This is a genomic window from Chelativorans petroleitrophicus (assembly GCF_025398195.1).
Classification (GTDB): Bacteria; Pseudomonadota; Alphaproteobacteria; order Rhizobiales; family Rhizobiaceae; genus Chelativorans; species Chelativorans petroleitrophicus.
Window position 1 is genome coordinate 1 of sequence record NZ_JAODNV010000024.1, and the last position, 41,397, is coordinate 41,397.

Annotated in this window: 43 protein-coding genes; 23 read left to right on the forward strand and 20 right to left on the reverse strand. The window is 63.2% G+C overall.

Going from position 1 to position 41,397, the window contains the following annotated elements; translation table 11 throughout:
* Positions 1-484 precede the first annotated feature (484 nt).
* The 3 genes from NYR54_RS17510 (at position 485) to NYR54_RS17520 (ending at position 3,757) form a co-directional block, all read left to right on the forward strand.
* The gene (locus NYR54_RS17510; protein ID WP_261517013.1) at positions 485-679 is read left to right on the forward strand and encodes a hypothetical protein; all 195 of its coding nucleotides are present in this window, start codon (positions 485-487) and stop codon (positions 677-679) included.
* A 641-nt stretch (positions 680-1,320) separates the two neighbouring features.
* A complete protein-coding gene (locus NYR54_RS17515; protein ID WP_261517014.1) occupies positions 1,321-2,568 on the forward strand; it encodes a DegT/DnrJ/EryC1/StrS family aminotransferase in 1,248 nt (415 codons plus the stop codon).
* A gap of 286 nt (positions 2,569-2,854) precedes the next feature.
* Positions 2,855-3,757 (forward strand): GumC domain-containing protein, encoded by a 903-nt coding sequence (locus NYR54_RS17520; protein ID WP_261517015.1) that lies wholly within the window; start codon positions 2,855-2,857, stop codon positions 3,755-3,757.
* 85 nt (positions 3,758-3,842) lie between these two features.
* On the opposite strand, the gene NYR54_RS17525 is transcribed toward NYR54_RS17520, so the two are convergent.
* The 3 genes from NYR54_RS17525 to NYR54_RS17535 are packed head-to-tail and all read right to left on the reverse strand — an operon-like array spanning position 3,843 to position 5,477.
* Positions 3,843-4,046: a hypothetical protein gene (locus NYR54_RS17525; RefSeq protein ID WP_261517016.1), complete on the reverse strand. Its 204-nt coding sequence runs from the start codon at positions 4,044-4,046 to the stop codon at positions 3,843-3,845.
* The gene (locus NYR54_RS17530) at positions 4,043-4,801 is read right to left on the reverse strand and encodes an SDR family oxidoreductase (protein ID WP_261517017.1); all 759 of its coding nucleotides are present in this window, start codon (positions 4,799-4,801) and stop codon (positions 4,043-4,045) included. Before NYR54_RS17530 ends, NYR54_RS17525 begins: the two co-directional genes overlap by 4 nt.
* Positions 4,779-5,477, reverse strand: coding sequence for a GNAT family N-acetyltransferase (locus NYR54_RS17535; protein WP_261517018.1), 699 nt, complete (start codon positions 5,475-5,477; stop codon positions 4,779-4,781). The genes NYR54_RS17530 and NYR54_RS17535 overlap by 23 nt, the downstream gene beginning before the upstream one ends.
* A gap of 81 nt (positions 5,478-5,558) precedes the next feature.
* Between NYR54_RS17535 and NYR54_RS17540 the strand changes: the two genes are divergently transcribed.
* Complete coding sequence (locus NYR54_RS17540) at positions 5,559-6,737, forward strand: pyridoxal phosphate-dependent aminotransferase (protein WP_261517019.1); 1,179 nt, start codon at positions 5,559-5,561, stop codon at positions 6,735-6,737.
* Positions 6,738-6,773: 36 nt separating this feature from the next.
* Here the strand turns inward: NYR54_RS17540 and NYR54_RS17545 are convergent, their stop codons facing one another.
* The 5 genes from NYR54_RS17545 to NYR54_RS17565 form a co-directional block, all read right to left on the reverse strand.
* Entirely contained in the window at positions 6,774-8,555 is a 1,782-nt protein-coding gene (locus NYR54_RS17545) for an SLC13 family permease (RefSeq protein WP_261517020.1), read from the reverse strand.
* A gap of 258 nt (positions 8,556-8,813) precedes the next feature.
* On the reverse strand, positions 8,814-9,896 hold the full coding sequence (gene modC, locus NYR54_RS17550; RefSeq protein ID WP_261517021.1) for a molybdenum ABC transporter ATP-binding protein: 1,083 nt from the start codon (positions 9,894-9,896) through the stop codon (positions 8,814-8,816).
* Positions 9,883-10,575 (reverse strand): molybdate ABC transporter permease subunit, encoded by a 693-nt coding sequence (gene modB, locus NYR54_RS17555; RefSeq protein WP_261517022.1) that lies wholly within the window; start codon positions 10,573-10,575, stop codon positions 9,883-9,885. The genes modC and modB overlap by 14 nt, the downstream gene beginning before the upstream one ends.
* A 4-nt stretch (positions 10,576-10,579) precedes the next feature.
* Positions 10,580-11,335, reverse strand: coding sequence for a molybdate ABC transporter substrate-binding protein (gene modA / locus NYR54_RS17560; RefSeq protein WP_423738639.1), 756 nt, complete (start codon positions 11,333-11,335; stop codon positions 10,580-10,582).
* Between the two features lie 208 nt (positions 11,336-11,543).
* Entirely contained in the window at positions 11,544-12,245 is a 702-nt protein-coding gene (locus NYR54_RS17565; RefSeq protein WP_261517024.1) for a tellurite resistance TerB family protein, read from the reverse strand.
* A gap of 223 nt (positions 12,246-12,468) precedes the next feature.
* Between NYR54_RS17565 and NYR54_RS17570 the strand changes: the two genes are divergently transcribed.
* The gene (locus tag NYR54_RS17570) at positions 12,469-13,359 is read left to right on the forward strand and encodes an N-acetylmuramidase domain-containing protein (RefSeq protein WP_261517025.1); all 891 of its coding nucleotides are present in this window, start codon (positions 12,469-12,471) and stop codon (positions 13,357-13,359) included.
* 126 nt (positions 13,360-13,485) lie between these two features.
* On the forward strand, positions 13,486-14,127 hold the full coding sequence (locus NYR54_RS17575; protein WP_261517026.1) for a 2-dehydro-3-deoxy-phosphogluconate aldolase: 642 nt from the start codon (positions 13,486-13,488) through the stop codon (positions 14,125-14,127).
* 16 nt (positions 14,128-14,143) lie between these two features.
* Here NYR54_RS17575 and NYR54_RS17580 read toward each other — a convergent pair whose 3' ends face one another.
* From NYR54_RS17580 to NYR54_RS17600, 5 genes are all read right to left on the reverse strand, one after another.
* On the reverse strand, positions 14,144-15,163 hold the full coding sequence (locus NYR54_RS17580) for a Gfo/Idh/MocA family protein (protein ID WP_261517027.1): 1,020 nt from the start codon (positions 15,161-15,163) through the stop codon (positions 14,144-14,146).
* Positions 15,160-16,164, reverse strand: coding sequence for an MDR/zinc-dependent alcohol dehydrogenase-like family protein (locus tag NYR54_RS17585; protein ID WP_261517028.1), 1,005 nt, complete (start codon positions 16,162-16,164; stop codon positions 15,160-15,162). The genes NYR54_RS17580 and NYR54_RS17585 overlap by 4 nt, the downstream gene beginning before the upstream one ends.
* Positions 16,165-16,271: 107 nt before the next feature.
* The gene (locus NYR54_RS17590) at positions 16,272-16,571 is read right to left on the reverse strand and encodes a hypothetical protein (RefSeq protein ID WP_261517029.1); all 300 of its coding nucleotides are present in this window, start codon (positions 16,569-16,571) and stop codon (positions 16,272-16,274) included.
* Between the two features lie 94 nt (positions 16,572-16,665).
* Complete coding sequence (locus NYR54_RS17595) at positions 16,666-18,042, reverse strand: UDP-glucose dehydrogenase family protein (protein WP_261517030.1); 1,377 nt, start codon at positions 18,040-18,042, stop codon at positions 16,666-16,668.
* A 165-nt stretch (positions 18,043-18,207) separates the two neighbouring features.
* Positions 18,208-18,468: a hypothetical protein gene (locus NYR54_RS17600; RefSeq protein WP_261517031.1), complete on the reverse strand. Its 261-nt coding sequence runs from the start codon at positions 18,466-18,468 to the stop codon at positions 18,208-18,210.
* 169 nt (positions 18,469-18,637) lie between these two features.
* Here NYR54_RS17600 and NYR54_RS17605 point away from each other — a divergent pair, with 169 nt between their 5' ends.
* The 7 genes from NYR54_RS17605 to NYR54_RS17635 are packed head-to-tail and all read left to right on the forward strand — an operon-like array spanning position 18,638 to position 26,322.
* Positions 18,638-19,747 (forward strand): NAD-dependent epimerase/dehydratase family protein, encoded by a 1,110-nt coding sequence (locus tag NYR54_RS17605; protein WP_261517032.1) that lies wholly within the window; start codon positions 18,638-18,640, stop codon positions 19,745-19,747.
* On the forward strand, positions 19,744-20,829 hold the full coding sequence (locus NYR54_RS17610) for an NAD-dependent epimerase/dehydratase family protein (protein ID WP_261517033.1): 1,086 nt from the start codon (positions 19,744-19,746) through the stop codon (positions 20,827-20,829). The genes NYR54_RS17605 and NYR54_RS17610 overlap by 4 nt, the downstream gene beginning before the upstream one ends.
* The gene (locus NYR54_RS17615; RefSeq protein WP_341484321.1) at positions 20,826-21,974 is read left to right on the forward strand and encodes a glycosyltransferase; all 1,149 of its coding nucleotides are present in this window, start codon (positions 20,826-20,828) and stop codon (positions 21,972-21,974) included. The genes NYR54_RS17610 and NYR54_RS17615 overlap by 4 nt, the downstream gene beginning before the upstream one ends.
* A gap of 1 nt (position 21,975) precedes the next feature.
* Positions 21,976-23,106 (forward strand): CgeB family protein, encoded by a 1,131-nt coding sequence (locus NYR54_RS17620; protein WP_261517034.1) that lies wholly within the window; start codon positions 21,976-21,978, stop codon positions 23,104-23,106.
* The gene (locus NYR54_RS17625) at positions 23,103-24,200 is read left to right on the forward strand and encodes a CgeB family protein (RefSeq protein WP_261517035.1); all 1,098 of its coding nucleotides are present in this window, start codon (positions 23,103-23,105) and stop codon (positions 24,198-24,200) included. The genes NYR54_RS17620 and NYR54_RS17625 overlap by 4 nt, the downstream gene beginning before the upstream one ends.
* On the forward strand, positions 24,197-25,285 hold the full coding sequence (locus NYR54_RS17630; RefSeq protein WP_261517036.1) for a CgeB family protein: 1,089 nt from the start codon (positions 24,197-24,199) through the stop codon (positions 25,283-25,285). The genes NYR54_RS17625 and NYR54_RS17630 overlap by 4 nt, the downstream gene beginning before the upstream one ends.
* Before the next feature lie 32 nt (positions 25,286-25,317).
* Complete coding sequence (locus NYR54_RS17635) at positions 25,318-26,322, forward strand: UDP-glucuronic acid decarboxylase family protein (protein ID WP_261517037.1); 1,005 nt, start codon at positions 25,318-25,320, stop codon at positions 26,320-26,322.
* A gap of 21 nt (positions 26,323-26,343) precedes the next feature.
* On the opposite strand, the gene NYR54_RS17640 is transcribed toward NYR54_RS17635, so the two are convergent.
* A complete protein-coding gene (locus NYR54_RS17640; protein WP_261517038.1) occupies positions 26,344-26,562 on the reverse strand; it encodes a hypothetical protein in 219 nt (72 codons plus the stop codon).
* Positions 26,563-26,747: 185 nt separating this feature from the next.
* Here NYR54_RS17640 and NYR54_RS17645 point away from each other — a divergent pair, with 185 nt between their 5' ends.
* Positions 26,748-27,824 (forward strand): DNA topoisomerase IB, encoded by a 1,077-nt coding sequence (locus NYR54_RS17645; RefSeq protein ID WP_261517039.1) that lies wholly within the window; start codon positions 26,748-26,750, stop codon positions 27,822-27,824.
* 174 nt (positions 27,825-27,998) lie between these two features.
* Positions 27,999-28,154, forward strand: coding sequence for a hypothetical protein (locus NYR54_RS17650; RefSeq protein ID WP_261517040.1), 156 nt, complete (start codon positions 27,999-28,001; stop codon positions 28,152-28,154).
* On the opposite strand, the gene NYR54_RS17655 is transcribed toward NYR54_RS17650, so the two are convergent.
* From NYR54_RS17655 to NYR54_RS17665, 3 genes are read right to left on the reverse strand one after another with little or no spacing between them, the layout of a single operon-like run.
* Entirely contained in the window at positions 28,136-28,342 is a 207-nt protein-coding gene (locus tag NYR54_RS17655) for a hypothetical protein (protein WP_261517041.1), read from the reverse strand. The two genes, NYR54_RS17650 and NYR54_RS17655, sit on opposite strands and share 19 nt — an antisense overlap.
* 2 nt (positions 28,343-28,344) lie before the next feature.
* A complete protein-coding gene (locus NYR54_RS17660; protein WP_261517042.1) occupies positions 28,345-28,647 on the reverse strand; it encodes a hypothetical protein in 303 nt (100 codons plus the stop codon).
* A 16-nt stretch (positions 28,648-28,663) separates the two neighbouring features.
* Positions 28,664-29,047 carry a DUF427 domain-containing protein gene (locus NYR54_RS17665; RefSeq protein ID WP_261517043.1) on the reverse strand — a complete coding sequence of 128 codons (384 nt, stop codon included), beginning with the start codon at positions 29,045-29,047 and terminating at the stop codon, positions 28,664-28,666.
* A 120-nt stretch (positions 29,048-29,167) separates the two neighbouring features.
* Here NYR54_RS17665 and NYR54_RS17670 point away from each other — a divergent pair, with 120 nt between their 5' ends.
* The 3 genes from NYR54_RS17670 (at position 29,168) to NYR54_RS17680 (ending at position 31,385) form a co-directional block, all read left to right on the forward strand.
* Complete coding sequence (locus NYR54_RS17670) at positions 29,168-29,752, forward strand: HPF/RaiA family ribosome-associated protein (protein ID WP_261517044.1); 585 nt, start codon at positions 29,168-29,170, stop codon at positions 29,750-29,752.
* 114 nt (positions 29,753-29,866) lie between these two features.
* Positions 29,867-30,664, forward strand: coding sequence for a hypothetical protein (locus NYR54_RS17675; protein ID WP_261517045.1), 798 nt, complete (start codon positions 29,867-29,869; stop codon positions 30,662-30,664).
* A gap of 19 nt (positions 30,665-30,683) precedes the next feature.
* Positions 30,684-31,385 (forward strand): metallophosphoesterase family protein, encoded by a 702-nt coding sequence (locus tag NYR54_RS17680; protein ID WP_261517046.1) that lies wholly within the window; start codon positions 30,684-30,686, stop codon positions 31,383-31,385.
* A gap of 14 nt (positions 31,386-31,399) precedes the next feature.
* On the opposite strand, the gene odc2 is transcribed toward NYR54_RS17680, so the two are convergent.
* Positions 31,400-32,533, reverse strand: coding sequence for an ornithine/lysine decarboxylase (gene odc2 / locus NYR54_RS17685; RefSeq protein ID WP_261517047.1), 1,134 nt, complete (start codon positions 32,531-32,533; stop codon positions 31,400-31,402).
* Between the two features lie 529 nt (positions 32,534-33,062).
* Here odc2 and NYR54_RS17690 point away from each other — a divergent pair.
* The 4 genes from NYR54_RS17690 (at position 33,063) to NYR54_RS17705 (ending at position 37,004) form a co-directional block, all read left to right on the forward strand.
* A complete protein-coding gene (locus NYR54_RS17690; protein ID WP_261517048.1) occupies positions 33,063-34,250 on the forward strand; it encodes an amidase in 1,188 nt (395 codons plus the stop codon).
* A 3-nt stretch (positions 34,251-34,253) separates the two neighbouring features.
* On the forward strand, positions 34,254-35,177 hold the full coding sequence (locus tag NYR54_RS17695; RefSeq protein ID WP_261517049.1) for a LysR family transcriptional regulator: 924 nt from the start codon (positions 34,254-34,256) through the stop codon (positions 35,175-35,177).
* 125 nt (positions 35,178-35,302) lie between these two features.
* Positions 35,303-35,959 (forward strand): DUF1007 family protein, encoded by a 657-nt coding sequence (locus tag NYR54_RS17700; RefSeq protein ID WP_261517050.1) that lies wholly within the window; start codon positions 35,303-35,305, stop codon positions 35,957-35,959.
* Between the two features lie 73 nt (positions 35,960-36,032).
* Positions 36,033-37,004 (forward strand): nickel/cobalt transporter, encoded by a 972-nt coding sequence (locus tag NYR54_RS17705; RefSeq protein WP_261517055.1) that lies wholly within the window; start codon positions 36,033-36,035, stop codon positions 37,002-37,004.
* 46 nt (positions 37,005-37,050) lie between these two features.
* Here NYR54_RS17705 and NYR54_RS17710 read toward each other — a convergent pair whose 3' ends face one another.
* Positions 37,051-37,497, reverse strand: a complete 447-nt coding sequence (locus tag NYR54_RS17710) for a MarR family winged helix-turn-helix transcriptional regulator (protein WP_261517051.1) — start codon at positions 37,495-37,497, stop codon at positions 37,051-37,053.
* 437 nt (positions 37,498-37,934) lie between these two features.
* Complete coding sequence (locus NYR54_RS17715) at positions 37,935-39,218, reverse strand: NAD(P)/FAD-dependent oxidoreductase (RefSeq protein ID WP_261517052.1); 1,284 nt, start codon at positions 39,216-39,218, stop codon at positions 37,935-37,937.
* A 306-nt stretch (positions 39,219-39,524) separates the two neighbouring features.
* Between NYR54_RS17715 and NYR54_RS17720 the strand changes: the two genes are divergently transcribed.
* On the forward strand, positions 39,525-41,397 hold a 1,873-nt coding region (locus NYR54_RS17720), incomplete at its 3' end, for a hypothetical protein (protein WP_261517053.1).

A 41,397-nucleotide genomic window follows, 5' to 3' on the forward strand; every position in this document is an offset into this window, starting at 1 on the left:
TACGCTATGCTCGAAGAGCCGGCCATGGCAGCGTGACTCAAACCAAAATGCCTCCGGCAATCCCGGCGCGGTTCAGTATTGCTCATGATGGCTCCTACTTCTCAAGAGTTGGAGCCTCCGGCAATCCCGGCGCGGTTCACGCAAGCGGTGTTCCGAGGGACATTTGGTAAGCGCTGTTGTGAGGGCACGTTCCTGGATGGCGGCTGATCTGTGAGGTTTCCGATTCTGTTTTTGGATCGGAGATCGGCTTGTGCCTGGGCTTGACCTTACGCTTGAGTCTGAGCGGCAGGTTCATCGCTTTGAGGTGATCAATGGGGTCGGCGGGCGGCTGCGTTGGACGCTCGACGACGAGGCGAGGATCGGCGTGGTGACACTAGTGCTAGGCACGATTGTGAGGTGGCTCGCCGTCATGGTTTGCGGCCACAGCAGGTCTTTACCTGGCGCAGACAAGCGTGCAAGCGTGGGGCGTTGATGGAGGACGCGGTTGCCGTCGTTTGTGCTCGCAGTGATCGATCCGGCGGTCAGCGAAGCAACCGCAGCCCAATCTTTATCCCGCCCGAAGCTCCGCGCGACCAGGCTGCCAGCGCCGATCGAGCTGGAGATCGATGGTGCAGTGTTGCGCATCGGCAGAGGTGCCGACATGCAGACCATTGCGGCCGTGCCTGAGCAGTGTACATAGTGCTCTTTGGTTCAATGAACCTGGAAGTCAGAACCTAAAGTGAACAAAATGCCGAAAATGCTCTGTGACATAGTGCTCCTTTCCCAGTTTTCTGCCGCTTTCAGCTGAGACCACAATGTTGACATCGTAGGGGTCCCTGGTTCGATCCCAGGCACGCCCACCATCCGATCCCAATAAAACTAAGCCTTTCAGGCTACCTGCCGGACACTTTCCGTTATCCGCAGCGCCCCATTTGGGCGCAACTTGCGCGCATACAGGGGACGGGTGTGCCTTTGGCTCTTGCGGAAGACCGAATCGATCGCCTGATGCAGAGGGGCGTTCCGCGAATGCTTCATAGCTATCCGTCCTTGCCTCGCCGCGACCCGGCCAAAACGTCACGCTACCCAGCAGCGGGTGCTGGCCCGCAACGAGAGAAGGAGCCGTTAACAGTCAGCTCCCCGCTGCCTCCGACCAGACATTCTCCTTTTGGCGTAGGGCGCGTCTGAATGGATGCGCAGTCCATCAGCCACAAGGTTGATCGGAATCATAAGCGGGAGTTTGCGCCCTCAACGAAAGCATGACGGCAGGAAACCCGTTTTCCCAAATGCGTTCCGGTACTTGCCGGTGCAGAATCGAGCCGGACGCAGACGTGAGCGAGGGACATGTTTTTAACCCCCAAGCAGATCATCTATCCCATGCGTTACCTCCGTCCGCTACTCGAGAAGGGTAATGGTGCGGAGGAGCTGTTCACGGCCCGGCTCAGCGATTTCCTCGGAGGCGGAGTCCACATAATCCCTCTCGGGCGAGCCCGCGCGGGCATTCACCTCGCCGCGAAATTCGCGCGCCTTCGGACGGGGGGACGCAACCGCGTTGCGATGCTGCCCCACACCATCCCGGACGTGATCAACATGGTGCGTTTCGCGGGCTGCGAACCCGTCTTCATCGACACGCTCGAGAACTCGACCAATATCGACATCGATCATCTGGGCGAAATCCTCGACGAGTCGGTCTGCTGCGTGCTTATTACGCATTATCACGTCAATCAGGCGCGCCTCGACGACATAAGGGAGCTTTGCCGGCAGCGGAACGTGCTGCTGTTTGACGACTGCGCCATCGCTCTTGAAGGAGACTATGCCGGGCTGCGCATGGGTTCCACGACAGACGCGAGCATCTTCAGCATGTCCGGATTCAAATCGCTGAACTATGTCTGGGGCGGCGCGCTCGCAACCCGCCGCGAGGACATGGCTGCCTTCATGCGCGAGGAGCTTGCGCGGTACCCCGTGCTGACCCCGAAGCAGTACAAGGAACACATGCTCGCCGTGTTGAAATACGACATCGCGACGCGTCCGGTCGTCTTCCCGCTGATCACCTTCCCGACGATCAAACGCAAGATGCGCGCCTTTTCGGGGCAGGAGGCGCTGTCTTTCGTCCGGCGTGAGACGGAGAAGATCGAGGACACGGTGCTCAGCCGCCCGCGGCCGGGCGTTCTGAAGGAACTTGCGCGCAAGCTCGACGGGGTCAGCAAGCGCCTCGCCCACCGCCGCGCGATCGCCGCCATCTACGATCAGTTTCTCGCCGACCATCGCGTGGCGCCTGAGACGAGCGACGAGGTGAGGGCGGGCTCGTGCTTCACCTACTATCCCATCCTAGTGGATCCGGAGCGGCGGGACCGGATCTATCGGAAGATGATCGACCACAACTATCACATCGGGCTTTCGCTCTATCCAAATGTGCACGAACTCGAAGCCTTCTCCAGGATGCCCGGCCGCTCGATCAACATCTCGAAGCTCGTGCGCTCGATGATCTCACTGCCGACCCATCCCAAAGTGACGCGCGGCTACGCGCTCAAACTGGCCTCGATGCTTTCCAAGATCGCATACAGCTTCGCTCCTGCGATGATGTTTGTCTGAGTGCAAGCAAGTGGGTGTTTCACCGTGAAGGCTTCATCTCCAGACAGCGATCCGCGTACCGTAGGGGCAGTTCCTTCACGGTTTTGCAGCGAGCAAATCCGTCATCGTCTGAAGCGGTCGGCGGTCAAAAGTTTGCTTCAGAGGCGAGACTGCAACCAAGAACTGCTGCGAACGTTATAGCGCCAAACCCGCGGCCGCTTGCCCTGAGAGCGCCCCAAATTGCTCATAGTGTGAACCTATCATAAGCAAGAATGTGCGAATCGAGCAGATGGACCAAAGGGCTTCCATGAACGTGATAACGGATACGATAGAAGCGCCGGAAGACGAAATCAGCCTTCTGGACATTGCCGTTGCCATAGCGGAGTCGTGGAGGATTCTCGTTTTCGGTCCTATCGTCGTAGGCCTTTGCGTGTTTGGTTTCCTCTTCTTCACGCAGCAGGACCGCTACGCCTCGTCGGCGCTCCTTCAGATCACGCAAGGGGAAGCGGCGCTGCTCGAAAGCGCTAGCGTCGTCGATCCCGCCCTGGAGGCGGCTGATTGGGTTTCGCGCTATGGCGATGTTGCCGAGGCAAGGCGGGAGTTTCTGGAAAAAAGTCTGAAGACGGAAAAGGTTGGCGAGACTGAATATCTCCGCGTCACCGTGGAGGACCGTTCGCCCGAGTCGGCGCGTGCGATGCTGACCGCACTGATCTCCGAACTGATCCGGAACTCCGTGCCGCGCGACGAAGCAAGGCGCGCTCTGGAGCAGAAGCTGGAGACGCTGGAACGTTCCGCAGAAAGCATGAGGGAGAGCCTGGAGCGGCTCGACAGCCTCTATGACCGCGCCGTCAGTGGTGATACCGGCGCGGTGCCGTTTCTCGGCGAGGCTGGCCAGTCCTACGCCACTTTGATCTCGAGCATCACCTCGACCGAACAGGAAATTCTGGCCACGCGGATGGCCCTCGAAGGAAGTGTCACCACGTCCGACATTATTCAGGCGCCCACGCTTGAGGAGCAGCCGCTGCCGCAGAAGAAGCTTTTGAGCGCGGTTCTGGCCGCCTTCGCCACAGGCGTCGTTCTCCTGTTGTTTGCCTTCGTCCGTGCGGGCTTTGCCAACGCCGCGCAGGATGCAAGGTCGGCGGGCAAGGTTGAGAGGATCAAGCGCGCTTTCCGTCTCAAGAGGGTTTCCGACCGGCCGGGCAGGCTCTGAGGCTCGGCTCGGTCCTCAAGAAGCCGCCTCCTCAGCGCTCATTGCTATATCCGGCCCGCCAGTGCGCGGTGCAGGCTGATCCTGCTCAATGCCTGCCGCGCTCCTTCCACTTCGCGCGCAGCCAGAAGACCAGAAAGAAGGCGGCGACGAACATCACCGCCACGAGCACGGCTATAGCCGTCGAGAACTCGGCCACCGAGAGGATGATCCGCGGCAGAAGAAACCCGATGAGCCCGAAGCTCGCCAGGATCACGGCCGCGGCCACCAGAGCTCGGCGGTTGTCGCTCATAGGGTGAAGCCGCCATCGACGGGAATGGCCGTGCCCGTGGTGAAAGCCGACTCGTCGGCCGCCAGATAGACGGCCAGCGCGGCGACCTCCTCCGGCTCGCCGACGCGCCCCATAGGCTGGCGCTTAACGAACATCTCCAGCGCTTTTTCCTTGCCGCCCACGCTTTTCCCAAGCTCTTCGACGCGCGCCTCCCAGGAGGGCGAGCGGACCGTGCCGGGGCAGATCGCGTTGCAGCGAATGCCCTTGCCAATGAAATCGATAGCGACGGCCTTGGTCAGCCCGATGACAGCCGCCTTTGTGGCGCCGTAGACGTAGCGGTTGGGCGCGGCCTTGAGGGAGGAGGCGCCGGAGGCAAGATTGATGATCGAGCCCGAAGTGCCCTGGCGTTCGGCCCGCGCCAGCATGCCGGGAAGGAAAGCGCGAATCATGCGGTGCATCGACTTGACGTTGAGGTCGAAGGAGAAGTCCCAATCCTTCTCCGTGCAGTCGAGCACCGTGCCGTGATGCACAAAGCCCGCGACGTTGACCAGGATATCAATCTCGCCCACCTTCTCCGCATAGGCCTCGACCCGGCGGGTGGACATCACGTCGAGCTTCGCCTTCTTCGCCCGCCGCAGGCCCTCAAGCTTGCTGCGGTCGAGGTCGCTGGCGAACACTTCCGCACCCTCGGTCACGAAAGCCTCCGCTATTGCACGGCCGATTCCCTGACCTGCAGCCGTGACCACCGCGCGTTTACCCTTCAGCCTGCCCGCCATCTGCCCTCTCCATGAAAAATTTGAGACTTTTGACCTGTGTACCATCGGTAGCGAAATTTGCCGGCGCAAGCCAGCGTTCGAGCGCATGGCGGATCGCCGGCCATTCATGGTCGACGATCGCGAACCAGGCCGTGTCGCGGTTTTCGCCCTTGACCACCATGTGCTGGCGGAAGATGCCTTCGAAGCGGAAGCCGAAGCGCAGCGCGGCGCGCTTGGAAGGCTCGTTGCGGTTGTTGCACTTCCATTCGAAGCGCCGGTATCCGAGATCGTCGAAGATGTGCCGGGCAAAGAGGTAGAAGGCTTCTGTGGCAAGGCGCGTGCGCGCGATTTTCGGCCCCCAATAGATGCTGCCGATCTCCGCCACGCCGTTTGTGGTATCGATACGCATGAGGGCCTGACGTCCGCCGATCTCGTTGGTCGCCGCGTCGATCACGGCGAAGAAGAGCGGATCACGGCTTGCGGCCGCCTTCTCCAGCCATGGCTGGAAGTCGGCCCGGTTCGCTGGCGGATATTCGGACAGCCAGCGGAAGCGTTCAGGCGCATCGGGCACGCTGGATGCTGCGAATAGCCCGTCTCCATGGGTGGCGGGGTCGAGAGGCTCCAACCGCACATAGCGACCCGCAAGGGGCGCGCGGGCAGGGGCGGGGCGTGGGGACCAGTGTTCCAGGTCTTTCAAGAGACGCTCCTTCGATTGACTTTTTTGCATGAAGCTTCACAAAAGCTTCTCAGCGCGACAGAACCAGACGGAACTCCCGACATGCTCCAGACAGTGCCTGCCTTCGACCGTATCGGCGAGGAGAACGCTTTTGCCGTTCTTGCAAGGGCGACGGAACTCGCCCATCAGGGCCGTGACATCATCAATTTGGGCATCGGCCAGCCGGACTTCCGCACGCCTGAGCACATCGTGGAGGCCGCCGTCAAGGCGCTGCGCGACGGCCATCATGGCTATACCCCGGCAACCGGGATACTGGCTGCGCGCGAGGCTGTGGTCCGCCGCACGCTTGCGATCACGGGCGTGGAAGTCTCGCCGGACAATGTGATGATCCTGCCGGGCGGCAAGCCCACCATGTATGCCGCCATCGTCATGTTCGGTGCGCCGGGAACGGAAATTCTCTATCCCGATCCGGGCTTCCCCATCTACCGGTCGATGATCGAGTTCACGGGCGCCACTCCGATTCCCGTACCGATCCGGGAGGAGAACGGCTTTGCCTTCTCGGCGGAGGAGACGCTGTCCCTGATCACGCCGAGGACAAGGCTTCTGATCCTCAACTCACCGGCGAACCCGACGGGCGGCGTTGCGCCGCGCGCCGAGATCGAGAAGCTGGTGAAGGGGCTCGAGGCACATCCGCACGTGGCTGTGCTGTCCGACGAGATCTATGACGTCATGACCTATGACGGCGAGAAGGCCACCTCCCTGCTCGTCTTCCCGGAAATCCGCGACCGGCTGATCGTGCTCAACGGCTGGTCGAAGACCTGGGCCATGACCGGCTGGCGGCTTGGCTGGTCGATCTGGCCCGACCGGCTCTATGACAAGGTGCGCAAGCTCGCGGTCAATTGCTGGTCCTGCGTCAATGCTCCAGCGCAGTATGCGGGCATCGCCGCAATCGACGGCCCGCAGGACGACGTGGAGAAGATGATGCGCGCCTTCGATTCACGCCGGAAGATCGTGGTCGAGGGGCTGAATGGCCTTCCCGGCTTCTCCTGCCTCACGCCCAAGGGCGCCTTCTACGCCTTTCCCAATATCAGGGGAACCGGCTGGAAGGCCAAGGCGCTGGCCTCTGCGCTTCTGGAGGAGGCGGGCGTGGCGCTCATCGGCGGACCGGATTTCGGCGTGCTCGGCGAAGGCTACATCCGGGTCTCCTATGCGAATTCCGAGGAGAACATTCTGCGCGCGATCGAACGGATCGGGGAGTTTCTGGCGGCGAAGAGGCCATAGAACGTTTGCCTCGCATCGGCGGCGCTGCGGATTCCTCTATTCCATAGGGAAGAAGAACCGGATCGCCAGTACGGCGGCAATGCCGACCACGATGTTCATCGGAATGCCGATCTTCAGGAAATCCGAGAAGCGGTAGTCACCCGCGCCATAGACCAGCGTGTTGGTCTGATAGCCGATGGGCGTGGCGAAGCTGGCACTGGCGCCGAACATCACCGCCACGACGAAGGGGCGGGGATCCACGCCAAGCTGGTCGGCAAGGCCGATGGAGATCGGCGTCAGAAGCACGGCCACAGCATTGTTCGTGATGACCTCCGTCAGAACTGAGGTCAGCAGATAGATGGCCAGCAATGTCAGGAAGGGCGGCAGATCGGCCAGGAGCGGCGCGACGGCACCTACAATCAGTTCGATGCTGCCCGCCTGCTGCAAACCCTCTCCCACCACCAGCATGGCGAAGATGAGGACGAGGATCGAGGCATCGATGGAGTCCCACGCCTCGTCGGCGTCTATGCAGCGAAGAAGCAGGATGCCCGCGACCGCAAGCAGCGCCAGCGCGCCGATATCGGCCACGCCATATGCCGAAAGGATCACCACCGACCCAAGCGCCAGCACGGCCACCGGCGCCATGCGCCGCCGGAAAGCCCGTCCGCTCGGCCGGGTGACGGTGACGAGGTCCGCTTCCTCCGCAAGAGCATCGAAGCTTGCTGCCGGCCCCTCAAGCAGGAGCTTGTCGGCGGGCCGCAAGCGCACATTGTCGAGATCGGGGCCGGGAATGTGGCGATGGCGGCTCGCCCCAAGCACCCGCACGCCGAAGCGCCTGCCCAGGGTAAGATCGGCGATGCGCCGGCCGGCGCTTGCCCGCCTTGGGGCGACAACCGCCTCCACGACCACTGAATCGGCCTGTGAGGCCGGTCCGCGCCTCAATCCAACGCGCAGTTCCTCCCGCTCGTTGAGCGTCAGGAGCTCTGAGGTCGTGGCCATGACGATCAGCGTATCGCCCTTCTTGAGCGTTCGTTCCTTGATGCCGGAACGGATGACCTCGTTTCCGGTTCTCACGCCAATGATGCGCAACCCCGGCCGTTGAAAGGCGGCAATTTCGCCTATCGGCTGACGCGTGTACCGCCCTTCGGTGCGCACCGTGATTTCCGAGAAGAATTGCGTCTCGCCCGCTGTCGTTTCGTCGCTGGATGCGCCGCGATCCGGCAGGACGAAACGGCCGAATACAAGCAGCATGGTTATGCCGGCCGCTGCCGTGACGATCCCCACAGGCGTGATCTCGAAGATGGAAAACGGCTCGAGCCCGTTGCTGCGGGCTACACCATCCACGAGAAGATTGGTGGAGGTGCCGATGAGCGTGCATGTGCCACCCAGGATCGAGACATAGGAGAGCGGAATGAGCAGCCGGGTGGGCGCCACGTTCAGCGCTCCCGCAAGGCGGATGACGATGGGGATCAGGATCAGCACCACCGGCGTGTTGTTCATGAAGGCCGAGGCCAGGAGGGCGGCCAGGGCGAAGACCAGAAGCGCGCCGATCGGCCGTTTCTTCGCCTGCGAGATGATCGAATCCGAAACGGTCTGCAAAACTCCGGTGCGCACCAGCGCGCCCGACAACACGAACATGGCGGCAATGGTAACAGGCGCGGGATTGGCGACGACGCCCATCACCTCTTCCACCGGCACGAAGCCCAGAAGCATGAAGGCGGCCGCACCGCCAATCGCCGTCACCTCCGGCGGATACAGTTCCGTGATGAAAGCAATAAACAGCGCCAGGAGAAGCGCGATCGCGATGTATGGTTCGTAGCCGGATAGGATTACGTCCATGATGTGTCCGCTTCAGCGCCCCTCAACGCCGCGCCGCGGCGAGGGTTCCCTGCGGCAGGCGATCGGGCTTGGCGGGATGGGATCGATTTGCGAAGGGCCTGAACAAGGTTGGGGCGGCCTCTGGGACCGCCCCGGTTCGAACCTGCTTGGGAGGAGGAAAGCGGATTCGACGAAAGGCATCATCGCCGTTGTCCGTTAAAAAATGGTTAATGCGACAACCTTGGCGAGAAAAATTGCCGCTGAAAGCTCCTATTCCGGTTATTCGCCCACCACGGGTCTCAACCGTGCCGGCTCGACGGAGACGGCCTTGATAAGGGCCGTCACCGGCTTGCCGGGTTGAAGGGCGAGTGCGTCCGCGGACTTCGCGGTGATGCGGGAGATGATCCGTTCGCTGCCGAATGAAAGCATCACCCGTGCAAACGGCCCTTCCAGAGCCACCGCCTGCACGACGCAGGGAAGCTGATTGCGAATGGACAGTCCCTCATGCGGCGTTGTCGCTAGCGCCACGTCCGAGGCCCGGATCCTGAGCCGCAGCCGCGCGCCGGCCGGAAGCCCGCGCTCGGAAAGCTCGATGGTCCCGCCGCCAAGCGCGACGATTGCGGTGCCGTAGGTCTCATCGTGCCCAGTCACCCGACCTTCGAGGATTGCGACCGGGCCGCCGTCCTCGCCGGCATCGCCAAGAATCTCCGCCGCGGTACCGATCGCGCGAACGCGGCCCTCATCGATGGCGACAACGCGATCTGCAAGCCGCGCCACCTCGTCCGTTTCATGGCTCACATAGATGATGGGGATGTGCGCCTCGGCGGCGACCGCCTCCAGATATGGGAGGATTTCCGCGCGCCGCTCACGATCGAGCGAAGAGAGCGGCTCGTCCATCAGAAGGATTTCCGGTTCGGAAAGCAGTGCGCGGCCGATCGCGACCCGCTGCCGCTCTCCGCCTGAAAGCGTATCGGGATAGCGGTCCACATGGGCCTCGAGCCCAAGCAGTGCAACGATCTCTTCCAGAGGCCTGCGCGCCCTGCGCCCTCCGGCCCAGCGCCCGTAGGTGAGGTTGTGCCGCACCGTCAGGTGCGGGAAGAGCCGGTCTTCCTGAAAGACGAAGCCGATGCCGCGTTTGCGCGCCGGCAGGTCGATGCGCGCTTCTGAATCGAAGAGCACGCGTGATCCAGCCGCGATCCGGCCCGAATCGGGTCTGGCCGTGCCGGCCATCATCTTCAGGATCGTGCTCTTGCCGGCCCCGGAGCGCCCGAAAAGGGCCGTTACGCCCGGCTCCGCACGAAATTGCGCTCTGACGGTAAAGCTGCCTCTCCTGCCGCTTATGTCGACGTCAAGCACGGTCATCGCCGCCTCCTTTCGACAGGCGTCTGGCCACCCATTCCGACACCAGCACCGCCCCGACCGCAAGCAGGACCGAAAGGCCGATCAGGCGCAGCGCGGCCGCGTCACCCTCGGGCGTCTGCAGAAGCGCATAGATGGCAAGCGAAAGCGTCTGCGTTTCGCCGGGGATGTTGGAAACGAAGGTGATGGTCGCGCCGAATTCGCCCAGCGCCTTGGCGAAGCCCAGCACCGCGCCCGCCATCAGCCCCGGAAGGGCAAGCGGCAGAGTGACCGTCAGGAAGACGACCGGGCTAGCCGCGCCAAGCGTGCTTGCCGCCTCCTCAAGTCCGCGATCGACGGCTTCCAGCGACAGCCGGATGGGCCGGACAATGAGCGGAAACGCCATGACCCCCGCGGCGAGCGCAGCACCCGTCCAGCGGAAAGCGAAGCTCATGCCGAACAGATCCTCCAGGAGCCGGCCGAGCGGCCCGCGGGAGCCGAACAGCACGAGCAGGCCGTAGCCGGTGACCACCGGCGGAAGTACCAGCGGCAGCGTGACCACCGCCTGCAGGAGCGCCTTGCCGAAGAAGCGCCGCCGCGCCAGCAGCCACGCGACGGCGAATGCGGGAATGAGCGAAAAACCGGTGGCGGCGAGCGCCACCTTGGCGGAAAGAAGCAGGATGCCGATCTCGGCTTCGGCCATCGCCTCAGTACGCCTCGGACACTGGCGAGGTGAAGCCCCGCTCGCGGAAGATCGCCTGTCCTGCCTCGCTCGACAGGAAATCGAGGAAAGCACGCGCGGCAGGCTGCGCCTGCGCGGTGGCCGCCGCCTGATAGGTGATGGGCGGATGGCCTTCCGGCGGGAAGGTGTAGAGGAGCGACAGTCCTTCGGCGGTTTGAAGGTCCGAGGAATAGACGATCGCGACCTCCACCTCACCCCGTCTGGCAAGCTCCAGAGCCACCCTCACATTCTCGCCGAACACCGCGCGATCCTTCGCCATTTCCCACAGGCCGAAATGTTCGAGAGCCGCCTGGGCGTAGCGTCCCGCTGGAACGTGGGAAGGATCACCCATGGCGAACCGGCCTTCGCGCAGGATGGTAGCTGGATCGGCGCCGCCGGGGAGGGGATTTGCTCCGGCAATGACCAGCGCGTTACCGGCGACGGTGCGGCGGGTATCCTCCGCGATCGCGCCGCGTTCGGAAAGCCAGTCCATCCACGCCCGGTCAGCGGAGATGTAGACATCGGCAGGCGCTCCCGCCTCGATCTGGCGGGCGAGTACGGAACTGGCGGCCAGCGAAACGGCCGTCTCGATGCCTGTATCGACCTCGAAATCCGCGGCGACCTGGTCCATCACTTCCTTGAGGCTGGCCGCGGCGAAGATGGTGATGCGCTCGGCTGCCTGCGCGCCCGGCGCAACGAAGCCGAAAAGAAGAAGGAGAATCAGGGTCCGTATGCGCAACACATCCTCCATGGCCGGCGCAAATTGCGATGCGCTTGAAGAAAAGGATGTGATGGTGGACAAGCCTCGCACCCGCGCCCCGGATGCGGCTCGGCCCTTGACGCAGAGGCGACCGATCACCGTCGCCCGCACCGGCTGAAGCGGTGCGACGCCACTTTATGACGCCGGCCGATCAATTGGCAAGGCGGAGAACGCCGGCAGGTGCCAGCGCTCAGGCTGTCGACTCGCTCACGGTCGCTTCGATGTGATCGACCAGCGTGTCGGGCAGCTTGAGGCGCCCGGCAAGCATGTTGAGATACCCGCGCTCGGCGCGGCTCTTGGGCTCGATGGCAAGCCGCGAGGCGGTGTAAAGCTCGACCTTCTGCGCATCGGTCTTTGCGGCGGCGACAAGGGCGTCGATGTCCAACGGCTTTTCCAGCTCGCTCATGAGGAAGGCCTCTCCCTCCCGGTCGAGCCCGCTTTCCTTCAGACGAGCGGCAATCCTGCGGCGCTCTTCTTCGTCGATATGCCCGTCCGCGCGGGCGGCGGCGATCATGGCGCGCACCAGGGCGAAAGCGAACTCGCTCTCCCCTTGTGGGGCCTGCGCGGGATGGAAGCCGGTGCCTTCGAGCGGCGGCAAAAGGTTTGTCTCCTTATCGCTCGCTGCGTCACCCGGAGTCTTGCCGTTCTGGTAGTTCTGGTAGGCCTTGTAGGCGAGGCCCGCGATGGCGGCCATGCCGCCCAGCTTCAGCGCCTGCTTGGTCAGTTTCCGGCCGGTCCCGGTGCCGAGGAGCGCCGCCACGATGGCTCCCGCTGCCAACGGATTGTCCTTGGCGAAACCGGTCACCCGGTCGGCATAATCCTTCGTCGATGAATTTCTGCCCGGTTCCCGTGCGCCCAGAAATTCGTCGAGCAGCCTCTTCGGATCGATCATCGCGTTCTCCTCTTCGGGAAGGTTTCCTTCGGGAGGTAGGAACCGCGCCCTTCCATTGCAATCGGGTCCGCAGGCGGGGACAGAGCCGTGGATAAAAATGGCATTTCAGAGAAAACTCCCCGCGGGATACAGGGCGTTGAGCAGGTGCATCGGGGCGAAGGCGAGGAATTTTTTCCCCGCGTCCCTAGGGCAGACGAGAATCGGCCAAAACGGAGGCCTGCTTATGTTTTCTGCCGAGACCATCGCCCTGATCACCCGCGCCGCCCGCGAAGCGGACCTAGAGCCCGCCGTTCTGCTTGCCGTTGCCGAGGTCGAATCGGGCGGCCGGACACACGCGCTCATCAAGGGCCGCACCGAGCCGCTGATCCGCTTCGAAGGACATTATTTCGACCGGCGGCTGTCCGAGGCCGACCGCATCCGTGCGCGGCGCGAAGGGCTTGCGGCCCCGGCCGCGGGCGCGGTTCGCAATCCGCCGGGGCAGGCGGCCCGCTGGAGGATGCTGGAATCCGCGGCCGCCATCGACCGCCGGGCGGCCTATGAATCCACGTCCTGGGGCGTGGGGCAGGTGATGGGCGCCCACTGGGCGTGGCTCGGCTATCGTAATGTGGATGCGCTGGTCGCGGAAGCGCGAAGCGGGCTTGAGGGACAGCTTCGCCTCATGCTGCGCTACATCGAGAAAGCCGGGCTCAAGGATGCGCTGCGCGAGCGCAACTGGGTCGCTTTCGCGCGGGGCTACAACGGCCCGGACTATGCCAGAAACAGCTATCACCTGCGTCTCGCGCTCGCCTATCGCCGCCATGCGCGCCTGGCGGAGGCCCGTGCCCGCGAGGGGGAGGCCATGCTGATGCAGGGGGATAGCGGCAGCGCGGTCCGGCAGTTGCAAAGCACGCTTTCGCGCCTCGGCCACAGGGTGGCGATCGATGGCATCTTCGGCCCCGAGACGGATGCGGCTTTGCGCGCCTTTCAGCGTCGCCATGGACTCTCGGCCGACGGCATCGTCGGGCCGCGGACGAGCGCAGCCCTTCGAGAGGCTCTGCAGCCTGCCGGCATCGCCGGGCGGCTGAGCGGGGCGATCGCCGCCTTCTTGCAGCGCATTCTCGCGGCATTCCGCTGAAGATGGCTTCTGTCAGGTTGAACGCAGCCAGGAGTGTTGCGTTCATCATCGGCCGGCGGCGATCTTCGTTTGAACTTGCCGCATGAATTGGTCTATGAGAGCCGCGTTCATTCTGTGGAGTCGGTGATGAGGAACAAGACAGAGCGCCTTGTGGAAATCCTGTCGGGCCAGCCCGTTATTCCGGTGCTCAAGATCGACCGCATCGCCGATGCCGTCCCTCTTGCACGGGCACTGGTGCGGGGCGGGCTGAAGGCTATCGAGATCACGTTGCGCACGCCCGATGCCCTCGATGCGATCCGGCAGGTGGCGGACGAGGTGCCGGAAGCAATCGTCGGCGCCGGCACGATCCTTTCGCAGAAGGATTTCGCCGGAGCGGAGGCTGCCGGAGCCCGCTTCATCGTCTCGCCGGGCGCAACCCGGGCGCTGCTTGATGCCGCTAGCCGGTCGGGCGTGCCGTTCCTGCCCGGCGCGGTGACCCCCAGCGAGATCATGGCCCTGCGGGACGAAGGCTATGAAGTGCTGAAATTCTTCCCCGCCGAGCAGTCGGGCGGCACGGCTTTCCTGAGGTCGCTTGCCTCGCCGCTCGCAGGTATGCGTTTCTGCCCCACCAGCGGCATTTCGCAGAAGAACGCCGCGGATTATCTTGCACTCCCCAACGTCATCTGCGTGGGCGGTTCATGGGTCGCGCCCGACGCGGAGCTTGCCTCCGGCAACTGGGCGGCAGTGGAGGAACTTGCGCGCCAGGCTGCGAGCCTCGCGCGCGGCTAACGCCTGCCAAATCAAGTTATCTGACCCGCCGGCCATAGATCCGGTCGAGCACGCGCGCCACCTGCGGATACTGGTCGGCTTGCGGATCGTACCGATGCCCTTCGGCCAGCCGTCTCGCCCAATCGACCACCGCCCGCCCCTGCCAGTCGTCCGAGGGCGCGGCGATCGTCTCGCGTGACGTGCCACGATAATGCCCGGCGACGAAGTCGTAGAAGGAGCCGTCAACGTTGGTGAGGGCGAGGCCGCCCTCAGAGCCGTAAAAGGCGGCGGAGATTACAGCATCCTGTCCCGCATGAAGCCGCCAGGAACATGCAAACCGCACGACCGTACCCGTTTCTAGCGTTAGCGTTGCCAAGGCGAAATCTTCGACGACGGAGGGGTTAGCAGGCAGCGGCTCGCCCTTTGCGAAAAGATGGCTTTCGACCTTCACGACCTCTGGAAAGCCGAGCGTCCATAAGGCGAGGTCCACCAGATGAACGCCCAGATCGATGACACAGCCGCCGCCCGACTGCTCGGGATCGTAAAACCACGATTTGTCCGGGCCGTATGCGTTGTGGAAGACGAGATCAACCGCCTGCACCCGGCCGATGCCGCCTTGAGAGACAATGGGCTGTATGCGGCGCATCGCATCGGTGTACCGGTAGGAGAGGTCCACGCCCAGCAGCCGGTCGGCGGTGCGTGCGGCCTGGATGACCGCGCTCGCTTCTGCGAAGTCGCGGCCGAGCGGCTTTTGGCAGAAAACGGCGAAACCGTGGGCGAGTGCCGTCATTGCCTGGTCGGCGTGAAGCGCGCTGGGTGTGGCGATGACGATCCCGTCGAGCGGTTCTTGCATCAGCTCTTCGAGCGCCCCGACCTGCGTGGCTTCGGGTGCGAGGTCTGATGCCTCGCGCAGGCATTCCGGCGAAGGTTCGGCGATGGCAGCGATCTCCGCAATACCTGAGTCGGCAAGGGCCTTGAGACGGTTGCGCCCGATCCAGCCGGTACCCAGAAAGCCGAGCCTTGGCCTTCTCGCAGACGGTCGGGCCGGAAGGCTCATGGCATTCTCACCACCGCTTTCAGGAAACCCTCCGGCCGGTCGCGCGTGGCGTTCAGCGCTTCGTCCAGCCGGGAAAGCGGAAACGTATTCGTGATGAGCGGCATCGGGTCGAGCCGGCCGGACAACACCGCGCCGATCGCCTCGCGCATGCCGTCGATATAGGCTTCTTCCCGGCGCTCATGGGCGTTGATGACGTCGATGCCGCGCCAGTTCCAGAGCTGCATGTTGATCTCGCGTGGGCCATCCTGATGATAGCCGGCGACGACCAGCCGGCCGCCCTCGCCCGTCAACTCGCCGGCAAGATCGAGCGGGCCGGCCTTTCCGGTTGCCTCTATGACGCGCTCGCACAGGCGCCCTGCGGTGAGCTCGCTCACCGTCTCGATAATGGCCGTGTGGTCGTCCAGCGGAAGGGTTCGTGCGGCCCCCATCTGCTGCGCCGTCTGCCTTGCGAAGGGGCGGCGCGAAACCGCAATGACCTTTGCCCCCGCCTCGCTTGCCAGCCTTGTCAGGATCGCGCCCAGAAATCCGATGCCCACAATCGCCACCGTCTGACCGGCACTTATGCCGGCGCGGCGGAAGATGTTCATGGCACAGCCGAGCGGCTCGCCTGGAAAGGGCATGTGCGCCAGTTCCGGCGGAAGCCGCACGACGCAGGCCGCGTTGCCGACATCGAATTGGGCATAGCTTCGCTGGAACAGGGTTGCGACTGGGGTGCCGTACTCCAAACCTTCCACATCCGGGCCCAGCGCATCCACGAAGCCCCAGCCCTCGTGGCCCAGGCCACCCGGCTCGGTGGGAAAGCGCATCCATGAAGGGCCGGCCCACGGCCCGAGATTGGAGGCGCAGACGCCGCAGCCGATCAGCCGTACCCGGACCTCGCCCGGGCCGGGATCGGGAATGGGAATTTCCTGAATTTCGATCTGCCCCGGGCCGGTTACCACCGCCGCCTGCATGAGGGCGCGCACGGAAGCCTGACCGGCGCGTTGAGCACGTTGGAGCATTCCCGTTGTTCCTGCCGTCCGGGGCCGAAAAATCCCGCGAGCAGGAACCGGCTGGAATGCGATTGGTTCCCTGAACGGGCCGCTAGCGCTGGCGCCATAGAACGGCTTCAGTCCGCCGCACGGCGCGTTCTGCCGACCGTCGCGGCGATCTCGGTATAGGCGGCGTGAGCTTCCGGTAGGTCGCGCCGGTTGGCCTCGCGCAGGAAGCGCAGCGGGAAAAGCGCTGCCTCCACATTCGCATGCGAAAGCTGCTCAGGGCGCAGCGCGTCGTTGGCCAGCGCCTCCTCCGCCTCGGCAAGCGCAGCCTCTATTTCCGCCTCGTCCGCGATGCCCTTCTGGCGCAACAGGCGGCACAGGGTCGCCACGGCCATCAACACGCCCTCCATCTGCAGATTTGCGGTGTTCATCGCGGACTCCTGTAAACTCTCGGCAGGAATTCCATGCCGCTACCATAGCATATCTCACTCGGATGAGTCTGTGGCCAGCTATGCGTAACCGCAATCAAGCGTGCCCGGGCGCTGCAACCCGCCGGTCCCAAGTCTTGAGCGAGGAAACGCCTGTGCACTGATCCGCAGGGGCGGCACTCCGGCCGAGGCTGATATAGCGCAGCCCGTGCTGCACCACCGCCTGCGGATCGAAGAGATTGCGGTAATCGACCAGGAGGTCGCCGGAAAGCTCACCGGCGAGGCGGGAAAGGTTCAACTGCCGGTACTCGTCCCATTCCGTCAGGACGATGGCAGCCGAAGCGCCTTTGCAGGCCGCGTAGGGGCTCTCGGCCCATATCACATCCTTCATGTGCCTGCGGGCATTGGCTTCTGCCTTAGGATCGTGTGCAATGACTTGCAGACCCGCTTCCTGAAGCGCTGGAATGACGGTGAGGGCAGCTGACTCGCGCACATCATCCGTGTTCGCCTTAAAGGCAAGTCCCAGCACGGCCACCCTTCCGCCCGGCGAAAGCCGGCCTTCCTTCAGGATGCGGCGGGCCAGGGCAACCTTGCGCTGGTCATTGCGGGCAATCAGCGTCTCCACCAGTTTTTGCGGTGCGCCGAACTGCCGGCCCGTGGCGGCGAAGGCGCGCGTATCCTTGGGAAAACAGGAGCCGCCGAAACCGGGCCCCGGCGCGAGGAAGCTGTCGCCGATACGCCTGTCCAGTCCGATTCCGCGCGCCACATCGGCTATGTCGCCGCCGGTTCTTTCGCAGAGATCCGCGACATCGTTGACGAAGCCGATCTTGAGCGCCAGGAACGCATTGGCGGCATATTTGATGAGCTCCGCATTGCCGGTTGTCGTGGCGACGACCGGTACGCCGGCGCGGGCAAGAGGCCGATAGAGGGCGCGCAGGATGTTGCGCGACCGCGTGTCGTCGGCTCCGATGACGATGCGGTCCGGCCCCAGGAAATCGGCCATGGCGGAGCCCTCGCGCAGAAACTCGGGGTTGGAGGCGACGCGAATGTCGAATGCGCTACGCTTGCGGGCGATCGTCTCGCGCACGCGCCGTGCGGTGCCGACCACCACCGTGGACTTTATGACGACAAGCGCGCTGCGCTTCAGATGCGGCGCAATCCGCTTCGCCGCACCGAGCACGTGGCTGAGGTCGATACCGCCGCCTGGACCCGCGGGCGTGCCGACAGCGATGAAGACGACATCCGCGTCCGACACACTCTCTCGCAGTCTCGATGTGAAACGAAGGTGGCCTGCCGCCACGGCCTGGCGCATCGCATCCTCAAGCCCCGGCTCGTAAATCGGGGGATCGAAGCGCCGGAGGCGTGAGATTTTCGCAGCATCAATATCGTAACAACACACGCCGTGGCCGATGGCGGCCAGGCAGGTGCCGGTCGTCAGGCCGACATAGCCGGCGCCTATCATCGTGATCTGCATGCGGTTCTCCTGAGACCATCGTCACACCGGCCTAACTTTGAATTGTATGTTGTTGTTCCAGAAGAACATGCTGATGATTAATAGGAATAAAGTAGAGATAAGTAATGATGTCGCGCATATTTGTATAATATGTGCGATATATGCTCTCCGAAGATAAAAAATATTCTACCGCTCTACAAATTTGCTGAAGCGGCTTGTTTCTCCGCTTTGCGTGCGTTCCTGATACAGGAATGCGAGCTTTCTGTCGTCAAATATCCGGAAGAACTCGTCCCAGCTGATTTCCTCCAGGCTCTCATCCGGCTCGCCGAAATCGATACGCAAGATTCCGCCCGGCTCGCTTGTCTTGACCCGCGCGGGACGTCCGCTGCGCTGCTCGGCCCATTTGCGAATTGTCTGATGGTCCGTCGTGGTGTTTGCCAGCGTCATCGTCTTCCTCCGTCGGATTGATTGACGGTCCGCTTGCGCCCACGAACCTCAGCCAGGCGCAAAAGTTCCTCCCGTGCACCGCCTTTGCCGGCTCAGCGAGCGGCGGGAACAAATGGAAGCGCCCGAGGTTTTGGGCGCGACACCTTCTTCATCTTCACCGGGAGCGATTGTGAGCAGAAAGGCGCTGATAACCGGGGGCTGCGGCTTCATCGGCCGTCAGGTCGCGCAGGAATTGCTGGAGAACGGCTATTCCGTCGCAATTCTCGACAGCCTGATCGCGCAGGTTCATGGAGACGGCCCTCCGCCCAAAGATGCGCGCGCAGAATACCATATCGGTGACATCCGCGATCCCGACCTTGTCCGCTACGCATTAAAGGGGGCTGATTTCGTCATCCATCTTGCGGCGGAAGTTGGCGTGGGCCAGTCCATGTACGAAATTGCCCGCTATGTGGGCGTGAACGATCTGGGCACGGCGGTGCTCCTCGAATGCCTGATCGACCATCCTGTCCAGCGCATCGTGCTTGCCTCCTCCATGAGCGTCTACGGCGAAGGCCTCTATGAGACGGAGGAGAGCGCCCGCTTCGGCCGTGCGAGGCGGCAGCGCGAACGGCTGCAGGCGGGGCAATGGGACCCTGTGGACACCGACGGCAGACCGCTGAAACCTGTCGCCACTGATGAGGAAAAGCCAGTCGAGCTCGCTTCCATCTATGCGCTCACGAAATACGCTCAGGAGCGAGCGGTGCTCATTTTCGGCGAGGCATATCCGGTGGAGGCTGTGGCGCTCCGGCTTTTCAACGTGTTCGGGCCGGGGCAGGCGCTGTCCAATCCCTACACGGGCGTGCTGGCGAATTTTGCATCGAGGCTGGCCAATGGGCAGTCGCCCCTCGTGTTCGAGGACGGCCGGCAGAAGCGCGATTTCGTGCATGTGCGCGATGTGGCGCGGGCTTTCGGCTTGGCGCTCGAAAGTCCGCAGGCTGCCGGTCAGGCGATCAACATCGGCAGCGGCCATGCCTATGAAATCCGGCAAGTGGCGGAGCTGGTAGCGCAGGCCCTGGGCGTGCAGGAACTGCGGCCGGAAATCCTCCACAAGATGCGTTCCGGCGATATTCGTCACTGCTTTGCCGACATTTCCAAGGCGCGTGAGCTTCTGGGCTTCGAGCCACGCCATCGGCTGGAAGACTCGGTCGGCGAGTTCGCGGAATGGGTGCGCGAGACGGGTGCCGCCGACAACGCCGCGCAAATGCGCCGGCAGCTTGAAGAACGGGGTCTCGTCTCATGAGCGCGGTGCACGGCGCGAACGGTCAGAGCGCACCCGTCGTCATCACCGGTGGGGCAGGCTTCATCGGTAGCAATCTGGCCGAAAGCTTCCTGAAGGAAGGGCAGGAAGTCGTCCTGCTCGACAATTTGAGCCGCCCGGGCGTGGAAGAAAATCTTGCATGGCTGAGGCAGACCTATGGCGAAAAGGCTCGCCCCTGCCTTGCCGACATCCGGAACATCGAAGCCCTCCGCCCTGTCTTTGCGAATGCGAGGGCGGTGTTCCATTTGGCCAGCCAGACGGCGGTCACCACCAGCCTCGCGCGTCCCGTCGAAGATTTTGAAGTGAATGCGCGCGGCACGCTGAACGTGCTTGAGGCGCTGCGCCAGGCGGGAAGCGGCGCGCCGGTCGTTTTTGCCAGCACCAACAAGGTATACGGCGGGCTCGATGATCTTGAAATGGTCGAGCTGGAGGATCGCTACCTCCCGGCCAATCCGGAGCTTCGGCAGAAGGGGATAGGCGAGGATCGCCCGCTGTCCTTCTGCACGCCCTATGGCTGCTCCAAGGGCTCCGCCGACCAGTATGTGCTCGACTATGCCGCGTCCTTCGGCGTTCCGGCCGCCGTGCTGCGCATGAGCTGCATCTACGGCCCGCGGCAGTTCGGCACCGAAGATCAGGGCTGGGTGGCCCATTTCCTGATCCGCGCGCTTCGAGGCGAGAGCATTTCCATCTACGGAGACGGCAAGCAGGTGCGCGACGTGCTTCACGTTGCGGATGCGGTTGCCGCCTATCGCGCCGTGCTTTCCCGAATAGATGCCGCGAGCGGCAAGGCCTTCAATCTGGGCGGCGGCAACCTCAATGCCGTGAGCCTTCGCATGGTGCTGTGCGAAATCGCCCGGATCACCGGCAGGGAGCCAGCCACGGAGTGGCATCCCTGGCGGCCGGGGGACCAGCGCTATTTCGTTGCCGATACGTCCCGCCTGAAGGGGCTCGTCGGCTGGGAGGCAACAATCGGCTGGCACCAGGGCCTGAGCGACCTTGCTTCGTGGTTCTCCAAGGCGCGCGGCCTGGGACCGCCACAGCAACAGGAAAGGCTTACGGCATGAACATGCTACGCATCTCGGCGGATGAAAATGATCCGACAGATTTCCCTGCGCGGCAGAGGCGTGTCGAACGCCGTCGGGTCCTGATGACGGTGGATGCGGTGGGCGGCGTGTGGCGCTATGCCATGGAGTTGGCGCGCGGCCTGCTTGCGCATGATGTCGGGGTTCTTTTCGCCGGGCTGGGCCCGGAACCGTCCCGGGCGCAAGCCGATGAGGCGCTGCGGCTCGGCAAGCTTGTATGGCTTGAGGAACCGCTCGACTGGATCGCGCCCGACGAGGCAGCCGTGAAGGGGCTTCCCGAAAAGCTCTGCCGGCTGGCCCGGGAGGAGGGAGTTGATCTCCTCCATCTCAACCTGCCCTCGCAAGCGGCCGATATCGATAGGGATTTGCCGGTTCTCGTCGTGTCGCATTCCTGCGTGGTGACCTGGTGGCACGCCATGCGCGAAGGGCCGCTGCCCAAGGAATGGGAATGGATGAAGCGTCAGAATGCGGCCGGCATGGCGCGCGCCGATGCGGTGGTCACTCCAAGCGGCAGCCACGCGCAGGCCATAGGGCAATGCTACGGCGAGCAGCCCCGGCTTTCGGTGGTGCACAATGCCATCAGCACCTTCCTTCAGGGTGCGGACAAGGAGCCCTTTGTCTTTGCGGCCGCCCGCTGGTGGGACGAGGGCAAGAACGCCCGCGTTCTGGACGAAGCCGCCGCGCATGTTCCCTGGCCAGTGCTGATGGCCGGCTCTGCTTTGGGCGCCAACGGGCAGGCCGTGCGCATCTCCAATGCACGCCATTTGGAGGAAATTCCCCACGACGAAGTGGTCTCGCAGGTCCGCCGCGCCGGCATCGTCGTCTCGCCTTCTCTCTACGAGCCCTTCGGCCTTTCCGTGCTGGAGGGAGCTCGCGCCGGAGCCGCCCTCGTGCTTTCCGACATTCCGACCTATCGCGAATTGTGGGGTGAGGCCGCCACCTTCTTCGATCCGCGGGACGCGGAGGCGCTTGCCCGGGAGATCAGCCGCCTGGCGACCGACAGCGCGCTGCGCGCGGAGATGGGGGCGAGGGCGCTTGCCCGCTCGCGCTTCTTCACGCCGGATGTGCAGGCCAGCCGCATGGCCGAGCTTTACGCCCAGCTTGTCACATCGCGTACGAGAGCGTGAGATGAACTTCGTCTTCTACACCCACTCGCTCGTTTCCGACTGGAACCATGGCAACGCCCATTTCCTGCGCGGCGTGATGCGCGAGTTGATCGCACGCGGCCACACGGCCATCGCGCTGGAACCGCAGAAAAGCTGGAGCCGCAACAATCTGCTGAACGAGCAGGGTGAGGCAGCTCTTGCCCGCTTCGAAGAGGCGTTTCCAAACCTCGTCTGGCAGCCTTATGGGGACGATTTTCCGCATGAGGAAGTGCTCGACGATGCCGATGTCGTCGTGGTGCACGAGTGGACGGACCCCGCACTCGCAGAGCGCATCAGCCGCACGCGCCGCGAGGGCGGCTCATTCACCCTCATCTTCCACGACACGCATCATCGCTTGGTCTCAGCCGAACCCCAGACCGGCGAGCGGCTGCTCGCCGATTACGATCTCGTGCTCGCCTTTGGCGAAACGCTGTCCGAGCGTTATCGCCGCCTCGGCTGGGGCAGGCAGGTCATAACCTGGCACGAGGCGGCCGACACGCGGCTTTTCCGGCCCATAGAAGATGAGGAAAAGCAGGCCGATCTCATCTGGATCGGCAACTGGGGCGACGGTGAGCGCACCGCCGAGCTCAGCGAATTTCTGATGGAGCCGGCAGCTGCGCTCGGCCTGACGGGCACGGTGAGGGGCGTGCGTTATCCATCCCAAGCTTTGGTGGCGCTTGGGCGGGCCGGCCTTTCCTATGGCGGCTGGATTGCGAATGTCGATGTGCCCCGCGCCTTCGCACAGCACCGCGTGACGGTTCACATACCGCGCCGCCCCTATGTGGAGGCGCTCCCGGGCATCCCGACGATCCGTGTCTTTGAGGCGCTTGCAGCAGGCATCCCACTCATCTGCGCGCCCTGGGACGATGCCGAGGGCCTTTTCCGGCCAGGCGAGGATTTTCTCCACGCCCGCCACGGCGGCGAGATGACGGGACAGTTGAAGCGGGTGCTCGAGGATGAGGACCTTGCAGCCGCGCTGCGGGCGTCCGGATTGGAGACGATCCGAAGCCGGCACAGCTGCGCTCACCGCGTGGATGAGCTTTTCGAAATTCTCGCCCGTCATGGAACAGCGCGCGTCCGGCAAGGGCTGGCGGCAAGGGAGGCTGCGGAATGACCAGGATCGCTTTTTACGGCTCCAGCCTGCTGTCCTCCTACTGGAACGGTGCCGCGACCTATTATCGGGGCCTCATCCGCCAGCTTGCCCGCCTCGGCTATGAAGTGACCTTCTACGAACCCAACGTTTACGAACGGCAGAAGCACCGGGACATCTGTCCTCCCAACTGGTGCAAGGTCGTCGTCTATGACGGCACGAAGGCCGCGCTGAAGGAGGTTGCGGCCATGGCGCGCGAGGCCGATGTGGTGGTGAAGGCAAGCGGCGTCGGCTTCGAGGACGATGCGCTGATGGATCACGTGCTGGCCGCCGCTCGGCCAGGTGCTCTCAGGATCTATTGGGATGTTGATGCGCCGGCAACGCTCGCCGAATTGCGGGCGGATGCGGACCACCCGCTTTACCGGCAGCTTAAAGAGGTGGACGTTGTTCTCACCTATGGCGGCGGTAAGCCCGTTGTGCAGGGTTACCGGGCGTTCGGGGCGCGCGAATGCGTGCCGATATACAATGCGCTCGATCCCGAAACGCATTATCCCGTCCGGCCGGAAATACGCTTCAGGTCCGATCTCGCCTTTCTCGGCAATCGGCTGCCGGACCGCGAGGCGCGGGTGGACGAGTTTTTCTTCAAGCCCGCATCCATGCTGCCCAACCAGACGTTCTTGCTAGGCGGCTCGGGTTGGGACGACAAGCCGAGGGGCGAGAACGTGCGCTACATGGGCCATGTCTCGACCCGCTATCACAACGCCTTCAACGCCACGCCCAAGGCGGTGCTCAACATCAATCGCGCCAGCATGGCCGAGAACGGTTTTTCCCCCGCGACGCGCGTCTTCGAGGCTGCGGGTGCCGGAGCCTGCCTGATTACCGATGCCTGGGCAGGCATAGAGCTCTTCCTGAAGGAAGGGGAAGAGGTTCTCGTGGCGCGCGACGGGAAGGACGTTGCCGAAATCCTCGTACGGCTTGATCCTGTCGAGGCCGAGGCGATCGGCAGGCGCGCGCGGGCGCGCATCCTGCGCGACCACACCTATACGCATCGGGCCGCGGAGGTGGACCGCATCATCTCCCGCCATGTCCGCCCACCGCGCGTGGAGGCTGCCGAATGAGGCCGCTCTCCATCATGGTCCTCGGGCTTTCACTGTCGTCCTCCTGGGGCAACGGACACGCGACGACCTACCGAGCGCTTCTGCGGGGACTGGCGGGCGAAGGGCATCGCGTGCACTTCCTTGAGCGAGACATGCCCTGGTATGAGGCGCACCGCGATCTGCCGGCTCCAGCCTTCTGCCGCCTTTCCTACTACCGCACGCTTTCCGATCTCGAGCGGTTTTCCGGTGAAATCCGCGGCGCGGACGCCATCATCATCGGCTCCTACGTGCCGGAAGGGACCGAGGTGATAAGCCGCGTGGCGGCCATGAAGCCGCAGCTCCTTGCGTTCTACGACATCGATACGCCCGTCACACTCGCCGCCCTGGCCGCGGGCGAGGAAAGCTTTCTCGCGCGCAGGCAGGTGCCACTTTTCGATCTCTATCTTTCGTTTTCCGGCGGCAAGGTGCTTGACCGTTTGGAGGAGGAATTCGGCGCGCGCCGGGCGGCCGCCTTCTACTGCTCCGTCGATCCGAAGGCCTATCAGCCGACCGGCGAGCCGCCCCGCTGGGATCTGGGCTATCTCGGCACTTACAGTCTAGACCGCCAGCCCAAGCTGGAGCGGCTTCTGATTGAGCCGGCGCGCCGCTTGCCGCAAAAGCGCTTCGTCGTGGCCGGTGCGCAATATCCGGACGGCATCGACTGGCCGGATAATGTCGAGCGCATCCCGCATCTGCCGCCCGAGGCGCATGCGTCCTTCTACAGCCGGCAGCGTTTCACCCTCAACGTAACGCGCGCCGATATGGTAGCCGCCGGCTGGTCTCCCAGCGTGCGGCTGTTCGAGGCGGCAGCCTGCGCCACGCCGATCGTGAGCGACCGGTGGGAAGGTCTGGATGAGATTTTCACCGACGGTCAGTCCATCCTTCTTGCCGATGGCACTGAAGACATGGTCGAGGCGCTTACAAAAATTCCGGACACCGTGCGCCTTTCCGTCGGGCAGGCCGCGCGCGCCTGCGTGCTTGAGCGGCATACGGGCCGCGCCCGCGCGCGTCAGCTCGTCCACCTGCTCAATGGCATTGCTGTCGAGGGCCTCGCAGAGGCGGGCTAGCCTCGTTCTTTGAAGCCGAAGGAATTCAGTGCATGGATGCCATCAACACGAAAGCCCAGAAACGGGTGCTGGTTGCAGGCGGCGCCGGTTTCATCGGCTCGCATCTATGCGAAGCGCTGCTTGCCGAAGGCCACCGTGTCATCTGCCTCGACAGCTTCCTCACCGGTCAGCCGGCCAATGTAGCGCCGCTCGAAAATCATCCGGGTTTTACCTTCCTCCGCCACGACATTTGCGATCCGCTGGCGATCGGCGAGCCGCTCGATGAAATTTACAACCTCGCCTGCGCGGCCTCGCCCCCGCGTTATCAGGCCGACCCCGTCCACACGATGCTGACCAGCGTGCAGGGCACGCACAATCTGCTTGAGCTTGCATGCCGGCACGACGCGCGTTTCGTGCAGGCCTCCACGAGCGAGGTCTATGGCGACCCGGAAGTGCACCCCCAGCCGGAGGACTATCGCGGCAGTGTCAACTGCACTGGCCCGCGCGCATGCTATGACGAAGGCAAACGCGCTGCCGAGGCGCTGTGCTTTGACTATCTGAGGCTTGGCCGGGCGGATGTGCGCGTCGCGCGCATCTTCAATACTTACGGCCCCAGGATGCGCCCGGATGATGGCCGCATTGTCTCGAACCTGGTGAATCAGGCGCTCAAGGGCGCGCCGCTCACGGTCTACGGCACGGGCGAGCAGACCCGCTCCTTCTGTTATGTCACCGATATGGTGAAGGGCTTGATGGCATTGATGGCATTGGCCCCCAACCCGAAGGTGCCTGTCAATCTCGGCAACCCGGGCGAGTTCACGGTGGGTGAGCTGGCCGCCATGGTGCGCCGTCTGGTGCCCAGCGCCGGCCGGATCGTCTATCAGCCGCTTCCCCAAGACGACCCGCAACGCCGCAGGCCGGATATCGCGCGGGCTCAGGCGCTGCTCGGCTGGCAGCCGCGTGTTGCTCTCGCTCAGGGTCTGGAGGAGACCATTGCCTGGTTCCGTGACGCCGGGGCACGGCAGGAAAGACGTTCCCGGAAGCGCCGGGAAACGGTCTGACGGCGTGGGCCAGACTGAAGCCTATCGCAACACCTTCTGCTTCGGCCTCGCACTGGTTTGGGCGGCTGTTCCGACAGCCTCTTCTCCGCGGCTTCGTCGCGCAAGCGCCTCCTGAAGCTGGAGTGCAAGCTGCAGCAGCCTTTCGGGCACTGGTTCCTTCTCGATCTCGCGCAGCAGGATTTTGATTTCCGGCGGCAGGGTCTCCATGGGCGCAGAGCGCTCCTTGCTCGTTCGCTTCATGGTCTCCCCCGGTTGTCGACCCTCCATCGACAGGTTTGTCGTGTTAGACCCGGCTTGGCAACACCGTTGACCTCGCAATACCCGGATTTTTTGCCAATGGCCGCTGAATACGCCCGGGCGCGACGGAACAATGGCGCCAGCCGCTCATTTAGGGGGGCCAAGCTGGCCTCCCGGAACAAAAGCAGATGCTGAAGAAGACGGACACGCCCGCGCCGCTGGCGGCAGACCCGATGGAGGATGCCCGCCGGGCGCGGCTCACCTATGTCAGCGATAGCGAATCCGGCATCCGCCGCAAGCGGTCCGGCAAGGGCTTTGCCTATGTCGCGACGGATGGTTCGCGCATCACGGACGGGGAGACGCGCGCGCGTATCCGGGCGCTGGTCATCCCGCCCGCCTGGGAAGATGTCTGGATCTGTCCTTCTCCCGACGGGCACATCCAGGCCACGGGCCGCGATCAGCGGGGGCGCAAGCAGTACCGCTATCACCCCGACTGGCTCTCCTGCCGGGATGAGGCGAAATTCTCGAGCCTTGTCGCTTTCGCCGAGGCGCTGCCGGATCTGCGCGCCCAGGTGGACCGCGATCTTTCCAGGCAAGGTGTGCCGCTGGAAAGGGCGGTTGCCTCCATCGTGTGGCTGCTCGATCGCACGATGATCCGCATCGGCAACGTGGCCTACCGGCGGGACAACAACAGCTTCGGGCTCACCACGCTGGAAAACCGGCACGTGAACGTCGAAGGGGCAAGTCTGCGCTTTTCTTTCATCGGCAAGTCAGGCCAGGAGTGGAAGCTGCGGCTGTCGGACCGGCGCATTGCCCGCATCGTGCGCACGATCCAGGAAATCCCCGGTCAGCATCTGTTCCAATATCTCGATGACGAGGGGGTGCGCCGGCCCGTCAATTCGCAGGACGTGAATGAATACATCCGCCTGCACGCGGGGGAGAGCTTCACCTCCAAGCATTTTCGCACCTGGGGCGCGACCTGCGCTGCCGCCCTTGCTTTTGCGGAGGCGGAGACGCCCGCAAGCAAGCGGCAGGCGGCCCGGCAGCTCAACGCGGTGGTCGACCATGTGGCGCGCCGCCTGCGCAACACGCGCGCTGTCTGTCGCCGGTGCTATATCCATCCTGCCGTGATCGACAGGTGGGAGGAGGGCCGGCTCGTTCCCGAATTGGCGGGCATCCGCCGCCGAAACCGCCGGGCGCTCAAAGGCTTCGATGCTGGGGAATCGTTGGTTCTGCGCTGGCTGCGTCAGTGCGGCGAAGCCTGATGTCTAAGGAACATTAGTCCCTTCCGGTCGTTGCGGCCCTATGACGGGAAGGCTCGTACCTTTTTCCGCAGCCTGCTGGCGGAACTGATGCCCGGCCGTTCAGGCGCGGGTGCTCCCGCGGCGCGACCGCATGCGCGTTCCTCCGGCCGCTAATCGAAATTTCTGGAGTGTTTCATGCCGGATTATCTGTGGTTCTTCACCGTCGGGATTGCCCCCTTCCTGGTAGCTTTCGTGATCATTTATGCGCTTCTTAAGCGGCGTCGGCTCAGCCGGGAAGAGCGAGAGGCACGGGACGAGAAGACCCGCGAGCTCTACGAGAACCGCCGGTAGTAAGACAGCAGCCCGCTCATCCGCCGTGGCGGATTGTCGGTCTCATCGGGATTGGGCAGCGGCTCCTCGTCAGGCATCCGGTCCGGGTTCGGCTCCCGCACCGGTTTCGGCCCTGGAAAGTCGGGCGGCGGAGGAGTCGGCGTCGGGTCCGGTATCGGACGGGGTACTCCCATCGCTTCCTCCTCCATTCTCACATCCGCAACAGGGTAAGCACGCCTGCGATGAAGAAGGCCGCGCCGACGATCAGCAGCGCGTAAAGCCAGAGCGCTCCGGGCGCCTCGCGGCGCGGAGCGTCTGCGTGCTGCCGCGCTTCCACTTCCTGCCTGCGCTGATCTTTGCTGACGGGCGTGCCCGCGGCCTCGTCGTCAGAGCCCAGCGGTGCGGCGGCGGGGTCCGGGAAGCGCACCTTGTCGGCCGTCCGTCCGTCGTCGATGTCGGAGCGGAGCCGATCGACGGTCGGTGGCTCCGCGTGATGCACTTTCCGCGCGCTCATGGCATCCATTCCCATCTCAGGGCATATGCGGCCTGTGCGCCAAATCCTCTTGCGGCTGGACCTCGATCCGCACCTTCCGCGGGTCGAATGCGCCGTGCTCGCGGATTGCGCCAATCGCGGGTGGCGGCTGATCATAGGTCCACATAACATCCTGTTCCGCCTCGCCCACGGCCGTCACATCCCAATATCTCGCTTGGCCCTTCCGCGGGCAGCGATACTCCGTTGGTGATGGCGACAGAAATTCGAAGTAGATGTCCCGGAAGGGAATGTAGAGGGCGGGATCGTGTCCCTCCTCCCTCAAAAGGAGCGCATCCTTCGTCGATGCCAGCATGGCATCTGAAAACATGACGTTCACGGTGCCGCGAAACGGCGCCACCGCAAGCTTGGGCTTCTCGTCCACGTGCGTTTCTCCCTGTCTGCGGTCTCCTAACACGGCCCGAGGCGGCAGGTTCCAGTTCCGGAACAAGTGTCTCGACTCCGGCGTTTCGGTCGACAAAGGTTCACCTGACGCGAGAATGTCATGCAGATTCCTCTCCAGATCGCGTTCCACCGGGCCGAGAAATCGGAGTGGGCGGAACAGGAGATCCGCGACCGGGTGGACAAGCTGTACGCCTATTACGACCGGATCACCGGCGTTCGCGTCACGGTGGACCAGCGGGCCGGGAACGTGGAACGCACGTTGCCCCCGGTGGTGCGCATCGAGATAAGCCTTCCAGGCAAGGCGCCGCTCGTCGTTGCCTATGAGCCCGACCGCCTGCAGCAGAAATTCCAAAACCCCGATCTCGGCAATGCCATCAACGACGCCTTCGCGATCGCCGAACGCCAGCTCGCACGGCTAAGTGAGGAGCGCCAGGGCCGCAGCAAGGCCGGTCAGCACGATTCGCAAAACCAGTTTCTGGGTCACGTGGCCCAGCTCTTTCCAGAGGAGGATCACGGATTTCTGCTCACCAAGGAGGGCGGCAGCCTCTATTTCCACCGTAACGCCATGCTTCAGGGCGACTTCGACAAGCTCCAGGTGGGCGACGAGGTCCGCTACGTGGAGGAGATCGGAGACACGGGGCCGCTTGCCACAAAGGTTCGCGTGGTTGCAGCCCGTCGCGAATAGCTCCGCCCGGGCCGGTAGAGACCCCGGCTCGGGGTGTGGCCCTCTTCACGGGTGCACGGCGGAACCGGCGGCGCCTGCGGCGAATTTTCATCCATGCAGAACGAGGAAGGGCCGATGACGAGCGATCCGCACAGCCTCGCCTCCGCCGTCGCGATCGATGCCCGTGCTGAACCTGTGGTGGACAGCGCCGAGGCCGAGGCCTTCTACGCCCATGCGATTGGCGAGTTGCTGAACAGCGGCATTCCTTTCCTCGTGGCCGGAACCTTCGCCGTAAGCGCCTATACCGGCATCTCCCGCGCGACAAAGGACCTCGACATCTTTTGCAAGGCAGGCGACTGGCCGCGAATACTCGGCCATTTCCAGGCGCTCGGCGAACGGGTGGAGGTCGAGGACGAGCGCTGGCTGGGCAAAGTCCGCCGGGGCGAAGACTTCTTTGACGTCATTTTCGCCTCATCGAACGGCACCATGCCCGTTTCGGACAGCTGGTTCGAGCACGCCCGCAGGGCCAAGGTGCTGGGCCGCGAGGTGCGCCTCGTCGGTCCCACGGAGCTCGTCTGGTCGAAATGCTTCGTGCAGAACCGTGATCGCTATGACGGGCCGGATGTGGCACACCTCATCCTGCGCGCCCACGATCAGGTCGACTGGAAAAGGCTGCTCGCCCATATGGAAGTGCACTGGGAGGTGCTGCTCGTGCATCTCCTGAATTTCCGCTGGATCTATCCGGGCGAGCGCGAAACCGTGCCGGCCTGGCTGATGGACGAGCTGCTCGACCGCCTGCATCACCAACGGCGGCTGCCGCCCCCGCGCGTGCGCGTCTGCCGCGGAAGAATGTTTTCCACCGCCGATTACGAGATCGACGTCCGGGAATGGGATTTTGCCGACATCGATTCCAACGGCGGCAGCGCGTCGTAAGCACTCCGGGAAAGACGCCATGAAGATCGCCGCCATTGCCGACCTGCATGTGCGTGAGGATGCCTCCGTCTCCCACCGGGCCATGTTCAACGAGATCGGCCGCGAAGCCGATATTCTGGTGCTTGCCGGCGATCTCACCGACCTGGGAAAGCCGCGCGAGGCCGAGCTGCTGGCTGAAGATTTGCGCGGCTGCGGCATTCCCGTGGTTGGCGTGCTCGGCAATCACGACCATGAATGCAACGCCGTGGAGGATGTGACGCACGTTCTGCGCGAGGCGGGAATGCACCTGCTCGACGGCCAGTCCGTGGAGCTGAAGGGCGTAGGCTTCGCCGGCGTGAAAGGCTTCGCCGGCGGTTTTGGCCGGCGCATGCTTGCCTCCTTCGGCGAACCCGCCATCAAGGCAATGGTCGCGGAGTCGGTGAACGAGGCGATGAAGCTTGAAAATGCGCTGCGCCAGCTAAGCGCGGAGCGCGTTGTTGCCATCGTCCATTACGCGCCGATCGAGGAGACGGTTTCGGGTGAACCCTTGGAGATCTACCCGTTTCTGGGCTCCTCCCGGCTTGCGGAGACCATAGATCGCTTTCCCGTGAACGCGGTCGTGCACGGCCATGCGCACCATGGCGTCTATGAAGGGCGCACGCCGGGCGGCGTGCGCGTCTTCAACGTGGCGCAGCGTATCGAGAAACCGAGCGGAAAGCCCTATGCGATCCTCGAAATTTGAGCGCCTGCAGCTCTCTAGATCACATAGGCCTTGAGCGGGGCGAAGCCGTTGAAGGCCACCGAGGCATAGGTGGTGGTGTAGGCTCCGGTCCCCTCGATCAGCACTTCATCTCCGATTGTCAGCGAGACGGGCAGGGGGTAGGGCGTCTTCTCGTAAAGCACGTCCGCCGAATCGCAGGTGGGCCCGGCAAGCACACAGGGCGCAGTCTCATCGCCGTCGCGTGGCGTGGCGACAGGATAGCGGATCGCCTCGTCCATGGTTTCCGCCAGTCCGCCGAACTTGCCGATATCGAGATAGACCCAGCGCACATCGTCGTCTTCGGACTTCTTGGAGATCAGAACGACTTCCGACTTGATGACGCCGGCATTGCCGACCATGCCGCGGCCGGGCTCGATAATGGTTTCGGGCAGGCGGTTGCCGAAATGCCGCTTCAACGCCTCAAAGATCGCTTGGCCGTAAGCCTGCGCCGTCGGCACGTCACGCAGGTAGCGCGTCGGGAAGCCGCCGCCCATATTGACCATCCTGAGCGAGATGCCCTTCTCGGCAAGCGCCTGGAAGACGAAGCGGGCATCCTTCAGCGCACGGTCCCAGGCCGAAAGGTCCGTCTGCTGAGAACCTACGTGGAATGATACGCCATAGGGAGCGAGCCCCAGCGCCTTGGCCTGGCGCAAAACGTCCACGGCCATGGTGGGCACGCAGCCGAACTTGCGGGAGAGCGGCCACTCGGCGCCGGCTCCGTCCGTCAGCACGCGGCAGAAGACCTTGCTGCCGGGCGCGGCGCGGGCGATCTTTTCCACCTCTTCCACGCAATCGACCGCAAACAGCCTTATTCCGAGCTCGAACGCGCGCGCGATGTCGCGCTCCTTCTTGATCGTGTTGCCGTAGGAGATGCGATCGGGTGTGGCGCCGGCCTCCAGCGACATTTCGATCTCGGCCACGGACGCCGTATCGAAGCAGGAGCCGAGGGAAGCAAGCAGGCGCAGGATCTCAGGCGCGGGATTGGCCTTTACGGCGTAGAAGATTCTGGAATCGGGCAACGCCTTCTCGAAGGCGAGGTAGTTCTCGCGCACGACGTCGAGATCGACGACGAGGCAGGGGCCTTCGGGTCGTCGGGTGGCGAGGAAGTCGAGGATGCGCTGGGTTGCCATCGGATTCTCCATCGGGGCGGTGCGGCCGCCCGTTCGCAAGCTCAAGCTCTGCGGACCCATTGGTCCGCGGTGGACAAAGGATGCAGGCGAAGCCTCCGATCGCCCGGAAAAACCGGGTGTTGCAAGCCGCCTGAGCATTTCGGCGAGCACCCGCGCCTGACGCGAACGCTCTCTTTGTCTGCCTCAGCTTTGGATGGGAAACCCCTCCGCACTGCCGGCAATGAAGGTGTGCCTCTTTAGTAACCCCGGTCTTTGGACAACCGGCAGACACCAGAAAGGCCCGCACCGTCGTTGCTTCAAGATGTCCTCGATCTTCGGGTGGCCGTAAGACCGACTGGAGCGGTTAGGTCCAGGTACCGTACCGGCTCCCTCGCCATTCCGAGGGGCGGCGGACACCCACAGGCACGTGCGACTTTGGGCGACGCGCGATATAGGCGCGTTGCCGGTCACAATCAATCGGAAATTCCTGTCGAGCTTGAAAAAATTCCCTTGACCGCCGATTGTCGTGTCAATGATGGGAGGTCCGGCGATGACGACCACACGCGATCCTCTGAACGCGTTTCTGGATTATCCGGAGGTACCGGTTGCCTCCGCAGCGGAAGGGCCGCTCAAGGGCCTCAGCCTCGCGGTCAAGGATATCTACGACGTGGCGGGCTATCCGACCGGCGGCGGCAACCCGCAGAAGGAAGCCGAAAGCCCGATAGCCGAGACCACCGCGCCCGCCGTCCAGGCGTTGCTCGATGCGGGCGCGCGTTTCATGGGCAAGACCCAGACGGACGAACTGACCTTTTCCATGATGGGCATGAACGCCCATTTCCCTCCGCCGGTGAATGTGATGGCGCGGGAGCGCGTCACGGGCGGTTCGTCCTCCGGCTCGGTGGCGGCAGTGGCCGGCGGCCTTGCGGACATCGGCGTGGGCTCCGACACCAATGGCTCGATCCGTGCGCCGGCTTCGTTCTGCGGCCTCCTTGGTCTCAGGACCACGCACGGCCGAATCAGCATGGAAGGCGCGATGCCGCTCGCCCCGTCTTTCGACACTTTCGGCTGGTTTGCCCGGGACGCCGCCGTCTACGAGGCCGTCGGTGCGGTGCTTCTTGGCGAGGACACCCATTCAGAGGGGCTTGTCCGGCCGATGCGTATCGCAGAGCTGGAAATGCGGCTCTTCGGGCCGGAGGAGCGCTCGGCCTACGATGCCATGCTCGCCCGCGTCCTGAAGCGGTTTGACAGGGCGCCCGGTTTTCTTGCGCTTCCGGGAGATCTGGAAGAGCTGTTCACCTGCTTCAGGCAGATCCAGGCCTATGAGGCCTGGGGCGTCCACGGACCCTTCCTTTCGCAGAAGGACCGCGACCTCGGCCCCGGAATCAAGGAGCGCTTCGCCTACGGCCGCTCCATCGATTCGGCCACGGTCGAAGCCGCGCGGCGCAGGCGGCGCGACTTTCAGGCGGATTTCGCCGCGCTTATGGGGCCCGACATGGTGGTGATCCTGCCCACGCAGCCTTCGGCGGGACCGCTCAAGATCGCGACCCATGATGAGCTGGAAACCTATCGCGGCAAGGCCCTGGCCCTCACCTCCATTGCCGGCCTGCTCGGCTGGCCCCAGATTTCGATTCCCCTGGGCACGGTCCACGGCGCGCCGTTCGGCATCTCCCTCATGGGTCCGGCGGGCAGCGACCGTCAGCTCATCCGGCTTGCCGCCGACATCCTCTCCGCCGCCTGAGACATGGACACGCTCACCCGCATGCGGGCCTTTCTCAAGGTGGTGGAGGCGGAAGGATTCTCCGCTGCCGCGCGCAAGGCTGGCAAGTCGAAGGCGCTGCTTTCGAAATATGTGCGCGAGCTCGAGGACGAGCTCGGTGCCCTGCTCATCAACCGTACGACGCGGAAATTCTCGCTCACCGAGGCGGGCCACACCTATTACCGGCGGGCAGGCGAGATCCTGCGCGAGATCGACATGCTGGCCGAATCCCTTCGGGAGTCGTCGGGCGAGATTCGCGGCCGAATCCGGCTGACTGCGCCGCGCACTTTTGCCGATGCGCCCATCGGACGCTCGCTCATCGACTTCGCGGTGGCACATCCCGACGTCGTGCTCGACATTCACCTGGACGACCGCTTCGTGGACCTCGTGGAAGAAGGGTTCGATCTGGCCATCCGCATCACGAGGCTCGATGATTCCTCGCTGATCGCGCGTCGGCTTGCTCCCTTCCGCATACCCTTGTGCGCCTCGCCCGTGCTCATCGAGAAGCATGGCCTGCCGTGCCATCCGCGCGATCTGGCGAACCTACCCTGCATCGTGGATACCAACAGCCGGTTCCGCCACAACTGGCTTTTCCGTGAAAGGGACGGGACGGCGATCTACGTTCCGGTGTCCGGCCCGATCGAGGCGAACAGCCCGTTTGCCGTGCGCGCGGCAGCCGTGGCCGGGCTGGGTTTTGCCATCATCCCAGACTTCATCGCCGAGCCGGACATCAGGGCAGGGCGCCTCGTCACCCTCCTCGACGACTATCTGGCCGATGGGGCAGGCGTCTATGCGGTCTATCCGCACCGCAGGCACCTTCCGGCCCGGGTACGGGCGCTGGTCGATTTTCTCGCGCGCTGGATGAAGGAGAATGGCCGAAGCGAGGCAGGCGACGGCCCGTATGTCTGACTTCCCGGCCAAACGGACCGTTCGGGCGCAGTCCTTGGCGCGTGGCCGGACGCTCCGCCCGGTCCCAATTTCGCCCGCTTCATGCGGGACAAGGCCGCATCCGCAAAGCGATGGGGTGGTGGCGCATGCTGACAATTTGCCGTAAGGCGTCGGGCACGGTTACAGCGCTTCTCGCACTCTCCGCTCCCGCTTTTGCCCATCCGCACGTGTTCGCCGAAGCCCGTCTTGATGTTGTCGTGAACGGCGATCAGGTGGAGGCGCTGCGCCATCTATGGCGTTTTGACGATCTGTTCTCCAGCACCGTTCTCATCGAGTTCGACCGGAACAAGAACCTTGAGCTCGATCAGGGCGAATTGCAGGAGGTCGCAGGCGTCGTCCATGAATCGCTTGCCGAGTTCAATTACTTCCAGATCGTCACGGCGAACGGGAAGGACGTCGCCATGCAAGCGCCGGCCGAGCTCATTGCCGACTTTACCGACAACCAGCTCATCATCCTTTTCGAATCGCTTCCGAAGGAGCCGATCCCGCTTGAAGGCACGGTCGCTTTCGGCGTTTACGATCCCACCTTCTACACGGCCATCGACTTCACCGAGGATGAATACATGGCCGTCGAAAACCTGCCGCCGGGCTGCAGCCGGCAGGTCATCCGTCCCGACCCTGAAGAAGCCATTGCCCAGAATCAGGAGACACTGACGGAGGCTTTTTTCAATGATCCGGCCGGCAATGACTTAAGCAAGATCTTCGCGACAACGCTTGAGATCACGTGTGATGCGAATGGCTAGCGCGGCTTCGAAAGAGCCGGATGTTGCAGATCGCAAGACAGCGGGTCTCTTCGCCGCCTCCCTCTTTGCGGGAATGGCGATTGCCGCGGCCTTGCTGGTTCCGGCCGCCGCCCTTGCGCAAAGCTCGCTCGGCATCGGCACAGCCGAGCCGTCGATGGCCCCGGCGGGTCCTTTCGCCGGTTTCCTGCAGTGGGTGAATGCCGAGCAGCAGCGTTTCTATCGCGCGCTGACCGGCGCGCTCAAGGCCATGCGGGACGACGGCTCGCAGCTCTGGCTGCTGATCGGCCTTTCCTTCGCTTACGGCGTCTTCCACGCGGCGGGGCCGGGTCACGGCAAGGCGGTCATTTCCTCCTACATGCTTGCCAATGAGGTGGCGTTGAGGCGCGGCGTGGTGCTTTCCTTCGCCGCGGCCCTGATGCAGGCCGTATCGGCCATCGTTCTGACGGGCGTCGTGTTTCTCGTGCTGCGCGGTACGGCCATCTCGATGACCGATGCGACCCGGTTTCTGGAGACCGCAAGCTTCGCACTGATCGCGGCCTTCGGCGCCTGGCTGCTGTGGCGCAAGCTCGGCCCGCTTCTCCTGCGTGGGGGCCGGACGCACAGCCTCTCGGCCGCACATGCCCATGCACACCCTCATTGTGATCATGCGCATGACCATGCGGCCGGCGAGATCTGTGATTCCTGCGGCCATGCCCATGCGCCCGACCCTATGCGCCTTACAGGTGACCGCCTGGATTGGCGTGCCGCTTGGTCGGCTGTGGCGGCAGTGGGCCTGCGGCCGTGCTCCGGCGCTTTGATCGTTTTGACATTCTCCTTCCTCAACGCCCTGTGGATGGGCGGCGTCGCCTCCGTCTTCGCAATGGCCGCAGGCACTGCGATCACCGTGTCCGTGCTGGCCAGTTTCGCCGTTATGGCCAAGGACCGGGCCTTGCGGCTTGCGGGAGGGGGACGGCTCGGCGCGCGCATTCATGCGGGCATTGAGATTTTCGGTGCTTTTCTGGTTTTAATCTTGGGGCTTATCCTGCTGGCGGCCAGCCTCGGCTGAAACATGGCCGCAGGTTCGGGCACGGTAACGGCCACGCCCGCCTTCGCTACGATCCCGCGGCGTCGGATTCCCCTTCCTCGTTTCCGAAGCTGAGCAGCCGGTCGAGAAGGTGGAGCAGCTGGTCGCGGTTCTCCGGTCCGCCAAGGGTGGCCACGATGCGGTTCTCGTGGTCCTGCCACAGCGCCACCATCCGCTCCACGAAGTTGACGCCTTCTTCCGTGAGATACAGCGAGTGCGAGCGCCGGTCCGACTTGTCCTTGTGTCGCACTGCGAGCCCCCGCGCCTCGATCCCGTCCATCAGGAAGACGAAGTTCGCCCGTTTGATGCCCAGCTTGTCGGCGATGGTCGTTTGTTTCTGCCCCGGATATTTGGCGATCATGGCGAGCACGGAGAACTCCGCCGGGCGCAGCTTGAGCTTCGCCAGCGCGCCTGCGAAATCCTGATGAACCAGCAGTTGCGCCCGCCGCAACTTGAAATCGAGAAGAGAGGTCATGCAGGGAAGCCGCGGACGATCCGCCAAGGCCTCTTCTGAATCAATCGCCTTGCGGGACGGTTTCTCTGATCTGGCAACGGGCAAAGTCATGTCACCTCCATAGCGGGCGTCGAGCGGAAGAAAGATCAGGCAGGCGGAGACTCTGCGGCTGGTTGTCCGGTGTTGCCGCAGCAACTCGGCAGCAAACGCCGCGCCGGTATGGTCGCGCGGTCAAGGCCAATGAATGCGGCGAATTCGGCGCAAACGCCTCCGCCCCCAAAAGGACTGAATCAAAAACGTATAGCGCAATAAGCTACGGCATAGCCGCTTTCATGTTCTGATTACGACGTTTACAGTTCTGGGTGCGTCATAAGAGAACGAGACAGCAGCAGTAAAGCAGGCCATTTCACGTTCAAACGGCGTGAAGTTCGCTGCATAAATCTGTGATATTTAGCCTGTCATACGATCGTTTGTATAATGTGTACAGCCTGCGCGCCCCATTCGATGCCGGCTTCCCGCACCTGGCGCGCGGTGCGGCTTTCGGCAGGTGTGACAGGCAGCGGCAAGTCGTTTTCGGCGAGGGTGCCGAGGATGTAGCGCGCCAGCACCTGGCCGAAAGCCGTGCCCGGCGCGATCCCCCGCCCGTTATAGCCGCTGACGGCGATGATGCGCGGCGCGAGACGGTGGAATCGCGGCAGGCTGTCAGCCGTCGTGCCGATCATGCCGTACCAGCCGTGCCGGAAGGTGACACCGCCCAGCCTGGGAAACAGTTTCTTCACCGTCCGGTGCGCCCACATTTCATGGACGGCCCGGCCGGTCCCCCTCAGCGCGCCGACGCTGCCGAAGATGAGCCGACCTTGCCGGTCCCTGCGGAAGGAGGTCAGCACCTTGTTGGTGTCCCACGCGCCCTGGCGTTCCGGCAGGATTTCTCGAGCCGCCTCTCCGTCCAGCGGGTCCGTGGAGAAGTTGAAATAGGGCAGGAGAACGAGTTCGCCGCGAAGCTCCGGCCAGAGCGCCGTCGTGTAAGCATTGGTGGCGGCGATCACCCATTGGGCGCGAATGCTGCCCCTTTCCGTCGCAACGCGCCATTGCGAGCCTTCCTGCGTGACCGCGACCGCGCGCGAGCGCGTGAAGACCCGGGCCCCGGCATCAATGGCCGCCCGCGCCAGCCCCCGCGCATAGGCAAGCGGCTGGATCGTGCCTGCACGAAGGTCGAGCAAGGCGCCCGCATAGGCTTCGGTACCCAGCTTCGCGGCAGCCTCGCTGGCATTCAGCAGGCGGACGGGTGCGCCGCGCGCAGCCCATTGTTCGGCCCGCTTCGCCAGTTCGCGCAACCCAGTCGCCCCGACGGCACAGTGAAGCGTTCCGGCCCGTTCCGGCTCGCATGCGATACCGTGCCTCTCAATGAGATCGAAGACCGTGGCCGGTGCGTTGCCGAGGAGATCGAGAAGGCGTTCGCCGTAGGGTTCGCCGAGAGTGCGCAGCAGAATGTCCGGTTCCACCCACATGCCGGCATTCACCAGCCCAACATTGCGGCCGGAGCCGCCGTGGCCGATCTCGGCCGCTTCCAGCACAGCCACCTTGGCGCCGCCGGAAGCCAGATGCAAAGCGGCCGAAAGTCCCGTGAAGCCGCCGCCAACGATTGTCACATCGGCTACGATCGCGCCGGAAAGAGCGGAGGTTTCCGGCGCGGGCGGCGCGGTTTCGGCCCAAAGTCCCTGGCCGTCAGCGTCACTGCGCATTGTAATGAACTCAGCCTGAAGGAATCTGCGTAGGATTTTGCACGGGGCGCGGAAAATGCCAATGGCCCGCCGCAAACCGGCGTGCGGGAACAAATGCGGTCATGCGTTGCAGCGGCCAGGGGCAATCGCTCGCAACGCTGAAGCGTGGCTGCCCGCCTGCGAGCAGCGGGCATAAGTCAAACTGAAAAGCCCATTGCTTGCCAGTCTGCTATCTTCGGCTGTTGTCAGCCAAAATGGCGGCCGCAGAGCGGGCAGCATGTAATTCATCAACTCATAAAGCTCATCAATTTATGAAGCGGTGCTTCCATGAAGGTATACCATAACAAGTTAAATGCCCCTGCAATTAAGCCGGACCAAAGGCTGGATAGTTACCGAAAGAGCATTGGCAGCCATCAAGCGAAAATGACGTCGCAAGGGTCAGGTGGGCGCGGCGCTTTGCGTTCGGCCGATAGTACGGCGCCCCGCCAGCTAGCCGGACCGCCCATGATGCCTGACGAGGCACTGTCAAGGGGGCGCTTGGGGGAGACCATCCGCTATCGAGTGAATGTAAGCTCGAAGCCGCTCCCATTTGGTGTCAAAGTCTTGTATCTCAGTACAATCCTTGCGCTGGCGCGCGAGGCCTCTGCCGCCCCCGCGTTCTGGGATAGCAAACAAGAAGAATGGGTCCCTCCCGGTGAACCGGAGGATGATGTCAATTCTTTTAAGGAATATGTCTTTTCTCCCTTTTCCAGTTTCTTCTACAAATTGAACGTAGAATATGAAATGAGAAGCTGGAAGCCATCAGTTTTGAGTGGATCATATATACCGTATATTGATAGGAAAATAGAATCTTTTACTATTACTGATGGATATCTTTCAAATACCAATGGTATGAAATTGGAAGATATTTTGAATAGTGATTATATGCGATATGTTAAAGGTAATAGAATTTCTAAGAATATTTCGGACAACGAAATATATAATTTAGTTCGTGAAGTTCTGAAAAGAAATAATATAAGTGCTGATTTTGTATTCGGTTCCGAGGAAAGCGCCCTCGCTTCAGTTGTTTTGAGTAAAACCGGAAAGGCTTACGGCGAAAAGGATCTTCTCGATATTCAGAAGGAGTTTGTGAGGCTCGTTCTTGACTGGCAGAATGGTACTGCTGGAGGGAAAGACCCGTGCCGGGATGCAGCAAAGCGGATGGCGATAGCCAGGGGGCTTGATTCCAAGGCGAAGGACTTCATCGACGACATGGCACTGCTGCTGCGGGCAAAATATGCAGACCCGCGTGCATTAACGTCATGCAGCATCTCTTTGCCGGTTGTGGCCGAGAACGGCTGCGAAATGCCGTCGCGGGAAGCGATAAAGGTCTTTAAGCAGGAGGTCGTGAACCCGGAGCTGAAGCCGGCCGCCGCGAAACAACTGGACAAGCTCGTCGATGAGCAGACGCGTATTTTTCAGCTAGACCCTTTTGGTCAGGTGCTGAAAAACGTGGAGGGGCTCACGCTGAAGGACATTGCCGACAGCCCCCTTATGAAAGCTTATTATCCTGACTTCGATAAAACTGAACTCCAGTCGCTTCTTTATTCCTGGGCCGATGCCAAGGGCTTGGACACAAGCTTTCCGATGGGGTCGGCACTCCACGCCGTGTCAACGGTTGTCAAGCGGGTTACAGGAAATCAGTTTCACCCGACCGGGGATGCCAGCGCTACTGAGGCCTTCTACAAGCTGCGGGAGCAGTCGCCGCTGGAGGACTTGCTGCTTCGAGCTGCCCACTACATGGAAATAGAAAAAGGCTGGCCCGAACTCAAAGCAGATGATCCGACGGCCGTGAAGAATGAGAAGATTCAGGCCTTGTTGGATCAGCTGCGCCTGGAGACAGGTGACTTTCCTGAGCGGTTCAAGGCAAAAAAGATAGCTCTGAAAGTACTTGAGGAAAAAACGGGACTGAGCCGAGCAGAGCTTCTGCATCGGAAAATCGAGGAAGACGATAAAGCCCTCGCGAATGTATCTTATCCACATCAGAACTTCAGAGCGAATCATAAACGGGACCGCGAGGGGAAATCGATAGTCGATAAATTCCTGCAGGAAGCCGAAGATATATACCGCTTAGTAGTTCATGTTGAACCGCGCCGGGATTGCCGGAGGCTCCAACTCCTGAGTAGGATGGAGCATCATGAGCAAGACGACGAACAAGTTT

Coding starts and splice junctions, on each gene's coding strand:
- NYR54_RS17670 (WP_261517044.1), top strand. CDS start 29,168: ATGCAGATTCCTCTCCAGATCGCGTTCCACCGGGCCGAGAAATCGGAG.
- NYR54_RS17530 (WP_261517017.1), bottom strand. CDS start 4,801: ATGGCGGGCAGGCTGAAGGGTAAACGCGCGGTGGTCACGGCTGCAGGT.
- NYR54_RS17675 (WP_261517045.1), top strand. CDS start 29,867: ATGACGAGCGATCCGCACAGCCTCGCCTCCGCCGTCGCGATCGATGCC.
- NYR54_RS17610 (WP_261517033.1), top strand. CDS start 19,744: ATGAGCGCGGTGCACGGCGCGAACGGTCAGAGCGCACCCGTCGTCATC.
- NYR54_RS17700 (WP_261517050.1), top strand. CDS start 35,303: ATGCTGACAATTTGCCGTAAGGCGTCGGGCACGGTTACAGCGCTTCTC.
- NYR54_RS17690 (WP_261517048.1), top strand. CDS start 33,063: ATGACGACCACACGCGATCCTCTGAACGCGTTTCTGGATTATCCGGAG.
- NYR54_RS17540 (WP_261517019.1), top strand. CDS start 5,559: ATGCTCCAGACAGTGCCTGCCTTCGACCGTATCGGCGAGGAGAACGCT.
- NYR54_RS17570 (WP_261517025.1), top strand. CDS start 12,469: ATGTTTTCTGCCGAGACCATCGCCCTGATCACCCGCGCCGCCCGCGAA.
- NYR54_RS17645 (WP_261517039.1), top strand. CDS start 26,748: ATGCTGAAGAAGACGGACACGCCCGCGCCGCTGGCGGCAGACCCGATG.
- NYR54_RS17615 (WP_341484321.1), top strand. CDS start 20,826: ATGAACATGCTACGCATCTCGGCGGATGAAAATGATCCGACAGATTTC.
- NYR54_RS17695 (WP_261517049.1), top strand. CDS start 34,254: ATGGACACGCTCACCCGCATGCGGGCCTTTCTCAAGGTGGTGGAGGCG.
- NYR54_RS17520 (WP_261517015.1), top strand. CDS start 2,855: ATGAACGTGATAACGGATACGATAGAAGCGCCGGAAGACGAAATCAGC.
- NYR54_RS17585 (WP_261517028.1), bottom strand. CDS start 16,164: ATGCTCCAACGTGCTCAACGCGCCGGTCAGGCTTCCGTGCGCGCCCTC.
- NYR54_RS17635 (WP_261517037.1), top strand. CDS start 25,318: ATGGATGCCATCAACACGAAAGCCCAGAAACGGGTGCTGGTTGCAGGC.
- NYR54_RS17640 (WP_261517038.1), bottom strand. CDS start 26,562: ATGAAGCGAACGAGCAAGGAGCGCTCTGCGCCCATGGAGACCCTGCCG.
- NYR54_RS17600 (WP_261517031.1), bottom strand. CDS start 18,468: ATGACGCTGGCAAACACCACGACGGACCATCAGACAATTCGCAAATGG.
- NYR54_RS17705 (WP_261517055.1), top strand. CDS start 36,033: ATGGCGATTGCCGCGGCCTTGCTGGTTCCGGCCGCCGCCCTTGCGCAA.
- NYR54_RS17660 (WP_261517042.1), bottom strand. CDS start 28,647: ATGAGCGCGCGGAAAGTGCATCACGCGGAGCCACCGACCGTCGATCGG.
- modC (WP_261517021.1), bottom strand. CDS start 9,896: ATGACCGTGCTTGACGTCGACATAAGCGGCAGGAGAGGCAGCTTTACC.
- NYR54_RS17715 (WP_261517052.1), bottom strand. CDS start 39,218: ATGCGCAGTGACGCTGACGGCCAGGGACTTTGGGCCGAAACCGCGCCG.
- NYR54_RS17595 (WP_261517030.1), bottom strand. CDS start 18,042: ATGCAGATCACGATGATAGGCGCCGGCTATGTCGGCCTGACGACCGGC.
- NYR54_RS17650 (WP_261517040.1), top strand. CDS start 27,999: ATGCCGGATTATCTGTGGTTCTTCACCGTCGGGATTGCCCCCTTCCTG.
- NYR54_RS17580 (WP_261517027.1), bottom strand. CDS start 15,163: ATGAGCCTTCCGGCCCGACCGTCTGCGAGAAGGCCAAGGCTCGGCTTT.
- NYR54_RS17575 (WP_261517026.1), top strand. CDS start 13,486: ATGAGGAACAAGACAGAGCGCCTTGTGGAAATCCTGTCGGGCCAGCCC.
- NYR54_RS17710 (WP_261517051.1), bottom strand. CDS start 37,497: ATGACCTCTCTTCTCGATTTCAAGTTGCGGCGGGCGCAACTGCTGGTT.
- NYR54_RS17545 (WP_261517020.1), bottom strand. CDS start 8,555: ATGGACGTAATCCTATCCGGCTACGAACCATACATCGCGATCGCGCTT.
- NYR54_RS17625 (WP_261517035.1), top strand. CDS start 23,103: ATGACCAGGATCGCTTTTTACGGCTCCAGCCTGCTGTCCTCCTACTGG.
- NYR54_RS17620 (WP_261517034.1), top strand. CDS start 21,976: ATGAACTTCGTCTTCTACACCCACTCGCTCGTTTCCGACTGGAACCAT.
- NYR54_RS17525 (WP_261517016.1), bottom strand. CDS start 4,046: ATGAGCGACAACCGCCGAGCTCTGGTGGCCGCGGCCGTGATCCTGGCG.
- NYR54_RS17680 (WP_261517046.1), top strand. CDS start 30,684: ATGAAGATCGCCGCCATTGCCGACCTGCATGTGCGTGAGGATGCCTCC.
- NYR54_RS17515 (WP_261517014.1), top strand. CDS start 1,321: ATGTTTTTAACCCCCAAGCAGATCATCTATCCCATGCGTTACCTCCGT.
- modB (WP_261517022.1), bottom strand. CDS start 10,575: ATGGCCGAAGCCGAGATCGGCATCCTGCTTCTTTCCGCCAAGGTGGCG.
- NYR54_RS17655 (WP_261517041.1), bottom strand. CDS start 28,342: ATGGAGGAGGAAGCGATGGGAGTACCCCGTCCGATACCGGACCCGACG.
- NYR54_RS17630 (WP_261517036.1), top strand. CDS start 24,197: ATGAGGCCGCTCTCCATCATGGTCCTCGGGCTTTCACTGTCGTCCTCC.
- odc2 (WP_261517047.1), bottom strand. CDS start 32,533: ATGGCAACCCAGCGCATCCTCGACTTCCTCGCCACCCGACGACCCGAA.
- NYR54_RS17565 (WP_261517024.1), bottom strand. CDS start 12,245: ATGATCGATCCGAAGAGGCTGCTCGACGAATTTCTGGGCGCACGGGAA.
- NYR54_RS17590 (WP_261517029.1), bottom strand. CDS start 16,571: ATGAACACCGCAAATCTGCAGATGGAGGGCGTGTTGATGGCCGTGGCG.